A 52,655-nucleotide genomic window follows, 5' to 3' on the forward strand; every position below is an offset into this window, starting at 1 on the left:
GAAATTGAATTTACGATCAATAAAGGTCGTGGTTATGTTGCAAGCGAAGAAAATAAAAATCCGGATGCGAATGTTGGTGTAATAGCTATCGATTCTATTTACACCCCGATCAAAAACGTAAAATACACTATTGAAAACTATCGTGTAGAGCAAAAAACCGATTATGAGAAATTAGTATTGGATATTGCTACAGATGGTTCTATTCATCCTGAAGACGCGCTGAAAGAAGCTGCTAAGATACTGATCCAGCACTTTATGTTGTTTAGCGACGAGAACATGATGTTAGAGGCGCAAGCTAAAGAAGAAACTAAAGAAGTTGACGAGGAAATTTTACACATGCGTAAGATCCTTAAAACAGAATTAGTTGATCTTGATCTTTCTGTTCGTGCATTAAACTGCTTAAAAGCAGCTGATATCCGCAGCCTGGCTGATCTGGTATCTTACGACGTAGCTGACATGTTGAAATTCAGAAACTTTGGTAAAAAATCATTAACTGAAATTCAGGACCTGGTTAAATCAAAAGGATTATCTTTTGGTATGAACCTGTCGAAATTTAAGTTAGACGAAGAATAATAGAGTCAAGAAGTTAAGAATTAGGATACAAGACATCTTGATTCTTGGCTCTTAATTCTTGAATCTATAAAAGAGTAGTTATAGTGAGGCGATCTCACTAACTCCAAACACAATTTATTAACGGAGTATTTGCATAATTCCGCGGGCTTGACTGAAAAGCCGCCCAACGGTATGCACGTGCCACAACACACAAAACAATGAGACACGGTAAAAAACACAACCACTTAGGCCGCACCACCAGTCATCGCAAAGCGATGCTGAGTAACATGGCTACATCGCTTATTTTACACAAGCGTATCACTACTACTTTAGCTAAAGCAAAAGCTTTACGTGTTTATGTAGAACCTATCCTTACTAAAGGTAAAGACGATACTACACACTCACGTCGTACTGTATTTAGCTACTTGCAAGATAAAGACGCGACAACTATTTTGTTCCGCGAAATTGCTGAGAAAATTGCTAACCGCCCGGGTGGCTATACCCGTATCGTTAAATTGCAAAATCGTTTAGGCGATAATGCTGAAATGGCGATCATCGAGTTAGTAGATTATAACACAGTTTACGGTACAGATGCTGCACAAGCTGCTAAGAAATCAACACGTCGTCGTGGTAGTTCTGGTAAAGCAAAAGCTGACGCTCCTGTAGCAGCAGCACCAGCTGCAAGCGCAGAAGTAACACCTGCTGATGAATTTGAGGTTGCAGAAGCACCTGTTGAAGATGCTGCAGTAGCAGAAGCACCAGTTGCAGAAGAAACTCCTGAAGCACCGGCTGCTGACGAAGAAAACGCAGAAAAAGGAGAATAATTAGATTCCTCTCTTTTTATCATATTAAAAACGCCCTGCTCATTTGAGTGGGGCGTTTTTTGTTATATGCTTATTTAATATTAAATTTGTTTATAAAGTATTCTATGAAAACATATCATTTCCCGGTAGTTGTTGAAATTGATGAAGATGGTGTATATATTGTTTCATGCCCTATATTTAAAGGATGTCATGCGGCCGGAAAGACCATTGATGAAGCCCTGCTTGACTTAAGAGAAGTTGTGGAAATGTGTGTTGAAGAACAGTCTACCGAAAATATTAATCAATTTATTGGAGTGCGTGAAATGGAAATTACATTGCCAGTTTCTGCATGAGCGATAAATTGCCTGTCATCAGTGGAAAGCAATTAGTTGCGTTGCTTGAAAAGCTAGGTTTTGAAGTTGTAAGGGTAAAAGGTTCACATCATCGTATGAAACATCCCGATGGAAGAGTAACTACCGTTCCCGTTCATCGTAATGATGATATACCTAAAGGTTTGTTAAGAAAAATTATCAGGGAAGATATTACACTGAGCATTGAAGAATTTAATACGATAGTTCGATAGATATTGACGTCGTATAATGGTGCAAACTAAATTATGATAAAGCGCGGCATGGCTTGTTGTAGAAACAACCCTATATATATGCCAAAGACACTGTATTGGCTAACGAATATATCGCCATTCTTAACCCCCAATTGAAAGTAAAGAAATAATGGTCAAGTAGCCATTACTAATCTTTAATCAACCAATCTCTAATCACTAATTTTCTGCCAACCTGTCACCACAATCAGACAGCATTCTGACTAATTATTACCACATTTTACAGCATTTACCTAATAATTCTGCCAAACCCAAATTGGCACAAGCATTGTTAAACAGGTAATATAAACAATCAAGAAATTATAATCATATGTCTAAAATAATTGGAATCGACTTAGGAACAACAAACTCCTGCGTAGCTGTAATGGAAGGTAACGAACCTGTAGTTATAGCAAACAGCGAGGGAAAACGTACTACGCCGTCAGTAGTGGCTTTTATCGACAACGGCGAGCGTAAAGTAGGAGATCCTGCCAAGCGTCAGGCTATTACAAATCCTACAAAAACTATTTCATCTATCAAGCGCTTTATGGGTAACCAGTTTAACGAGGTTACTAAAGAAGCGGGCCGCGTGCCTTATAAAGTGGTAAAAGGCGATAACAACACTCCGCGTGTTGAGATAGGCGACCGTAAATACACCCCGCAAGAAATTTCGGCAATGGTCCTTCAAAAAATGAAGAAAACTGCCGAAGACTTTTTGGGTCATGAGGTTACCGAAGCGGTTATTACCGTACCGGCTTATTTTAATGATGCACAGCGCCAGGCTACTAAAGAAGCAGGTGAAATTGCAGGTTTAAAAGTACGCAGGATTATTAATGAGCCTACTGCTGCGGCCCTTGCTTATGGTTTGGACAAAGCACACAAAGACATGAAAATTGCCGTATTTGATTGCGGTGGTGGTACGCATGACGTTTCTATCCTTGAACTAGGTGATGGCGTGTTCGAAGTAAAATCAACCGATGGTGATACACACCTGGGTGGTGATGACTTTGACCAGGTAATTATTGACTGGATGGCAGACGAATTTAAAAGCGACGAAGGTGTTGATCTGCGTAAAGATCCAATGGCTTTGCAACGTTTAAAAGAATCTGCAGAGAAAGCTAAAATTGAATTATCAAGCTCGGCACAAACAGAAATTAACTTACCATACATTACTGCTGCTGATGGCCAACCAAAGCACTTAGTTAAAACTTTAACCCGTGCTAAATTTGAGCAGCTGGCCGACAGTTTGATCAAACGTACTATTGAGCCTTGTAAAACTGCTTTGAAAAATGCAGGTTACAGCATTGGCGATATTGACGAGGTTATTTTGGTGGGTGGTTCTACACGTATCCCCGCTATACAGGATGCAGTACAAAAATTCTTTGGTAAAGCGCCGTCAAAAGGTGTTAACCCTGATGAAGTGGTTGCCATTGGTGCAGCTATTCAAGGTGGTGTATTAACCGGCGAAGTTAAGGATGTGTTGTTGTTAGATGTTACCCCATTATCATTAGGTATTGAAACTATGGGTGGTGTAATGACCAGGCTGATTGAAGCAAACACAACTATCCCTACTAAAAAATCAGAAACATTCTCTACCGCGTCTGATAACCAGCCATCAGTTGAGATACATATTTTACAAGGCGAGCGCCCTATGGCACAAGGTAACCGTACCATTGGCCGTTTCCACTTAGATGGATTGCCGCCTGCGCCGCGTGGCGTACCACAGGTTGAAGTAACTTTTGATATTGATGCCAACGGTATATTACACGTATCGGCTAAAGATAAAGCTACAGGTAAAGAGCAAAAAATCCGTATTGAAGCGTCATCTGGTTTAACTGATGCCGAGATCAAGAAAATGAAGGACGAAGCTGAAGCTAACGCGGATGCTGATAAAGCGGCAAAAGAAGAAGTTGAAAAACTGAACAGCGCCGATGCCCTGATCTTCTCGACCGAAAAACAGTTGAAAGAATATGGTGATAAAATATCAGCAGATAAAAAAGCACCTATTGAAGAAGGTTTAACAAAATTAAAAGCAGCTTATGCTTCTAAAAACCTGGCTGATATAGAGGTTGCTCAAAATGAGCTTAACACTGCCTGGACAGCGGCTTCTGAAGAGATGTACAAAGCATCGGCAGAAGGCGGACAACAACCGGGTGCTGATGCAGGTGCCGGAGCAGGTCCGCAAGATCACTCTGATACCGTAACTGACGTTGACTTTGAAGAAGTAAAAGACGACAGCAAATAATAACTTAATATATTTTAGTAAAGGCCTTGTTCTGATTTACCAGAGCAGGGCTTTTATGTTTTATATCCACCCCATGCATCATTGCTGAATATCCCACCTGGGTTCAAGGAAACTATATAAAACGCATTGTCATTTCGAGCGGTAGCGAGAAATCTATACATTTCAATCCGTTTGCTTAGCGCGTGTATGGATCTCTCACTATCGTTCGAGATGACAATTTAATTATATTGATAATTCAGAATAACAATTGTTAATAAGGAATTGTGAATGGTTGGCTATTATTCTCCACCTCAATGTTACCAACCTCTTCAAACCCATGCCAAACAAGCTGAATCTTTGAATACTTAGACGGATAAGTCCCTTCAACAGCAGAAAATATTAACTTTTTTTTCTGCGGATCAAAAACTAAAGTGCGTTTGTAGTACGCCCCTTTCTGGTAGTCGTAAGATAAGCCGTCATCCTCATAATAAATAAATTCATTGGGTTGATCGCCTTTCCAGATATGGACAAACAAAATGCCATCGCCATGCTCATTAGTACTTTGTATGATGCTTTGCATGGGGATAATGGCCCCGGCCTTTACAAACACAGGTAAATCTGTTAGCGGGCATTGCACATTTACAACCTGGCTGCCTGTATATTTTTCGTCGTTGCTTAAACGATACCAATCGTCGGCAGGTAAATAAACATCAACGGTTTCTGCCGTACTTATAACCGGCGCAACTAATATCGAATCGCCAAATAAAAACTGGTTCTGATAGCTTACATCAAAAACATTTTCATCAGCAGTATAGTCAATAGCCAGGGTGCGGCTTAAAGGCAAACCGGTTTGTGCCGACTGGTAAAAGCCCGAATAGATATAAGGCAGTAACTTATAGCGCTGCTCAATATCTTTTTTAATGATCTGTTCATTTTCCTCACCCCATTGCCACGGCTCACGCATTACCATGCCTTTTGCGGCATGATTACGAAACATTGGGGTATATACACCCAACGAGTTCCATCGTACCATTAACTGTGGCGTTGGGTTGCCCATAAAGCCGCCAATATCCACACCTGTTAATGACATACCTGTCAGCCCCAAACTATTAACCAATCGCTGGCCAAACAGCATGTGCTCATCCGTAGCAGCGTTATCACCCGTCCACACGGCCGAATAGCGCTGTGTACCGGCATAGGCGGCTCGGGTGAGTATAAATGGGCGTTTATTGTTTAAAATGCGTTTAGTGCCATTATAAGTGGCTCGCGCCATTTGCATGCCATATACATTTCGTATTTCGGGCATAAACTTCTCGCCAAATTTTACAAGCCACGGCATGTTTTGCCCCCAGGCCGCAGGCTCATTCATATCGTTCCAAAAACCCTCAACACCCGGGTCGGTAAGCGCTTTAAAGGATGCTCCCCACCATTCGCGCGCTTCTTCATTTAAAAAATCAGGAAAATGGCAGCGGCCCGGCCAAACGCTGGCTGTAAATAATTCGCCGTTAGGGTAGGTGGCAAAGTAGTTATTGGCTACGCCTTCATTATATTCCGGGTATTCTTCATCAATCTTAATACCCGGATCAACAATAGTAACCAGGCGAAAATCTATTGCTTTCAGCTTGGCTATCATTCCTTTCGGATCAGGAAAGGTTTCTTTGTTCCATGTGAATATTTTATAATCATCCATGTAATCTATATCGCAATAAATAACATCGGCAGGGATGTTCTTCTCTCTGAATTTCAGGGCAATAGCTAATACTTCATCAGCGCTCATATAGCTCCAGCGGCATTGCTGGTAGCCCAGGCTCCACAGCGGCGGCATTTCCATGCGCCCGGTTAACCAGGTATAATCCTCTAAAATGTTTCTTATGTTTTGCGCGCCAAAAAAATAATAATTCATATCGCCGCCATCGGCACCAAACCAGCTCATTTGCTCATCGGTAGTAGCGCCAAAATCAAAATAACTTTTATGGGTATTATCAAAAAATAAACCATAGGTAAGGCCGCTATGTAAGCCGATAAAAAACGGAAAGGTTTTATATAAAGGATCAGTAGTAATGGTATGCATGGAGGCATCGGTGTTCCAGTTTACATAATTGCAGCCCCGGCGATTAAGATCGCCTGCCTTTTCGCCCAGGCCGATAAACTTTTCATCCGCATATAATTTGCGGTAGTTTATTACCCGTTCTGCCTGCCAGATGGTACCAAAACGCGCATCATCGCCACTTAAAGGGTTTCCATCCGCAGTATAAAAATTAAAACGTAACGGGTCTTTATTGATGACCAGCTTTAATGCCGATGTAGATACTTCGATGGTATCCGTTAATTTCTGATAAGTAAATTTATCCAGTGGTTTTTCTATTACCGCGAATGAGCTGTCTGTTTTATCAAAATTTTTGCTGATACAAATCCGGATAATAGTAGGGCTATAAACCATAACCCGCGCCTCGGCTTGAGGGGTTTTAATAACCAATGCGCCATTTTGCTCAGTTATGGTATCGGCATTTCCTAATATTTCTACCTGCATGCCTGTTTAACAGCTATAAGGTTTTTTTAGTTTGGAAAAAGATAAGAATAATAACGGGCCTAATAGTGATTTTTCAAATAATTTGGCGGTGACGTTGGTATGCTCTCACTAATGGAACACCCAAGGCAATCACTTTTAAAATTGCAGGCAGGCATAGCTTCAAAATATAAGTGCCGGTTTTGGCTAAGGCCGTCTATAATTATAATCATATTTGTTATTGATTGGTATAAAATATTTATTTGTTATTAAAGACCTTATATTAGCACTAACCAATTTTAGCCAATACTGTGAAATACTTCCTGAACCTAGCATTGCTATTTATAACCTTTAATGCTGCCGCGCAATCAAACTACCAAAACGGATTTATTGTTGACAAAAAAACAAATGATACTGTACGCGGATTTATCGAATATAAAAACCCCGCGTATACCTTTCAAACCATTCTATTTAAAAGAACAAAAGAAACTAAAGAAGCAATTTTATGCACGCCAGCGGATATAAAAGCATTTTATATCGCTCCTTTTTATTCTTATATAAGTTATGAGGGCCGCGTAAGTGATAATGATAAAGAGGTGCAGCTGTTTTTAGAGCAAAGGCTTAAAGGAAACAACGCTACCTTATATTTTAATAAAGATGATAAAAAGACCCGCTATTTTTTAAAAGAAAAAAATGCTTCGCCGGTTGAGTTAACAGCCGCGGGCTTTACCGGCCAGCTTAAAGAAGTTTATTACAAGTATAACACGGGTAACAATAAGAAATTACTGGCCCTTGAAAGTACTGAATTTACATTAGCATCGCTGGAAGACGCTTTACATATAATTAATGACGATGTTCCTGAAAAAGAATATACAGAGGCTACTTACCAGTTTTATGCCGGAGCATCAGTGGCTGCTGTGTTTTCAAAAGCTTACAATGTGCTGGGCCGTATAAACGACATCAAGAGCACTAACATCTCTCCCAGAATTAGTGTGGGTGTTAGTTTAATGCATGATCCTAATGTACAAAAGTTCATATTAAGGGGTGAACTATCCTTTTCTTATTTAAAACCGAGCTATAGCTTTTCTTATAGTCCGAACGGTGTTAATACAATAGATAATAACACTTACAGATATACTGCTTTTTCTATGGCGTTTACACCCCAGGTTATTTACAATATCTATAATTCAAATTCATTCAAATTATTTATAGGTGCGGGCATGGCTTTTAATCTTTCTATTTATCAAACCAACGAGACTGATTATTATACTATAACCTCGTTTGCACCTTATACATTAACTCCTGCAACAGATTACAGTATTAAATATCCACCTTTTCTTGTTAATATCCCTTTCCAGGCCGGAGTGCAACTAAATCATAATATAGAGGCAGCGGTTAATTATTCGCCGCGCCTTACTATGGGTTCGCAAACTAATCCTAAGTTTCAATCAGTTGGTGTAGCGCTGCGTTATATTTTTAAGTAAACAGTTCAGCTTATCCATATTTCTGCCTCACTGTCACCCACCCGTAATTTGCACATTTGCATATCCGCACATCTGCACATTATCTGTATCTTTGGCATAACATTAACTGACCATTATGCTTAAAGGATTTTTTAATGTTCCGATACCGCAAAACGAGCCTGTATTAAATTACGGCCCCCGCAGTTTGGAACGGGCAGCGCTTAAAGTAGCTTTGGATGAAGCTCGCGCGTATAAAATTGATATTCCGATGTACATTGGCGCTAAGCGGGTACATACCGGCAAAAGGATGGAGATACGTCCGCCACATGATCATAAACATTTACTGGCTAATTTTTTTGAAGGCGATAAAAGCACGGTAGAACAAGCTATTGATGCCGCATTAGCTGCAAAAGCAGATTGGGAAAACCTGGCCTGGGAGCAACGCGCCGCTATATTTTTAAAGGCTGCCGATTTGCTTGCCGGCCCATACCGCGCAAAAATAAACGCGGCTACCATGTTAGGTCAATCAAAAAATGCTTACCAGGCCGAGATTGATGCAGCTTGTGAGCTGATAGACTTTTTGCGCTTTAATGTGCATTACATGACCGAGATATACCAGCAGCAGCCACCCATATCGTCCAAAGGAGTTTGGAACCGTGTAGAGCAGCGCCCGCTGGAAGGATTTATATTCGCGTTAACCCCATTTAACTTTACCGCTATTGCCGGTAACCTGCCAACATCAGCAGCTATGATGGGTAATGTGGTAGTTTGGAAACCAGCCTATACCCAAATATACGCGGCTAACGTATTGATGCAGGTTTTCCTGGAGGCAGGAGTGCCGCCGGGTGTTATTAATTTAATTTACGTTGATGGCCCTGTTGCAGGTGATGTAATATTTAATCACCCGGATTTTGCGGGCATACACTTTACCGGCTCGACCGCCGTGTTTCAAAACATTTGGCAAACCATTGGCACCAACATACACAAATACAAAACCTACCCACGTATAGTTGGCGAAACCGGTGGTAAAGATTTTGTATTGGCACACCCAAGCGCTGATGCCGATGTAGTGAGTACGGCACTTTTGCGTGGCGCGTTTGAATACCAGGGGCAAAAATGTTCTGCAGCTTCGAGGGCCTACATACCGGCATCGTTATGGCCCGCTGTAAAAGAAACTATGCAGCGTGAAATGACCACCTTTAAAATGGGGCCGGTAGAAGATTTTCAGAATTTTATTAACGCGGTTATCAGCGAGGTCTCATTTGATAAACTGGCAAAATATATTGACAATGCCAAAGCTGATGATAGTGTTGAAATAGTTGCCGGTGGTAATTATGATAAAACCCATGGCTGGTTTATTGAGCCTACGGTAATTAAAGTAAACGATCCGTTTTATGTAACCATGTGTACAGAGCTGTTTGGCCCCGTATTAACGGTTTATGTTTATGAGGACGATAAATTTGATGAGATATTAGACGTTGTAGATAAAACATCCATTTACGCGCTAACCGGCAGTATCATATCACAAGATCGCTATGCTATAGCTAAAGCCACACACCATTTACGCAACGCGGCGGGTAATTTTTATATAAATGATAAACCAACCGGCGCGGTTGTGGGTCAGCAGCCATTTGGCGGTGCCAGGGGCTCGGGCACTAATGATAAAGCCGGGTCAATGATCAACCTGCTGCGCTGGGTATCACCAAGAACTATTAAAGAAACTTTTGATCCGCCGAAGGATTATAGATATCCGTTTTTAAGTCCCCAAACCCCCTAAAGGTCAGCAAAAAAAGTGTTTCACATCAGGTGTTTCACCCTAAATTTGCAAAAATCGATAAAACAGCATAAAAGTCTTATTATAAGATATTTATGCTGTTTTACCTAAAGCTTTTGTACTGTTTCAAAGTGTTTCACTTATTTTGTCAAAATGCTATATATCAATACGTTAACCTAAAATAGTGTTTCATGTGTTTCATTAATTTTGTGAAACACTACGTCACCTTTTTTTAGAGAGGTAGGGCTTACTTAAACCTAAACACATTATCCATATTAGCGTTATCATAAGCGCTAACTTTCATATCGGTTATTATACCTGTATTCAAGCTGTACACCCAGCCATGTACACCAAGCGATTGGCCCTTAAGCCACGCATTTTGCACTATGGATGTTTTGCAAAGGTTGTGTACGTTTTCAATAACATTATATTCAACCAAACGGTCTGATCTTTCTATATCATCTTCTATAATATCCAGCTCACTTGCATGCAGGCGATATACGTCTTTAATGTGGCGCAGCCAGTTATCTATTAAACCATATTCCTGGTTAGACATAGCGGCAATTACACCACCGCAGCCGTAATGGCCGGTTACTATTACATGTTTTACTTCCAGCACATTTACCGCGTAATCCAGCACCGAAAGCATATTCATATCGGTATGGATAACCATATTGGCAATGTTACGGTGCACAAATATTTCACCAGGTTTGGTATTGGTTATCTGGTTGGCGGGTACGCGGCTGTCTGCACAACCTATCCATAAAACGGGTGGCTTTTGCCCTTTTGCAAGGTTTACAAAGTATTCAGCATCAAGAGCTAATGTGTCTTTAACAAACTGTTTGTTCCCTTCCAGCAGACCATCGTATAAGCTATTATCTATATTGTCTTTTTTAGCGCACATGAATATGATTAAGTTTTGTAGACATTACGGCATAAAAATATAAATTATATTCATGGTTATGCGGTAAAAAAAATCCCGGTTACATTTATATGAAATCGGGATTACAATAAACTGGCTATAAGTTGCTATTAAATTAATGGGCGGCCACCGCCTCCATTTCTAATTCATATACATAACCTAAATTTTGCGAGTCGTTATTAGTTACCTTCAAATCTTTAACCAATCCTGTATTAATATCTACTACCCAGCCATGTACTTCCAGATCGTCGCGTTCTTTCCAGGCATTTTGTATAATAGTTGTTTTACACAAATTGTAGGCTTGCTCAACAACATTCAACTCAACCAAGCGGTTAATTTTATGCTCCTGGTCTGTTATACGGTCAAGCTCATGACTATGCAGGCGATATACATCCTTAATATGTCTTAACCAATTATCAATTAAACCAAATTGCTTGTTGCTTAATGCCGCCGCTACGCCGCCACAATTATAATGGCCCGCAACTATAACGTGTTTAACTTTTAATACATTAACCGCATAATCTAATACACTTAGCATGTTCATATCTGAGTGTGCACACACGTTGGCTATGTTACGATGTACAAATACTTCGCCCGGTTTGGTGTTGGTTACCTCATTAGCAGGTACGCGGCTGTCTGAGCAGCCAATCCACAATACCTCGGGACTTTGGCCCTTTGATAATTTTTTAAAATATTCCGGGTCATCCTTCAATCTTGCATTTACCCACTCACGATTGCCGGATAATAAAGCTTTATAGCTTTCTTTTTGTGTAAGTTGTACTTTGTCGGTTTTAGTAACCGGAGTAATTATATCGTTTTTTTGAATTTCGTTTTTCATGATCGTATTAATTAGTGTGGTAAATTAATTCTTTAAGTTTAGGTACATCGTAATGGTCTTTTATAGCAACCAGTTCTACAATGATGCCTTTGGTGTAAGCGTTTTGCTTATAGTTGTTGATGATCTCCAGCACATCAGGATCTATATACCTGGAATTAGAGCCATCAATTATTACTTCTGTTTCCTTAGGTAAACTGGTGAGAGTTATTTGGATAGCCGCTTTATTTAAAAAAGAAACTTCTTCGGCAAGCTTTATACGAATTATCTTTTTGTTCTCGCTATCCTCAATATGATAAAAATAAGGGTTACGCATGTTGGTACGCAGTATATAAAATATACCTACCAGCATACCTATGCCTACACCAATTAACAAGTCTGTTAATACCACTGCAGTAATTGTTACCACAAAAGGAATAAATTGAGACAGCCCCTTATGCCACATGTGTTTAAACAAGCTTACGCGAGCCAGCTTGTAGCCGGTAACCAACAGGATAGCAGCCAGGCATGACAGCGGTATATAATTTATAAGTCCCGGAATAAGCAACAGCGACAATAACAGTAATACACCATGAATAATAGCGCTCATTTTTGTACGTGCACCAGCGTTAACATTTGCTGATGAACGGACTATTACCGCCGTCATGGGTAGCCCGCCAAGCAAGCCACTTATTATATTGCCTGCACCCTGTGCAACCAGTTCTCGATTGGTAGGCGATATCCTTTTTATGGGGTCTATCTTATCAGCAGCTTCCAGGCTTAACAAGGTTTCTAAACTGGCTACTACTGCTAGGGTAAAGGCGGTTATCCAAACATCCTTATTGCCAATTGCCGAAAAATCGGCCGTTTTAAACAGGCCAAAAAACTCGGTGACATTGCCAACTACGGGTATGTTTACCAGTTGTTTCCCTTTTAACGCAAAATCGGTATCAGTAAATAAAAAGCTTAAAGCTACTCCGGAAAGTACAACCAATAATGGCGCGGGCACCATAGCCAGCTTTTTAAACCTGGGCCAATAAATCATTAATAAAAGTGATATGGAACTGATAATAACGGCGCCATAGTTTATTTTAGCTAATCCCCCCAAAACTCCCGAGAACGTATTATGCTTGTCTATTTGGCTAAAACCTTCATCGCCTTCAAAATTAGCGTCATAGCCAACAGCATGCGGAAACTGTTTCATAATAAGAATTATACCGATAGCGGCAAGCATCCCTTCTATTACTGCCGATGGAAAATAGTTACCTATAGTTCCGGCTTTAATAATGCCCAGTGCTATTTGCATAACACCGGCTAATACTACGCTCAATAAAAATAATTCGAACGAGCCGAGCCCCGTAATTGCGTTTAAAACAATTACGGTTAACCCGGCTGCCGGTCCGGCAACGCTTAACTGCGATCCACTTAGCATACCAACCACTACACCGCCAATAATTCCGGTTAATAAACCTGAGAACAGCGGTGCGCCCGAGGCCAAAGCTATGCCCAGGCACAGCGGTAGCGCAACTAAAAAAACAACAATACTTGAAGGAAGATCTTTTTTAAGATTTTTTGGCAAAAAATATTTTTTGAGATTAAGACTGCCCATAGCTGTCCCATCTTGCTTTAAATGCATATAGAATAGTTTGAATTAAAATTTAAATGAATTGAAATTTAGTCCGGATCAAGGCCCGGATATTCATTTAAACGTTTGGAGGGGGCGTGGGTACCACAGGATGATAAAGCTGAACCAACAGTGCATGTTCTAAATTATGCAGGTAATTGGTTTCAACCAAAAAAGGATCGTAATGAAAAAATGCAAACAGATGTTCATCAAACACTTTTTTGTCTTTAAAAGCATCTTTTTCAGGATCGTTTTTTTCTGATTTGGTTTCCTGTTCCAATTGCAAAATTACTTTGGAGGCGATGCGGGCATCAAGAAATGAAAATACAGGAATAACCGATACGGACATCTTTGCAAAAAAGACGAACATAAATAACAGGCTTATATATTTTCTAATTTCCTTGGTATGCACTAATGCAAATGTAGAAGAAATATTGCCAATAAACGCCATAGGAAAGTAAAAGGCTAATATTTTAATTGCTATTTTTATCACGTTACATTTTACAAACCTATATTGTGGATAATAAAATAAAGCAATTAAAACATAAACGCGAACAGGCCCTGGCCGGCGGCGGCGAGGCACGTATTGAAAGCCAGCATAAAAAAGGTAAGCTTACCGCACGCGAAAGGTTACATTTTTTAATGGACGAAGGTTCTTTCCAGGAAATTGGTATGCTGGTTACACATCGGTCTACAGATTTCGGTATGGAGAAGGAGAAGTACCCCGGCGATGGTGTTATAACCGGTTACGGAACTGTGAACGGCAGATTGATTTATGTTTTCTCGCAGGATTTTACGGTCTTCGGCGGTTCGCTTTCTGAAACTCATGCCGAAAAAATATGTAAGATAATGGAGCTGGCTATTAAAAATGGCGCCCCGGTTGTTGGTTTGAATGATTCGGGCGGTGCGCGTATACAGGAGGGTGTAGTATCATTAGGCGGCTATGCCGACATTTTTTACCGCAATACCATGGCATCAGGCGTGGTGCCGCAAATATCGGCCATTATGGGGCCGTGCGCGGGTGGTGCAGTGTATTCGCCGGCTATTACAGATTTTATTTTGATGGTTGAGCATACCTCGTACATGTTTGTAACCGGGCCCAATGTGGTAAAGACCGTTACGCATGAGGTAGTTACTTCTGAAGAACTGGGAGGGGCAAACACGCATGCCAGTAAATCGGGCGTTACGCATTTTGCCTGTGCGAATGAGATAGAAGCCATCAAAAATGTTAAAAACCTTTTAAGCTATATGCCGCAAAACTGCGAAGACAAAGCGCCGGCATTACCCTACGAGCCGCAAAACGAATTGCGCCCCGAACTGAATACTATATTACCACAAGCAACATCACAACCCTATGATGTGCGTGAGGTTATTAATCATTTAATTGACGCCGATTCGTTCTTAGAGGTGCATAAAGACTTTGCCGAAAATATTGTTGTAGGCTTTGCAAGATTAGCCGGGTGCAGCATTGGTATTATAGCTAATCAGCCTGCTTTTTTGGCAGGAGTGTTGGATATTAATTCATCTACCAAAGGCGCGCGCTTTGTACGTTTTTGCGATAGCTTTAATATTCCGCTATTAGTATTGGAAGACGTGCCGGGCTTTTTACCGGGTACAGACCAGGAATGGAATGCTATTATTACCAATGGAGCTAAGTTACTTTATGCATTTTGCGAAGCTACCGTTCCACGTATTACGGTTATTACCCGTAAGGCTTATGGCGGCGCTTACGATGTAATGAATTCCAAACACATTGGTGCCGATATGAACTTTGCATGGCCATCTGCCGAAATTGCGGTAATGGGTGCCAAAGGCGCTGCCGAAATTATTTTTAAGCGCGAAATCACCTCGGCAGAAGATAAAGAAGCCAAATGGAAAGAAAAGGAACAACTATATTCTGATACCTTCGCCAACCCCTACCGCGCTGCCGAGCGTGGCTTTATTGATGAGGTTATAGCCCCCGCAGAAACCCGGCTAAAACTGATCCGCGCATTTAAAATGCTGGAGAACAAGGTGGTTAATAATCCGAGGAAAAAGCATGGTAATATACCGTTGTAAGGTTAAAGGGATAAAGGTAAAAAGCTAGGCCCTGTGCGATTCCCTCCCTTGGGAGGGGAAGGGAGGGGTTTAATAAAGCGATAAAGAAAAATGGTCAGGATAATTCCATATAACTCTAATCTAAAACGTCTCGCTAACAAGCTTAGAAAAGACATGACCTATGGCGAGGTTTTGCTTTGGAACGAACTAAAAGAAAATAAACTTTTTGGGTTTGATTTTGACAGGCAACGCTGTATCGACAATTACATAGTCGATTTTTATTGTAAAGAGTTATTTCTAGCTATAGAAATAGATGGAATGTCTCATAATAATGAAGAGACATTTGCAAAAGATGAGATCCGGCAAAGGAAATTGGAAGAATTAGGGGTAAGGTTTATTAGGTTTTCAGAATCGGAAGTTAAAAATGATATGATGAATGTTCTGCGGGTATTGAAGGTATACTTGTTGACATTATAAAAAGTAATCCTTCTATAAAATTGCCCTAAGGAATTGATGCGAGTTTATTGGATAGTTAACGAAACCCCTCCCTGCCCCTCCCGAGGGAGGGAATCGCACGGCCCTGTGCTTTGCATGGTTTGTAAAACCTTTTACATATATTCTTTTACCTCATGATCATCATAGAACAAATCCGCCCCGAACTAACCTGGCGCTTGCGGCAGGGGGTAATGTATCCCCACAAAAAGTTGTACGAGATGGAAATGGAGGAAGATAACCTCGGCTATCATTTCGGCGCGTTTATGGGTGATAATTTGGTGGGTGTAGTTTCCCTGTTTCAAAATGGAACCAATTTCCAGTTTAGAAAGTTCGCGGTGGATGCGTCGGTACAAAATATGGGTATCGGCAAAACGTTGTTAAAATATATCATGGACTTTGCCATCGCCGAAGGCGCTAAACGGATATGGTGCAACTCCCGTGTAACGGCAATGGGATTTTATTCGCGATACGGTTTTGTACAAACAGGTACCAGGTATACACAAAATGACATAAATTATGAGGTTATGGAAAAAATCATTTAAGCTGAAAGGCAAAGCTTAAAGCTAAAACATTATACTACACTAAAAAAAGCTTTTGCCTTTATCCTTTAACCTTTTACCTCAATTGCTATATTTGCGATAGCTAATAAAAACGGCTGAAAACATAAAGCTATGTCTAAAAAAAAATCAGATAAAAAAGAACACGTTGCTATAGTAACCGATGCTTCCCTGTCTTTTCTTGAAAAATATATCAATAACGCCTCGCCTACCGGTTTTGAGTGGAAGGGTCAGCAGTTATGGCTGGATTATATTAAGCCCTACGTTGATGATCATTATGTTGATAATTATGGTACAGCAGTAGCAATTATTAATCCCAAGGCAGAATATAAGGTAGTTATAGAGGCGCATGCCGATGAAATTTCATGGTTTGTAAATTATATTACCAGCGATGGTTTAATATATGTTATCCGTAACGGCGGTTCAGATCACCAGATAGCTCCTTCAAAAAGGGTTAATATCCATACGGATAAAGGGGTTGTTAAAGCTGTATTTGGCTGGCCGGCTATACATACCCGCCTGGGCGGCGAAAAAGAAGAAGCACCATCACTTAAAAACATTTTTTTAGACTGCGGCTGCACCACAAAAGACGAAGTTGAAAAACTGGGTATTCACGTAGGTTGCGTTATTACTTATGAGGATGAGTTTATGTTGCTTAACGACCGCTACTACGTTGGCCGGGCGTTAGATAACCGTGTAGGCGGCTTTATGATTGCCGAAGTTGCCCGTCTGTTAAAAGAAAATAAAAAGAAATTGCCTTTTGGCTTATACATAGTAAATGCTGTACAGGAAGAAATTGGTTTGCGCGGTGCCGAAATGATAGCACATCGTATTAAACCAAACGTAGCTATTGTTACTGATGTTACGCATGATACACAAACGCCAATGATAAGTAAGATAACACAGGGTGACCTGGCTTGTGGTCGCGGTCCGGTTGTATCATACGCGCCTGCGGTACAAAATAACCTGAATAAGCTATTAATAGATACTGCCGAAAAAGAGGGTATTCCTTTCCAGCGCCAGGCTTCATCACGTTCAACAGGTACTGATACTGATGCTTTTGCTTACTCTAATGATGGTGTGCCTTCTGCATTGATCTCTTTATGTTTGCGCTATATGCACACTACTGTTGAAATGGTACATAAGGAAGATGCTGATAATGTGATCAGGCTGATTTATGAAGTATTGCTAAATATCAAATCAGGACAAGATTTCAGGTATATTAAATAAACATTTTCTTGAAAAATGATGTTGAAATATCCGTGGGTTATAATCCCCCGGATATTGACAAAATTATTTAACACCTCTTTAATTAAACTATGAAACCAACACTATTAATACTGGCCGCCGGTATGGCCAGCCGTTACGGAAGCATGAAGCAGATTGACGGATTTGGACCCAACGGAGAAACCATTATAGATTATTCTATCCATGATGCCATTAAGGCAGGATTTGGAAAAATAAGCTTCATTATACGCGAAGAATTTGTAGACTCCTTTAAAGCCATATTCGAACCTAAATTAAAGGGTAAGATTGAAACTGATTATGTTTTTCAAAGCTTTGACCTGAAACCTTTCGGGATAGATAAAACTATTGAGCGCGCTAAACCATGGGGAACCGCACATGCTGTGTTGGCTGCCCGTAACCAGGTACATGAGCCTTTTTGTGTTATCAATGCTGATGATTATTATGGTTATGATGCCTTTGAAAAAATGGTTAAGTTTTTAACTACCGAAGCATCTGATACACAATATTCATTGGTAGGCTACCAGATAGATAAAACTTTGTCTGATTATGGTTCGGTATCGCGCGGTGTATGCGAGGTTGATGCCAATGGTAACATGACAGAAGTAAATGAACGTACTGAGGTTTACTTTACCGATGGCGGAAAAGTTGCCTATAAAGATGCCACAGGCGAACACCCCCTGCCAAATGATACCCGTGTATCTATGAACTTTTGGGGATTTACGCCGGCTGTATTTAAGCAAAGCGAGCAAATGTTCAGAGACTTTGTTGAAGCCAACGAGCATAACCCTAAAGCAGAATTTTTTATCCCATTAGTAGCTGATAACTTGATAAAAAGCGGGCTGGCATCATTTAAGGTGATACCTACCGCGTCAAAATGGTTTGGCGTTACTTATAAAGAGGATAAGCCTATTGTGCAAAAATCAATTTCTGAACTGGTAGCAAACGGAACGTATCCGGCTAATCTTTGGGGTTGAAAAATAATAGACTTAGTTTTATAAACTTCATAAGTCTTATCTAATATATTACAGATCCCGCTTAATGGCGGGATTTGTTGTTTGTGACCAGCACATTTTTTAAGTAAATAAACCCGGCTATGCCTGCAATAACAGAAGCTATCAAAATAGCAAACTTTGCCTCAATGTTATAAATTGAGTTACCAAAGGATAACAAAGAGATAAATATAGACATGGTAAAGCCTATACCGGCCAATAAACCCATGCCCGTAATATGTTGCCAGGTTATTAATTCAGGTAATGACCCTATTTTAAATTTAACCGAAAGCCAGGCAAAAAGCATTACCCCAACCGGCTTACCAATCAGCAACCCTAAAATAATCCCCAAACCTAATACACTTATAACGCCATTAACCATATTAACTTCAAAATGAATATTTGTATTGGCGAGCGCGAAAAGCGGCATTATAAAAAAGTTAACCGGCGTAGTTAATTGGTGTGCCAGTTTTTCTAATACGGGGCCCTTTTTAGAACTTACAGGTATAGTAAATGCTGTTAATACGCCTGCAATAGTGGCATGTATACCCGAGTGGTGTATAAAATACCATAATGCTATCCCCGGGATAATATAAAAGACCAAATGCTTTAAGCCCAATTTATTCATCAATAATAAAAGTAAAAATATACTCAGGCCTACCAACAAGTAAAGCCAGTGCAACGTGGTTGAATAAAATACAGCGATGATTATTATAGCTAGTAAATCATCAACAACGGCCAGGGTTGATAATAAAACCTTAAGAGCGGGTGGTACAAGTTTGCCTAACAGGGCCAAAACGCCTAATGCAAATGCAATATCAGTAGCCATTGGTATTGCCCAGCCTGCGCCGGTATTAGTACCATAATTGAATGCGAAAAATATTAACGCCGGCACCATGGCCCCGCCTATAGCGGCAAATATGGGTACCGCGGCGATTTTAAAGTTAGATAAGTGCCCGCCGATGATCTCATTTTTAATTTCCAAACCTATCAGGAAAAAGAAAACAGCCATTAAGCCATCATTGATCCAGTTTAATAAAGAATATTTTAATTGAATTAGGGGAGATTCATAACCAAATTTAAATGATAACAGCTTTGTGAAATCCTGACTAACTGATGAATTGGCAATGATTAAAGAAATAATTACACATATAATTAATATTACCCCGCTGGCTTGTTCAGATTTTATAAATTCTAAAAATTCTCCGCTTTTACGTTTTATCATTTTGGTTAGGTAGCTTCATAAAAGTACAAAAACTAAATGAAGGGGTATACAAGTCTAAATAAATAGTATAAATCAAAAAAAATATCATTTCGATAGAGCCGAGGGGGTGTGTTGGGGCGAGCGAGAAATCTTATACGCTTTTGCATGGCAATATCGTATAGTGTATAAGATTTCTCACTCGTACCTCGTATCGAAATGACATAGAGCGTTTCTTATCCTGAACTCGCGTTAATTTAATAGTTAGTTTATTTGGAATTATTTAATACGTTTATTTTTAGCCAATTGCAATTTTTAATGTACCAAGGTGTACAGTACAGTAATAGCATTTAACTGGTATAGGTTATTGCTTTATCCCTCCAACCACGATAGATCACACTCTAAAGCATTTCTGTCCCAATTGCCGGTATTCGCCGCGGCTATATAGGTAGTTTCTAAAAATTCAAGCAACGTTTTTTCAGGATCAGCGGCCAATCGCACATCATCATATTTTAAAAAGAACTCGCCCATTTCCGTACTATAAAATGCCTGGGTTGGTTTAACAGGCTGCTCGCTAAATGCAGCCGGGGTAGGGTAACAGTAGGCGTAAAAAGCGGGGTGTGGAAATTGCTCATTGCCGGGCCAAAAGCCGCAGCTGCTTACTTCATGCGAGTAAGCTTCCTGCGTTACGCGGTCGGGCATATTGGGTACACCTCCGGGGTGCAATGGCGCCCGCCTGCCCGAAAAACGGGTAACAGCCAGATCAAACGCTCCCCAAAAAAAGTGAACCGGGCTGCACTTGCCGCTAAATTTTGAGCGGAACCCGGTGAAAATTGTGTTAATGGTTAATAAAGCTTTAAAAAACTTGTTTATCTGTTCTTTATCGTATGATCGATGTACTTCGTCCTGTTCAAAAGGTATAGCCGGGTCAATTTCATTTGGTTTGGCATAAATGGTAACGTCAATACCCAATATTTTCAGCTTTTCAAAAAGCTCCTTGTAAAAGCTCGCTACAGTGCGCGGGTATAGTTCTATTTTTTGGCTTTCGCCCGAACTGCAGGTAACTATCAACTCATGCGCTATAAAATCAAAATCTATCTGGAAGCTGCCATCCCCGTTAGGAATACTATGGGTAGTTAAGCCACGCGGATAAACATACAAGGTAACGTGCCATGAGTGATTGAGCCACGGCGTTTTTTTTAACCGTATTTTTCCAACTATTTGCGTCCAAAGTTGTACCGTAGCAACTGTGTCTTTTAGTTGATCGAAAATTAGTTCGGGCCAGTTGGTGTTATTAATCGCCATGATGTTTTAAATTAAATATACCATCGTTCAAGATGATATAGAAACAACTCACTATACTATTTGTTCCCTAACATAGCAGTTCTTATAAACTTAACTGGAGCGCTGCCATAGCTCAGAAATTTTTCGTTAAAGTCTTTCAGTTTATATTTGTCGCCCATTTTGGTTTTATAGGCTTCACGTAAATCGATGATCTCTTTATAACCATCGTAATAACTATCTAATTGTACGCTGGTAACACTTACCCGTTTCCACTTACCTTCGGCTTCTGCCTGCTGTTGAAAAGCTTCTTTGATAAGAAACGTCATAGCTTGTTCTTTGGTCATGCTCAAACAATGCACAGCATAATCTAAAATACTATTGCAAACAGACCGCAAGTGCCACTTGTACCACATCAGCTTCATTTCGGGCGAATCATCATAACCATTGTCCAGCATCATTTGTTCGCTGTAAACAGCCCAGCCTTCAATCATAGCCGTATTGCCAAAAATGGCTTTAATTTTGCTTGGAGCCTTATTAGCATATACTTGCTGTACATAATGCCCGGGTATGGCTTCATGTATACATAGTATTTGTAAAATATATTGATTGTATTCGCGCAGGTAACTTTCGGCTTTATCTGCCGGCAAGGCAGAAAGATTACTTATATTAAAGTAAGATTTTCCTTCTTTATCATAAGCTCCCGGCGAACTCATAGAGGCAAATGCCGCGCTGCCAGAATAAGCCGGCAGTTTACTTACCTGTAATGGTTTGGTAGGGTCAACTGTAACCAGGTCTTTGGCTTTTACAAATGCTATTAATTTAGGGAGCTGGTTTTCAATGGCCAACTGAAATCCGCCAGGCGTGGTGTGCTTGCCCGAGAGGGTATCCAATACCCGGCTTATCATTTCAAGCGAATCAGCAGGCATGGTTTTCTTTCCGAAATATTTTGGCCAAAGCTGTCGGCTTATTTTGGTCATTTCGCGGTGTACCTGTTTTTTCCTTTCGCCCGCCATGTTAAACAACTGCTGCGCGCCGTAGGCAGATTGTGTTTCGTATTTAAACTTATCATCATACAATTCCTTACCCAGCCTGAAACTGCGGGCATGGTCGTTCTTCATGTTTTTTAACCAGGCAATGTAGGCTCTAATACTTTCTGCGGATATTTTAGCCCGCTCCGTCATTTTTTTCTGCTCGCCATTAGGGATGTTGGTTTTCTTTAGCGAGTCTAAAAAGTCTTTTTCCATTACATTAATGCCACCCGTTTGCTGCTCAATGGCTTGGTCGGTTAACTCGGGTACCGGGTTCTTAATTTGCTTTTCGGCCTCTTTATAATAAGTAGGCAGGTCTGCCATTTTTTCATAGAAATTACGCAAACGCTTAGCTAAAGGCGCATAAGGCTTATTTAATATTTGTGCAAACGTGCCTACAACATTATAGCGGGTGGGGGCCCACTCGTATGCTTTGAGTATCATAATCTGCCAACTCGTATAATCTAAATGATTTTGCATCAGGCGATAATCTATTTTATTCAGTTCCGACAGATCATTCACCTCAAAACGCGACAAAGAATCAGTTTGTAGTTTAATAAAATTAAGCATCGCATCCCGGCTTTTATCGTTAGGGATAACCAATAAGCTATCATATTTATGATAGCCTTCGCCGGTTGCCCAATCGGGGTTAAGTTTCCATAAAGCATCCAGAAAATGTTCTTCATAAGCAGTAAACGCCTCGTCGCCTTTTCTGCCTGACGGGCCGCTACCGGCATCTTTTTTACATCCTATAAAAAAGGTAGCACATACCAGAAGTAGAAGCAATATTTTCCTGACCATTATAGATATTTTTTTGTTGCATAAACTTAGAACATTTAACCCAAAAAAGCTATTATCAATTAAAAACAAGTACCTGTTATGAACAGCGAGCATGAATCTATTATTATTGATGAAGTAGTAAAACTACTGCAAGGCGGTAGCGCGCATATTGGTTTAAAGGGTGCACTGAAAGGTCTTCCTGCCGAAGCGCGCGGAGCTGCACCAGATAAACTACCTTATAGTATATGGCAATTGGTAGAGCATATACGTATTGCCCAATGGGATATGCTACAATTTTGTTTGAATGCCAACCATAAATCGCCAAAATGGCCGGATGATTACTGGCCAAATGAAAGTTTACCGGCCGACGATGCAGTCTGGGAAAACTCTTTAAGGCAAATAGATAACGATCTTAAAGAATTTATTGAACTGGTAAAAAACGAAGATATCTACAAAAAGCTTCCTCATGGCAGCGGGCAAACCATTTTACATGAAGCCCTGCAAATTGCAGATCATAACGCTTATCATATCAGCGAGATAATTGTGATAAGAAGATTGCAGGGTAATTATTAGAGGGGGCTGCTTACTTCACCCCCTTCACAAAATCAATCACACTTGTCACCAATTCAGGTTTCAAGGGCAGATCGGGCTGGTTATAAGTAGCCAGGTTCTGTGTCTTATCGGCCGGAGCATCTTTAAGTACATGGTTCATACCATGTATAATGGTTAGTATAGATGTTGATTTTCCCTTTTTTAGTTTATCAGCGTCTTCAAGCGTTACCTGCAAATCGGTAGTGCCTTGTACAATCAATGTTGGGATTTTTAATTTTTTTATCTCTTTCTGCGGATCGAACCTGCACCAGCTCATTACATACATTTGTATACTTGGCCTGATTATAAAATATAGTGAAGGGTCGACACTTTTTTGGACCTTACCATGGCGTAACGAATCCATGATTTTTTTAAAACCATCAGCAAGGTATTGTGGCTGCGATTTCATTTGTTCGGTTAATACCTCTTCGGCCGGCCGGCCGGCACCTGCAAGTGAAATGAAAGCATTAACACTTGTTTCAGTAGCCCTGGCAGCCAACATTCCAACCAGCGAACCCTCGCTGTGGCCCATTACAATTATTTTAGAAAACCTGGCATCATCTTTCAATAAATTGATCAGGCCAATGGCGTCATCCACGTAATCATCAAAACGTAGTTCGCTTTCTTTACCAGAGCCGGGGCTTTCGCCAACCATGCGTTTATCATAACGTAAAGATGCGATGCCACTTTTGCCTAAAGCCTCGGCCATCAATTTATAATCATTTGTAGCCAGGTTAAGTTTGACACTATTACCATTACGGTCAACAGGGCCCGAGCCCGCAATTATTAACACAACCGGAAATTTATCTTTGGCATCTTTTGGTACGGCCAAAGTGCCAGAAATTGTACCCGATAATGTTTTTAACAATATTGGCGATTCTGTTATAGAAGGATCGATCCCAGCATCAATTTTAGCAGACTCCTGGTAGGGGGTTAATACCAATCCAATTATTTGGTCTTTATTATTTAATGATATATTAAGTAAAAATGTACCATTTTGAAAAGTAGCTTTATAAACAGCCAGTGGATTATTGTATTTCAGGAACTCGGTTTTTAACAATTGCCCAAGCTGCCCCCTCAACTGTGTTGTGGTAGTTTTGAATTTATCCGCCGGTAAGGTTGCCATCATTTCGGGACTAAAGTCTTTCGAAATACTGTCGGGGCTATTAGCATTGTAAAACTTTTTAAACTGGATTGCAGTAACCATATATTTTGGTGGTTCGGCTTGTGCAAAAATCTTAACTGTAAAAAGTATGGTCAGTAAAAAAAAAGCTATTTTTTTCATTTATCAGTAGTAATATTTTAATTGCGAAAATTAATAAAAATCGGGGATAACTTTTTTTTATTATATAATTTAGAAACTTATATATCATATTGCCCGGGTATTAATAACTTTAGTTGCAAATAAGACGTAAAAACCCGATAATAGATATTTTATACGTATAAGTTATTGCATATATATAATTTAATATTACTATAATAAAATTCTACATCTATATATTTAATGAAGTTTTTAACGAGGGGCTTATTAATAGCGTTCATGATGTGTGCGTACAACTATTCATATGCGCAAACAGGTCTTTCGGAGATTTATGGTAAGGTTTCTAATGATAAGCATTTGGCTGCTGAAGCTGCTACGGTTATATTGTTGGCTGCCGCCGATTCATCTATCATCAAATCAGTAGGGTGCGATGTAAATGGCTTGTTTAAATTTAGTGCTAAACCCGGTAATTATTTATTACTGATAAGCAAAATAGGGTATGAACAATCTTTAACCGGTCCGTATGAGCTGATGGCGGGTAAAGAAGTTGTTAACAATGATATTATACTTGTCCCTCATCTTCCACAATTGAAAGAAGTTTCTATAACCGCCCATCGGTCTTATGTGGAAGTTAAGCCTGGGAAGGTTGTATTAAATGTTCAAAGCAGTATAATTGCCGAAGGAAATTCTGTAATTGAGATTTTAAGACAGGCACCGGGTGTGCATGATGATGGTCGCGGCAATTTAAGTATTCTTGGCCGTCAGGGTGCCTTAATAACAATTGATGGCAAGCAGGTAAATTTATCGGGGCAAGATCTAACTGATTTACTGCAAAGCATGCCCGGCAGTAATGTACAACAGATAGAGTTAATAGCCAATCCGTCAGCAAAATATGAGGCCGGTGGGGCGGGTGTGATAAATATCATATCAAAAAAAGGAGTAAATGCAGGTACAAACTTTACAGCGAATGCCGGCATTGGTTATGGTAAATTTTACAAAACAAATGCCGGATTAAATTTTAATAGCCGCATGGGCAACGTAAATATTTTTGGTAATTACAGTTATCTTCAAAATAAAACCTTTCACAATTTTACAACAGATCGTGTTATTAACTATAATGGTTTAATAAGTGATTACGATGTTAATTATTCTGCTACGCAATTAGGCAAAAGTCATAATTTTAGGTTAGGTACAGATATTCTTATCTCGCCTAATAGCACATTTGGAGTTTTAGTAAGCGGTACAATTAATAATAATACTTATGTAAAAAGCAATTTGCTCAATATTACTAATAGTGGTGTATTAGATTCTACGATATCCACAATGTCAAAACCAAATCGTGGTCAAAGTAATATAAGTTATGATGTTAATTATACAGGCAAACTGGATACGGCAGGAAAGATGCTATCAGCAGATATAGTATTTAATGATATTAACCGTCATTATTCCGAATATATAGATAATCATTTTTATAATGCGGCTGGCGGCAGTTACCGTTCGCCATTGTACCTGCAAAACTTATCACCGGCTGTTATACATATTTGGGCAGCAAAGGTTGATTATGTCAACCCCCTATCAAAAACATCACAAATAGAGGCCGGCGTAAAATATAGTTGGGTACAAAGTGATAATAATTTGATTTTTGGCCCACAAATAAACGGCGTTTATACAAGCTCGCCTTGGTTTAGCAATACCTTTATATTTAAGGAAAATATTAACTCGGGTTATATCAATTACACTAACAAAATAGACAAGTTAAATATAATGGCAGGGTTGCGTGTTGAGGAAACCAATTCGACCGCGAACTCCGCAACCGCGATGACTACTACTAAAAAAAGCTATTTGGATTGGTTCCCGCAGTTGCAGCTGATTTATCAGGCTGACGAAAAAAATGAGTTTAATTTTAGTTTTAACCGTGGTATAACCAGGCCGCAATATGAAGATATAAATCCGTTTTTATATTATGTTGATTTGTATGATTATCGCTCGGGCAACCCCAATTTACTTCCTCAATATTCCAATAGGATACAATTATCACATACCTATAATAAAACATTTGTAACCACTTTATACGCTGCTAATATTACTAACCTTTATGACTTGATTGATTATTCGCAAAATGATTCATCAAAAGTAAATATTACTACAAAGAAAAACTTTGGTTCCTTTTCGAGTATAGGCTTAAAGTTTTTTGCCCCGGTTACGTTTAATGCATGGTGGAATGGCAATTTTTTAGCTGATGCCTCTTATCAGCGCTTTAAGGCCTATTCTGAAAATGGTAACTTAAATAAAGGCACGCCGGATGTCATTTTATCAAGTGAGCAAGATTTTAAAATAAGCAGTACAATTTCTGCACAGCTTACAGGTAAATACGAGACGCCCAATTTTTATGGCATTGGCCAGATCAAGGCAAATTATCGTGTGGATGCGGGTATAAGTAAGCAGCTGTTTAATAAAAATGGAACATTGCGGTTAACTATAAACGATATTTTTAATACCTATAGAGATAGAGCGGTTGTTAATTATCAAAACCTTAATATGACGATATATGATAAGGTAGAGACCCGGATTATAAGACTTGGCTTTATTTATCGTTTTGGAAATACGTCGCTTAAAGGAACAACCAGGCATCGTGCCGGTAATGAAGATGAGCAAAAACGTGCAGCTGGTGGAGTGGCCGGTAATACATCCGGAAATTAATAAGTTACCCCGCGTGCCCGCTAAGCATGCTGATGAAAATTATTAATAAAACCAATATCGTAATACCTGTATACAAATAATCTTTCTCTAATATAAACCCCACCGCCGAAAATAGTACACGTATGATAGGCGTGGCTATTAATAAAATGATGCCGCCTTGTATTACTGCTCTGCCCCTAAAAGTTAATATGCCATGTAAAATATCGGCGCCCGTTCGCACAAAATCCGGTACTCCTTTAAATGTATGGTAATCAGCTATCTCATTTCCATGCCTGTATAGGTACACTGTTCCCCCAAAAAGTACGATGCCGATGGAAAGAAATACGCCTATGCGTAATACCCAGCCTATTGCAGATTGTATATCTGTATCTTTAAGTTTGTTCATTTGTATAGCAATATTTTATTATCTATCTACTAATATCTACCCACCAATAACTAATCAACTATGCTATATCTTTCCCATTATCCCGTTATAAATCATCTGTATAGCCAATACACCTACTACTACCGAGAAAACTACCCTTATCCATTTGGATGAAGTGCTGTTTACCAATATCTTAGATCCGCTCATTGCACCCAGCAATACACCAATAACAACCGGCATTGACAGGCCCGGATCAATATAACCGCGCTGCAGGTAAACCACCGCGCTTGCAGCAGCAGTAACACCAATCATGAAATTGCTGGTAGTAGTTGAAACTTTGAACGGTAAACGCATAATGCTATCCATCGCCAAAACCTTTAAAGCGCCGGATCCTATCCCCAGCAACCCCGATATAACACCTGCAAATAACATCATGAAAAAGCCGCCTGCTACATTACTTACACCGTACTCAACCGCGCCATCTGCTGTTGGGTAGCTGCTGTTAAGTTTTAATTTTTCTGCCAGGTAGCTTTTGTGTGTAGTGATATGCCCTGATTTTTTTCGTAGCGACATTAATGCTGATGATATTAATATCAACCCAAATAATATGGCTATATAATGTGTGGATGTATAAATTGCCAACATAGCGCCTGTCATAGCCCCTGCCGTTGTAGCTATTTCTAAAAACATACCCAGCCGCATATTGGTAATGCCCTCTTTTACATAAGCCGCTGCTGATCCGGACGATGTGGCGATAACCGATATAAGTGATGCGCCAATAGCGTAATGAATATCAACATGTAATAATAAGGTAAGTAAGGGAATGATGATAAACCCGCCGCCCAGGCCGGTTAGCGAACCTAACAGGCCCGCGAAATACGAGCCGATGAGTATAATAATAGTGAGCTCAATTACTGACATATTAACACCAAAACGTTTAGGCCCTAAAAGTAATAATAACTTTTTTTAAGGGCATTGTTTAATGTTTATCTATGGATTTAGTGGAGAACGCAGCTTGGTTTAGAATGATAAAATACTATACCATCACACACTTTTTCAATTTGTACATTTGCTGCTGTTTCAATAAAAATCTATGGGTTACCCGAGTTTACAAGCCTGCATTACCGACCTTGAAAAACATGGTCATTTAATACGTATAAAAGAAGAGGTAGACCCCTACCTGCAAATGGCACAAATACACCTGCGCGTGTTTGAGCATGGCGGGCCGGCTATTTTATTCGAAAATGTAAAGGGTAGTAAATTCCCCGCGGTATCTAATTTATTTGGTACGCTGGAGCGCTCTAAGTTTATTTTCAGGGATTCGCTGGATAAAGTAAAAACATTGGTCGACATAAAATCAGACCCTATAAAAGCTATCAAACATCCTTTTAAGTATGGCAGTGTGGCCCTTACTGCCTTATCGGCTTTGCCGATGAAAGTGAGTAAGAAAGATTTTGCTAAATGCCATATCAGCGATTTGCCGCAAATAGTAAACTGGCCCAAAGATGGTGGTCCGTTTGTTACCATGCCGCAGGTTTATACCGAAGATAGCGATAAGCCCGGTGTTATGAATGCCAACCTGGGCATGTACCGCATACAAATGGCGGGTAATGATTATATATTAAACAAAGAAATTGGCTTGCACTACCAACTGCACCGTGGCATAGGTGTGCACCAAACCAAAGCCAATGCGAAAGGGCAGGCGTTAAAGGTGAGTATATTTGTAGGCGGCCCGCCATCGCACCCGGTTGCGGCCGTAATGCCATTACCCGAAGGTTTATCAGAAATGACCTTTGCCGGAGCGTTAGGTAACCGCCGTTTCCGTTATTTTTATGATGAGGAAGGTTTTTGTATCTCTGCCGACGCGGATTTTATAATAACCGGAACCGTTGAGCCTCACGAAAATAAATTGGAGGGCCCGTTTGGCGATCATTTGGGTTATTATAGTTTAGCGCATCCGTTCCCGTTACTAAAAGTTGATAATGTTTATCATCGTAAAGATGCGGTATGGTCATTCACCGTAGTTGGCAGGCCACCGCAGGAAGATACCAGTTTTGGAGCCTTGATACATGAAATTGCCGGTTCGGCTTTATCGCAGGAAATACCGGGATTACATGCGGTTAATGCTGTTGATGCGGCCGGCGTGCACCCTTTGTTATTTGCCATAGGCAGCGAACGGTATACACCTTATATAAAAGAACGTAAACCACAGGAAATATTAACTATTGCCAATCATATATTAGGTAAGAATCAACTGAGCCTTGCCAAATACCTGTTCATTGCCGCGCAGGAGGACGACCCAAAACTAAATGTAAATGATATTGGTGCTTTTTTAACGCACGTGCTACAGCGCATAGACCTAACCCGCGATTTGCATTTTCATACCAAAACAACTATTGATACGCTTGATTATAGCGGCAGCGGACTAAACTCCGGCAGTAAATTAGCTGTTACCGTTGCCGGCGATATTAAGCGTGAACTATGGAGCGATGTGCCTGTCGGTTTTGAATTGCCACTGCCATTTATTAATTACAAAATGGTAATGCCGGGTGTGTTGGCTGTAGAGGTTCCTAACAATATAAGAACCAGCGATATGCCCCTTATGCTGGAAATTTTACAGGAACATTTTGGCGAAACCGATCTGCCGGGTATCCCGTTAATGGTGTTGTGTGATAATGCAGCCTTTACTGCCCAAAATTTGAATAACTTTGTGTGGGTAACCTTTACCCGCAGCAACCCATCGCATGATATTTATGGCATTAATGAATTTATAGAGCATAAGCACTGGGGCTGTTATGGTCCGCTGATAATTGATGCGAGGATAAAGCCGCATCATGCACCTGTGTTAGAGAAAGATGCTGAGGTTGAGAAGCTGGTGGATAAAATGGGAGAAAAGGGTGGTGCGTTGTATGGGATTATTTAGTACTATTTTGTCATTCTGATATTTAACATCCTGAGTTATAAAATTCGCAAACCCCTGAAGGTGAAATGACAACGTTTAAACAAACACGTCATGGCAACAGCAAAGCAGTCTACTGTACCATGTACACGTTGATACACCTGGGACACCCTGGTACACTTGAAGCGCCTGCTTATAAAAAACCGTTTCTTTTATAAGCTGTGCCTTGCCAATAATTCTCAATTACTAAACGTTAAATAATAGTACTCTGTTGTAAATCAGGCTGCAGTGATTTGCCCGTTGCTTTTTTATTTTTTAAGTGGGGTAAGTATTGTCATAATAGTGTTGAAAACTTTTGGTGGTAAAAAGTGTTAAAAAGTGGTAAAACTAATTTACTTTTACGTTACCAAAATTGTCGAAGTGTAACTATGTCAAATTTTTTAGGTGAATTTGATTGCAAACTGGATGCTAAAGGGCGTATGATGATACCCGTTGGCCTCAAAAAACAGCTTCCCGAAGCTGTAAGTGAGGGGCTTGTCATCAATCGGGGGTTCGAAAAGCATTTGGTTATTTACACCCGTAATGAATGGAATAAAATAGTTGAGGACCTGAGTAAGCTTAATCAATACGAGAAAAAGACCCGCGAATTTATAAGATATTTTACCCGTGGCGCGTCAGAATTAACGCTTGATGGGACCGGTCGCGTGCTTTTGCCTAAACCATTGTTAGAATATGCGGGCATTAATGCCGATGTGGTATTGGCCTGTCAGTTTAATAAAATAGAGGTTTGGAGCCAGGAAGCCTACGAGGCGCAGATGGATAACGAGCCCGAAAACTTTGCAAATCTAGCCGAAGAGGTAATGGGTAACGCAGGAAGGAGGAATGATGAGCAACTATCATAATCCCGTAATGCTGCAGGAATGTATTGAAGGCCTGAATATAAAAAAAGATGGTACTTATGTTGATGTAACCTTTGGTGGCGGTGGTCATTCAAAAGAAATATTAAAGCATTTGGGTAAAGACGGCGTATTGCTGGCTTTTGACCAGGATGCCGATGCGCAGCAAAATTTAATTGATGATGAACGCTTTGTGTTCATTGATCAGAACTTTCGCTATCTGAAAAACTTTTGCCGCCTGCATGGGGCTATCCCGGTTGATGGTATTTTGGCGGACCTGGGTGTATCATCCTACCAGTTTGACCAGGCCGAGCGCGGGTTCTCTATCCGTTTTGATGCAGAGCTGGATATGCGCATGAATCAATCGGCAGAACTAAGTGCTAAAGAAGTAGTAAATAATTATTCGGAAGCCGAGTTGCACCGCATATTCGGCATTTACGGTGAGATACAAAATGCAAAATCGCTGGCAAATACCATTGTAACTGCCCGGTTAAACGCGCCAATTATAACCGTTGCCGATTTGAAGAATGCCATTGCAGCACGCATCCCGAAAGGAAAAGAAAATAAATACCTGGCGCAAGTGTTCCAGGCATTACGTATTGAAGTGAACCAGGAGTTGGAGGCGTTGAAAGATTTTTTAATGCAAACGGCTGAGGTGTTGGAAACGGGCGGAAGGCTGGTAGTAATGTCATACCATTCGCTGGAAGACAGGCTGGTAAAAAATTTCATCGCTAAAGGCAAATTTAGTGGCGAGGTAGAGAAAGATTTTTTTGGCAATGATCAAAAGCCATTTGATGCGGTAAGTCGCGGAGCTATTACAGCATCAGAAGAGGAGATAGCAATTAATAACAGGGCACGCAGTGCAAAATTAAGAATAGCAGTAAAGAAATGACCAATCGTTTGCGTACAGAAATTCCGGAAGAAGAGTTGGAGAGCGAATTGATCGTTGAGGAAAAGACCGTAAAGGAAATTCCCGACAACTTTCTGACTAAGTTTTTAACGAAAGGATTTATCACTACTGATGATGCTACCCGTGCTTTGCCTTTTGTTTTGTTCCTGGCTTTTTTAGGAATGATATATATAGGCAACCGTCACCTGGCCGAAAAAAATATCCGCGATATAGAAAAAATAACCAAAGAGGTACACGAATTGGGTTGGGAATATAAAATAACCAAAGCCGACCTTGCTTATAAAAGTACTTTAACAGAGGTAGCCAAGCGTGTAGATACTTTAGGAATAAGAGAGTCTATACAACCGGCGCAAAAAATTACCATTAAGGAGGATGCTGCGCAATGAGTATCAGAACCAATATACTGCTTCGTGTTTATTTAGCTTTTGGCTTGATATTGCTTTTTGCCCTGGCTGTTGTGGTACAAATGTACCGCCTGCAATTTGTACAGGGCAATAAATGGAAAGCAATGGCTTCTAAACTTTCAACCCGATATGAAAGTGTTGAAGCTACCCGTGGCAATATACTTTCGGTTGATGGTAGTTTGTTGGCTACGTCTGTACCAGAGTATGAATTGCACATGGATATGTTTGCCGGGGGTATTGAGGACGACAAAATGTTTTACGGAAAAGTAGATTCATTGGCGCTTAAACTATCACAGCTTTACCCTGATAAATCAGAAACAGAATACTCACGCATGTTGCGCGATGCCCGTAAAGATAGTTCGCGTTATGAATTAATAAGGCGCAAGGTAACTTTCCAGGAATTAAAGCAGATAAGAAAGTTCCCGATATTTAACTTGGGGAAATATAAGGGTGGCTTAATTGTGTTGCAGCAAAACAAACGTATACTGCCTTTCCGCTCATTAGCAGCACGTACCATAGGCTACAAAAACGAAAACATTAAAAATCCGGTTGGATTAGAAGGCGCCTTTGCAAGCTATATTAATGGCGAAAATGGAAAACGTTTAATGCAGCGTATTGCCGGTGGTACCTATATGCCGGTGAATGATGAAGATGAAGAAATACCCGCTAAGGACGGCGCTGATATTATATCTACCATTGATGTTAACTACCAGGATGTAGCTCAGGATGCATTAAAGAAACAATTGATAAAAAGCCAGGCCGATCATGGCTGTGTGGTGTTAATGGAAGTAGCAACCGGCGAAATTAGGGCCATTGCAAATTTTACCCACATAAAAGGCGGTGGTTATGAGGCTAAAGATTACCAGGAAAAATTGAACTATGCCATAAGTGACGCGCGCGATCCGGGGTCGACATTTAAACTGGCATCGTACATGACAGCGTTTGATCAGCATAAAATAGATACCAATAGTTTGGTTGATGTTGAAGGCGGAAAATATAAAATGTATTATAAGGATAAAGTACTTAAAACCTTTACCGATGCAGAATATAACCCAAGCCCGATGACCGCGAAACATGCCTTTGAAGAGTCATCAAACGTTGCTGTAGTGAAATTTATCAGCTCGCATTATCAAAATAACCCTAAGGAGTTTACAGATAATTTATATGCCCTGCATTTAAATGAGAAGCTCGGTCTGCAAATACACGGGGAAGCGCGCCCGGTAGTTAAAAATCCGGCAAACAGAAGCTGGAGCAAATTAACATTGCCGCAAATGGCCTACGGGTACGAAATGCAAATTACACCCTTACAAATGCTTACTCTATATAATTCTATTGCTAATAATGGCAAAATGATAGCGCCAATTTTTGTAAGGGAGATACAGCGCATGGGTAATACTGTTGAGCATTTTCAGGCAAGGATTATCAATCCTAAAGTTTGTTCGGACGCTACATTAGGTAAAATGAAAAGCCTGTTGGAAGGGGTTGTATTGAACGGAACGGGTAAGACCTTTATTAAAAATAATTTATACTCGGTAGCAGGTAAAACGGGTACGGCGCAAATTGCAAATGACGGTGCCGGCTATGGCGAACAAAAAACCTACCAGGCATCGTTCTGCGGTTATTTCCCGGCAGATCATCCCAAATATGCTATGATAGTAGTGATAAACCACCCAACCGCTGGCAATTATTTGGCAGCTTATGTGGCTGGCCCCGTATTTAGGGAGGTGGCAGACAGGGTATACTCAAGCGATTTGGAAATGAAACATAATACGCCCGCACATTTTGTAGGTAATACAACTTTACCAAAAGTTAAGCAGGGTAATATAAGCGCGTTAAAGCAAGTATATTCAAAATTGGGCGTTAAGCCATTATACGCCGCGGCTAATACAGGTTTAGATACCAGCAGCGGTTTACCATACGAAGAAGTTAAATATAAAGCCGGCACTGTACCAACGGTAACAGGTATGGGGCTAAGTGATGCTTTGTATCTGTTAGGTAATGCGGGCTATAAAGTAGGTGTAAAAGGTAGTGGTGCAGTAAAAAGCCAATCCATAGCAGGAGGAAGCCGGGTACCAAAAGGTTCAAAAATTACAATAGAATTAGAGTGAGATACTTAAGCGACATATTAACCGGATTACCATTTACCGAGCTGCAAGGCGCGGTAGACGTAGAGATCAGCGCTGTGGTGTTTGATTCGCGCAAGGTTGTGCCCGGTTGTTTATTCGTTGCCGTAAAGGGTACACTGGTTGATGGTCATGATTATATTGAACAAGCCGTAAAAGATGGAGCAGTAGCAGTAATATGCGAGGAACTGCCGGGCCATACAGCAGGCGAGGTCGACTTTTTAATGGTGGCAAATTCAGCCATTGCGCTGGGTATTGTAGCTGCTAATTTTTATGATAACCCTTCCGATAAATTAAAACTGGTTGGCGTAACGGGCACTAATGGCAAAACTACCATTGCTACGTTATTGTATCAATTGTTTCGCGATCTGGGTTATAAGTGTGGCTTGCTTTCAACGGTAGAAAATCAGGTTAATGGCAAAGTCATCCCATCAACCCATACCACACCCGACCCTGTAGAGTTAAATAAGCTACTGGATGAAATGGTTGCCCAGGGCTGCGATTATTGCTTTATGGAAGTAAGCTCGCACGCGGTGGCCCAACACAGAATAGAAGGATTGGTGTTTTCGGGAGGCATATTTTCTAACCTCACACATGACCATTTAGATTATCATAAAACGTTTGATAATTATTTAAAAGCCAAAAAAGCATTTTTTGACGGTTTGCCAAAAAGCGCTTTTGCATTAACCAATAGCGACGATAAAAATGGCAGTGTAATGCTGCAAAATACTAAGGCCCATAAAAAAACCTATGCCCTTAAAAGTATGGCCGATTACAAAGGCAGGATACTTGAAAATCAGTTCGGTGGCTTATTGTTGCTGATAGATAACGAGGAAGTGTGGTTTAAAATGGTAGGTACCTTTAACGCTTATAACTTATTAGCAGTATATGCTGCTGCTATGTTGTTAGAGCAGGACAGGGCAAAAGTATTAACCAGCTTAAGTAAACTATCAGGTGCCGAAGGCAGGTTTGATTATATAGTGGGCCCTAATAAAATCATTGGCATAGTTGATTATGCCCATACGCCGGATGCCGTGCAAAATGTATTGAGCACTATTCATGATATCCGTAAAAACAATGAAAAAGTAATAACCGTAATTGGCTGCGGCGGCGACAGGGATAAAACCAAACGCCCTATAATGGCAAAGGTAGCCTGCGAGTGGAGTGATAAGGTAATACTTACATCTGATAATCCGCGCTCTGAAGATCCGGCGCAAATTATTAAGGACATGGAAGCAGGGGTTGGCCCGGCTTTTAAAAGATCGACAGTAAGTATTACAGACAGGCATGAAGCAATTAAAACGGCTTGTATGCTGGCGCAGCCGGGTGATATTATCCTGTTAGCAGGAAAAGGTCACGAAAAATACCAGGAAATAAAAGGTGTGAAAAATCACTTTGATGATAAAGAAGAGTTACTAAACCAATTTAAATTGATGGGATAATGCTATACTATCTATTTACATATTTAAACAAAAACTACAATATCCCGGGAACGGGGGTGTTTCAATACATCACGTTCAGGATGGCTATGGCAGTAATTGTATCGTTAATTGTGACCACAGTTTACGGGCGCAGACTGATAGATTATTTACGCTACAAACAAGTAGGCGAAACCGTAAGGAATTTAGGTTTAGAGGGCCAGATGCAAAAAGCGGGCACACCTACTATGGGAGGGCTAATTATTATCCTGGGTATATTAATACCAACCCTTTTGTTTGCCAAGCTGGATAATATTTATATTATCCTGATGATAATAACTACAATATGGCTGGGCGCTATTGGTTTCCTTGATGATTATATTAAAGTATTCAAAAAAAACAAAGAAGGTTTAGCCGGCAGGTTTAAAATTGTGGGTCAGGTTGGTTTAGCGCTTATTATAGGCTTTACCATGTACAATCATAAAGACATAATGATACAACAGGAAGTGAAGTTGCCTGTACAATATGATACTAAGATAGATTTCCACATGCGGGGTAATAAACCTGTTTTAACGCAGGATGTTAAATCGACAAAAACCACTATGCCTTTTTATAAGAACAACGAATTTGATTATAATAAAGTGCTTAAATTTTTAGGACCAGGTTATCAAAAATATACGCTGATTGTATTCTTATTCTTTGTTATTGTGATTATAACAGCTGTATCCAACGGTGCTAATATCACCGATGGTATTGACGGTCTGGCGACAGGGACATCGGCCATTATTGGGGTCACGCTGGCTATATTGGCTTATGTGTCAGGTAACTATATTATTTCTGATTACCTCAATATCATGTACATCCCCAACTCGGGCGAGTTGGTGGTTTTTGCCGGCGCATTCATCGGGGCATGTGTTGGGTTTTTATGGTACAACTCTTACCCGGCACAAGTATTTATGGGCGATACGGGCAGCCTTGCAATTGGTGGTATTATAGCCGTATTCGCTATCATGATACGTAAGGAATTAATGATACCACTGTTATGTGGCATATTCCTGTTAGAGAGTTTGTCGGTAATTATGCAAGTGGGTTGGTTCAAATTAACCAAGAAAAGATTTGGCGAAGGGCGAAGAGTGTTTTTAATGGCGCCGCTTCATCACCATTATCAAAAGAAAGGTTTTCATGAAGCTAAGATCGTAACACGTTTCTGGATAATAGGTATTATGCTGGCAATATTGACGATAATAACATTGAAGTTGAGATAGATTAAAGTCCATGGTCCATAGTCGATGGTCCATAGTAATACGAGTTGAATAAAATTAAAAAATGACTATGGACTATTGACCATGGACTAAAAAAAATGAACGAAAATAAAAACATAGCGATCCTTGGTGCCGGCGAAAGCGGAGTGGGTGCGGCATACCTTGCCCAACAGCAGGGGTATGATGTTTTTGTTTCGGATTTTGGCGCTATTTCCCCGCATTATAAAGAACAACTGCAAGGGTGGAATATCCGCTTCGAAGAAAATGGGCATACAGAGGCCGAAATACTAAGCGCGGTTGAAGTAATAAAAAGTCCGGGCATACCTGATAAGGTGCCTATCATCACAAAAATAAAAGAAAAGGGTATTCCGGTTATTTCAGAGATAGAGTTTGCTGGAAGATATACTGACGCTAAAATAATAGGCATTACCGGATCGAACGGGAAAACTACTACTACCAGTTTAACCCATTACATCCTTAAAAATGCAGGATTAAACGTGGGTTTAGCAGGTAACATAGGTAAAAGTTTTGCCTACCAGGTAGCAACCGAAAAATTTGATTGCTATGTTTTAGAGCTAAGCAGTTTTATGCTTGACGATATGTACCAGTTTAAAACAGACATAGCGGTATTATTAAACATAACGCCCGATCATTTGGACCGGTACGACTATAACATGGAAAATTACGCGGCATCAAAATTTCGTGTAACGCAAAATCAAACAGCCGAGGATGTATTTATTTACTGCGCTGACGATGAAGAAACCATAAAAGGAATGGAAGGCCGCAGCCTGAAAGCAAAGCAACTGCCATTTTCAATCAAAAAAAAAATTGCAACGGGAGCATATCTCGAAAACGACAATATTGTCATCAACACCCCTCAAGAACATTTTGAAATGTCAATTACCGAACTGGCCCTGCAAGGCAAGCACAACATCTACAACTCTATGGCATCTGGTATTGTAGCAAAAGTGCTCGAATTACGCAACGACACCCTTAGGGAAAGTCTGGCTACATTCAAAAATATTGAGCATAGGCTGGAGTCTGTTGGCAAAATATCGGGCATTAGTTTCATTAATGATTCTAAAGCAACCAACGTTAATTCAACCTGGTACGCATTAGAGAGTATGACCAGCGATGTGGTGTTGATATTAGGCGGCGTAGATAAAGGCAACGACTATACCATGCTTAAGGACCTGGTAAAGCAAAAAGTAAAAGCAATAGTATGTTTAGGCAAGGATAACCAGCGCATTCATAACGCTTTTGAAGATGATGTAGATATTATAGTAAACACATATTCGGCAGCAGAAGCGGCACAAATAGCTTACCATTTAGCTACAAAAGGAGATACCGTTTTATTATCACCGGCTTGTGCAAGTTTTGATTTGTTTAAGAATTATGAAGATAGGGGTAACCAGTTTAAGGCGGCGGTAAAGGAATTGTAATTAGTCCATGGTTCATAGTCGATGGTCCATGGGAAAAGAAAAATGATAAAATAGACTATGGACTATTGACAATAGTCTATGGACAAATAAAAGTTAACACATGAATCAAATATTAGGCAACATAAAAGGAGATCGTTGGATATGGCTTATCGTCATATTGCTTTCGTTGATATCGCTGTTGTCTGTATATAGCGCTATTGGTACGTTGGCTTACAAACGTGGTGTAGGTGCCGAGTCTATTTTGATGAAGCATTTGGCCATGATAATTGGTGGCATTGTGCTGATGTATATTTCGCATAAGTTGGATTACAGGTACTATTCGGGCATATCAAAATTGTTGATGTATATCACTATACCCTTGTTGTTATACACTTTGATATTTGGCAGCCATGTAAATGATGCCAGTCGCTGGATAGCTATTCCGGGTACCGGCCTAAGCTTCCAAACATCCGATTTGGCTAAGCTGGCATTGATAACATATTTGGCGCGCTCCCTATCGCGCAAGCAAGAAAATATTAAAGATGTTAAGCAATCATTTATCCCGATAATGGGCGCGGTTTGCATAGTTTTTATATTGATAGCATTGGCAAATCTTTCTACCGCGTTAATGCTTTTTGGTGTAAGCGTTTTACTGCTTATTATTGGCCGTATCAGCATAAAGCAAATAGCAATTACCTGTTTAGCAGGTGCCATACTGCTTACAGGTGTAGTGTTTTTAGGTCCGCGCAGGCATACCTATACATCGCGTATCCATACGTACTTACACCCTGAAGCTGCAAATCCTGATAAATCATTCCAGGCAGATCACGCTAAAATAGCTATAGCTACCGGCGGATTATTTGGCAAAGGCCCGGGCAAAAGCAACGAGGTGAATTATTTGCCGGAAGCCTATTCAGATGAGATATACGCCATCATAGTTGAAGAATATGGCTTATTAGGCGGAGTAACATTAATAGGCATCTACTTGTTCTTATTATATCGATGCATAAAAATTGTAACCAAAGCGCCAAAAGCGTTCGGGGCATTATTGGCCGCGGGTTTAAGCTTTAGCTTAACCATACAGGCGTTTGCCAACATGGCGGTAGCGGTAGGCTTGGGGCCGGTAACGGGTGTGCCTTTGCCTTTTGTAAGCATGGGCGGTACATCTATCTTGTTTACAAGCATAGCGTTCGGTATTATATTATCGGTTAGCCGTGATATAGAGAACCCGAAAAAAGTAGTAGTTGGCGAAATAAAAGAATCAGGCAATACAGAAATGAACATAGCATAAAGCCCCCTAACCCCCTAAAGGGAAAACAATAGTGGGTAAGGAAAAAAATCAGTGTAATCAAATAATAAAATCGGTGAAATCAAAGAAGATCATAATTAGCGGTGGCGGTACAGGAGGACATATCTTCCCGGCTATTGCTATTGCCAATGCTTTGAAAAAGCTTGATCCTGCTATCGAGATATTATTTGTTGGTGCCATCGGCCGTATGGAAATGGAAAAAGTTCCGGCGGCGGGCTATAAAATTATAGGCCTTAACATCCAGGGTATACAGCGTAAATCGGTTTGGAAAAACCTGCTGTTTCCGGTAAAATTATTCAGCAGTGTGAGTAAGGCGCTTAAGATCATTAAAGATTTTAAACCCGATGCGGCGGTTGGAGTAGGTGGTTATGCGTCTGGTCCGCTATTATATGCGGCATCATTAAAAGGGATACCCTATTTAATACAGGAGCAAAACTCGTATGCAGGTATCACCAATAAATGGCTGGGTAAAAAGGCCCAAAAAATATGTGTTGCGTTTGACGGTATGGAGCAGTTTTTCCCTGCAGATAAGTTAATAAAAACAGGTAATCCAATCCGTAAAGAATCGGTTACTATAGATGGTAAGCAAATGCAGGCTTTAGAGTTGTATAAGCTATCGGCGTTTAAAAAAACCATCATGGTTACAGGCGGTAGTTTGGGCGCGCGTACTTTAAATAACAGCGTGATGGCAGGTCTGGATAAACTAATAGCTGCCGATGTGCAGGTAATATGGCAAACCGGTAAGTTTTATTATAACAGTATAATTGAAAAGCTGGGCGAGGATTATCATCCAAATATCCGCATAATGGAATTTGTTAACCGGATGGACCTGGCTTATGCCGCTGCTGATATTATTATATCAAGAGCAGGCGCGGGTACTATTGCCGAGCTATGCGTGGTAAAGAAACCGGTTATCCTGGTGCCTTCGCCAAACGTGGCCGAAGATCATCAAACCAAAAACGCGCTGGCGCTGGTACATGACCAGGCGGCTGTTTTTGTTGCCGACAGAGACGCGGAATTGAAATTGATAGATAGAGCCATTGAGCTTTTAAATGATAAAGAATTACAAAAGAAATTAAGCGACAACATTGGTAAAATGGCCCTGCCTGATGCCGATGAAGTTATTGCAAAAGAGGTTATTCAAATAACAATTAATAACAATTAAATCTTAGCTCTCTTTCCCCGCAAAGGAAGGAGGGCTTTTTAAGAAAATGGAATTACGCAACATACAACGGGTTTATTTGATCGGCATTGGCGGTATCGGCATGAGTGGCCTGGCCCGCTATTTCAGTCATTTGGGTTGTATTGTTTGTGGTTATGATAAAACACCTACTGACCTTACCGACGAATTGCGTAATGAAGGTATACAGGTAATCTTTAAAGACACCGAAGAAGGCATACCAAAGAGTTTTAGAGATGTAGATAATAATACATTGATTATTTATACACCTGCTATCCCTAAGGATTCGGAGATTCTAAACTTTTTCCAACGAAAGGGATTTGTGCTTTGGAAACGCTCACAGGTATTGGGATTGATTAGCAAAGGTAAATTCACCATTGCTGTTGCAGGCACACATGGTAAAACCACTACTTCATGCATGATAGCACACATATTGAAAGATTCGGGCAAAGATTGCTCGGCATTTTTGGGTGGTATTGCATCCAATTATCAAACCAATGTATTGTTTGGCAATAATGATATCGTGGTGGTTGAGGCTGATGAGTATGACCGTTCATTCCTTACGCTTTTTCCTAATATTGCTATCGTTACTTCTATGGATGCCGATCACCTGGATATTTATGGTGACCATGCGCAACTAACAGAGTCATTTCAGCTTTTTGCATCTCAAATAAAAACGGGCGGAGCATTGATCCATCGCCGGGGGCTTCCGTTAAATAATGGATTTACTTACAGCATTACCGAAGCCGCTGACGCGATGGCAGAAAATATCCGCATTGAAAATGGCGATTTTTATTTCGATTTTAAACGTGGTTCTATCAGCATCTCCAATATAAAACTGGGTATTGCCGGTTTGCATAATATTGAAAATGCAGTTGCTGCTATTGAAGCTACGCTGCGTTTGCATATTGATTGGGATGCCATAAAAAGCGCTTTAGGCTCATTTAAAGGAGTAAAGCGCCGGTTTGAATACATTGTTAAAAACGAACAGCATGTTTATATTGATGATTACGCACATCATCCGGAAGAATTAAGGGCGGCTATTACATCTATTAAACGCTTATATCCAAATAAAAAACTCACAACAATTTTTCAACCTCATTTATATACCCGTACACGCGATTTTGTGGACGGTTTTGCCGGGGTGCTGGATATGAGCGACGAATTAATACTGCTGGATATTTATCCTGCCCGTGAATTACCTATTGAAGGTGTAAGCTCGAGTATGATATTGGACCGCATGAAGTTGAAAAACAAACAAATATTAAATAAGCAGGAGGCTATTAATAAAATAAGATTAGAACAACCCGAACTGCTGTTAACAGTTGGCGCGGGCGATATCGATCAGTTGGTACATGCATTAAAAAGTGCTTTAGAAGATGTTTAAGAAACCAATATGGCGCATATTATTAATTAGTTTCCTGTGGCTGATAAGCCTGGGCGGACTGGTTGTGTTCATGAGTTTCATTGAAATAAAAAAGTCCGAAATAGTTTGTAGGGATGTGAAAATATACATACCTGGCAACCAGTATTTTATTGACAAAGAGGAAGTAGAAAATATTTTACACATCAGTAGTTATACATTGGTTGGGCGTAAAATGAATAATATTAACCTGCATGATCTGGAAGGCAAATTAAAGGCAAACCCGTTTATTGAGCTGGTTAAGGTATATGCGGATATGGATGGTGTTATTATGATAGAAATAGTGCAGCGTCAACCCATATTGCGCGTTATGAACCAATTTAACCAGGATTATTATATAGATAAGAATGGGTTAAAAATTCCATTGTCAGATAACTTTACCGCGAGGGTATTGGCAGCTAACGGGTTTATTGATGAGTTTTTTGGCGGTAAGATAGATACGTTGCATACTATGCTGGCAAAAGATCTTTTTAAAACGGTCTCTTACATCAGAAAGGATTCGCTTTGGGATGCGCAGATAGCGCAGATATACGTAAACAAGGAGCACGAAATTGAATTGATACCAAGGGTTGGGAACCAACGCATATTGCTGGGTAATGCAGATTCATTAGATCTGAAATTTCATAACCTGCTTGCATTTTACAAACAGGCATTACCACAAGTTGGCTGGGATGCTTATAAGCTGATAAATATTAAATATGCCAATCAAATAATAGGCGTAAAAAACTCAAAAGCAGATTCGGTAAGAATGAAGGCCGCTGCTGATTCAACAAAATTAAAAAAAGACACATCTCTAATAAAGCAGTAATATGGATAAGAGTTCAACACAAGAAAAAAGTTCGCCAATTGTAGTGGGATTGGATATTGGTACCACAAAAATTTGCGTAATTGTTGGCCGCCGAAGTAAAAACGGTAAGATCGAAGTACTGGGTATAGGTAAGGCCGAGTCTGCGGGTGTAACTCGTGGCGTAGTTTCAAATATCGACAAAACTGTGCAAGGCATCACCGCAGCGGTTGAAATTGCCAGCACGCAATCAAACGTAGAGATAAGGGTGGTGAATGTAGGTATTGCGGGGCAGCACATTAAAAGCTTACAGCATCGCGGGCTGATAACCCGTCGCGATCTGCAGTCAGAGATCAGCCGCAAGGATATTGATAAGCTGATAGAAGATATGTACAACCTGGTAATGCCTCCGGGCGAAGAGATCATCCATGTATTACCTCAAGAGTTTACTGTTGACGGCGAGCCTGGCGTTAAAGACCCTATTGGCATGGCGGGTGTGCGTTTGGAAGCCAATTTCCATATCATATCAGGCCAGGTTACTGCTATAAAGAATATTGTGAAATGTGTTAACAAAGCACATTTAGAAAGCCAGGAATTGATACTGGAGCCATTAGCATCATCCGAGTCAGTATTGAGCGATGAGGAAAAAGAAGCCGGTGTGGTTTTGGTTGATATTGGTGGTGGTACCACTGATGTGGCCATCTTTCACGAAGGTATTATACGCCATACTGCCGTTATCCCGTTTGGCGGTAACAGTGTAACAGAGGATATCCGCGAGGGCTGCTCAGTAATGCGCAACATTGCAGAGCAGTTAAAGATACGTTTCGGATCAGCTTTAGCTGAAGAAAACAAAGAGAATGAGATAGTGTGTGTGCCTGGTTTGCGCGGACGTGAACCCAAAGAAATATCAGTAAAAAACCTGGCTTTTGTTATCCAGGCCCGTATGGAAGAGATCGTAGAGCATGTGTATTATGAGATCAAATCATCCGGTTATGAGAAAAAATTAATTGCAGGTATTGTAATAACAGGTGGCGGTGCGCAATTAAAACATCTGCCACAAATGGTTGAATTTGTTACTGGTTTAGATTGCCGCGTAGGTTACCCTAACGAGCATTTAGCCAAGAATGAAGTGTTGCCTAAAAACGTTTACGAAGAGCTGCAAAGTCCAACTTTTGCAACAGGTATTGGCTTGTTGATTAAGGGTATTCAAAAAATGGAATACACAGGTATAGTAGAAACACCGGCAGCAGAAAAGATTGATAAAACTGTTAAATATGCCGAAGATAGAAAGTTTGGATTATTTGGTAAAATACTGGAAAGCGGTAAGAAATTTATTAAGGACGATATTAAAGATGAGGACTTTTTGAAATAAAAAGCCCCACCCAAGCCCTGCCGGTAAAGGGGGGCTAAGTATACTTATGCACATAGTTCAATTTTTCCACATTGTAGATATTTGTGGAAAAAGGTTGTTGAAAAAGTGCTAATATTACAATGGTGAAATCTAAAATTCGTCAAATCACATATAACTGAACAATAGGATTATGCAATTTGAGATGTTAAAAGAAAAGTCGTCTATCATCAAGGTTATTGGTGTTGGCGGCGGCGGTGGTAACGCGGTAAACCACATGTACAAGGCAGGTATTACAGGTGTTGATTTTATAATCTGTAACACTGACGCGCAGGCGTTAGAGTTAAGCCCTATACCCAACAAGGTGCAGCTGGGGGCAAGCTTAACAGAAGGTATGGGTGCCGGTTCAATACCCGAGGTTGGAAAAAATTCGGCTATCGAAAATATTGACGATATTAAGCAAATGCTGGGCGTTAATACCAAAATGTTGTTTATTACAGCAGGTATGGGCGGTGGTACAGGTACAGGTGCCAGCCCAATTATTGCCAAAGCCGCACGCGAGATGGATATATTAACCGTTGGCATTATCACTACTCCTTTCTCTTTTGAAGGCAAGCGCCGTAAAATGCAGGCCGAAGAGGGAATGGAAGAATTGAAAAAATACGTTGATTCGTTCCTGGTAATATCAAACGACAGGCTGCGCCAAATTTTTGGTAACCTAACCTTAGGTTCGGCATTTGCACAAGCTGATGATATTTTAACAACTGCCGCCAAAGGTATTGCAGAAATTATAACCTTACCGGGCTATATAAATGTTGACTTTAAAGATGTGCGCACTGTAATGAAAGACAGCGGTGTATCTATTATGGGAAGCTCGGCAGCTGAAGGCGAGAATCGTGCATTAAGAGCTGTTGAAGGCGCGTTATCATCCCCATTATTAAAAGATAACGAAATTGAAGGAGCACGTTATATCCTATTAAATATTAGCTCGGGCGTGAAAGAAGTAACCATGGATGAGGTAAGTATTATTACCGACTACATCCAGGAAGAAGCCGGACTTGCTGCCGACCTGATATGGGGTAATTGCAAAGACGAAAGTCTGGGCGATAAAATATCTGTTACAATTATAGCCACCGGTTTCCAAACAAAGGATGAACGTGAGAAAGAATACAGCACCAAAAAAATAGTATCTATGCTGGTGCCTGATGCGCCAATGGTTAAACCGGTTAATGAGTTTATAAATCATGTAAGCGAAGGCACCACCGCCGAGCCTTATATGAAACAACCAAAGGAAGAACAAAAACAAGCGGGGTTATTCGATCTGTTTGCAGCTACACGTACCGAGGAACCGTCTGTAATAAAATATAATTTCCAGGAAATTGATGAGCAGCCTATAGGCGAGAATGAAAGCGAATTACCTGAATTTACATTCAAACTAGCAGACCCTGAAACCGAGACCATTATCAACTTTGAAGCTGCGGTTGAAGAGGACATAGTGCCACCTCACCCCGTTGTTAATGCGGATGAACATAAAACCGACGAATCTATCGAGGACCAATTACGCAAATCCCGTGAGCGTATTATGCGCTTAAAAGATCTGAGCATGAAATTACGTACCGGCAATATACAGGAACTGGAAAACGTTCCTGCTTATAAGCGTAAAGAAGTATCATTGCAGGAAACCCCGGCATCTGACGAAAGTCAGATATCAAGATTTTCTTTATTGCCTGATAATGAGGGTAAAATAGAGATTCGCGATAGTAATTCGTTCCTGCATGATAACGTAGACTGATTTTCGGGACGAATGATTAAGAATCAAAAACACGAATCAATTTATCAATTAAATTATTTTTTCTATCTTGACTCTTGGTTTTTGACACTTGTTTCTAATTTTGGAAGCAATATAAAACCTTATATTTGCAGCCGAAAACGATAAATAGGAATAGTAATTTTGGATTTATTTGATAAAATAACGAGCAGTATGGGCGGTCCTCTTGGACAGCACCAGGAATGGTCGCATGGATATTTTTCGTATCCGAGACTTGAGGGTGATATTGGCCCGCACATGCAGTTTAACGGAAAAGAACATTTAGTTTGGAGCCTTAATAATTACCTGGGTTTGGCTAACCATCCCGAAGTTAGGGCAGCTGATACGCAAGCCGCTGCTGATTACGGTATGGCTTACCCAATGGGTGCCCGCATGATGTCTGGCAACTCTGTACATCATGAAGAATTGGAAACCAGCCTTGCCGAATTTGTAGGTAAACCCGATGCGTTCCTGCTTAACTATGGTTACCAGGGAATGATATCTATAATTGATTCATTGGTTAATCGTAATGATGTTATAGTTTATGATGGCGAGTCGCATGCCTGTATTATTGATGGCTTGCGGATGCACATGGGTAAACGCTTTGTTTACAGGCACAATGATATGGCGAGTTGCGAAAAGCAATTGGAACATGCTACCCGTTTAGTTGAACAAACAGGTGGTGGGATATTATTAATTACCGAAGGTGTCTTTGGCATGTCTGGCGCCCAGGGTAAATTAAAAGAGATAATTGCACTAAAAAGCAAATATAATTTTCGCATACTGGTTGATGATGCACATGGTTTTGGTACTATGGGTAAAACCGGAGCCGGTACCCACGAGGAGCAAGATTGTATTGATGAAGTAGATGTGTACTTTGCCACCTTTGCCAAATCAATGGCAGGTATTGGTGCATTTGTTGCAGGAGAGAAGCAGGTGATTGATTATTTGCGCTACAATATGCGTTCGCAAATATTTGCAAAGGCCTTGCCAATGCCAATGGTATTAGGGCTTAAAAAGCGCTTTGAGTTGCTTAAAACCCAACCACAGTTACGCAAAAAATTATGGCAGATAACGGCTGCCCTGCAATCGGGTTTAAAAGAACGCGGTTTTGATATTGGTGTTACCAATACTATGGTTACCCCGGTATTTTTAAAAGGCAACTTGTATGAAGCAACATCACTTACCCGAGACCTGCGCGAAAACTACGGCATATTCTGTTCAATAGTAATTTACCCGGTTATACCTAAAGGATTGATCTTGTTAAGATTGATACCCACAGCCGCACATTCATTAGAAGATGTACAACGTACACTGGACGCGTACAGCGAAATGGGCGAAAAACTAAAGGCTGGGCATTACAAGGAAAATATGACAACCGTTTAGTAAAAAACTTATAATTAATAATAAGCTTCTGCAATTTACAGGCAGGAGCTTTTTGTTTTATATAGATTTGATATAAAAGCAATTAGTATAATTAATAGCAGCTTTTTGTCATCGGGTGACAATATTAGACTAAATATTATTTTTAACGAAATTTTATTATAATATTGATAAATTGATAGCTTTTTAAGCTATTCTTGCTAAGCATGCATAAGCTAAAAAGAGCTGAAAATGTGGAAAAAAACACTGTTTAAAGCATTTATAATTATTTTTTTTTCAATAAAAACATTTTAGATTAGCTTTTACAAAACAAAAACCTCAATAATATTTTAAAAGGAGAAATTAAATGAAAAAATTCACTGAAGTAAAAAACTTAATTGCATCGCTTGAAGCGGATGCTGACAAGTTTTACAACAAGGGTAACAGTGCAGCCGGTACCCGCGTTCGTAAAGGTATGCAAGACCTTAAAAATTTAGCGCAAGCTATTCGTTTAGAAGTTCAGGAAGCAAAAAACAAAGCGTAACCAACGCAAAGTGTTTTGTGTATTACAATAAAACCCGGCTGCACGCAGCAGGGTTTTTTTATATACTTTAGATTAAAATTTTTGAATTTCTTTAATGATCTGTCCGGCAGTGTGATCACTAACCTGTACAAGGGGCAGGCGTACCGTATCACCACAAATACCTAACTGTTTTAGAGCTGTCTTTACACCGGCCGGGCTGCCTTCCACAAAACATAGCCTGGTAAAATCAATCAGATCATAGTGCCCTTTTTGCGCGGCTTTAAAATTGTTATTTAAACATAAACGAATCATATCAGATGTTTGGCGGGGTAGCGCATTGCCGATTACCGATATAACACCCACAGCTCCTAAAGCAATCATAGGGAAGCTAACCGGGTCGTCACCTGAGATCATTAAAAACCCCTCCGGCTTATCACGCATAATCTGGTTGATCTGGTCGAAATTGCCTGATGCCTCTTTTATGCCAATTATGTTCTTAAAATTTCGGGCCAGCCTGATAGTGGTATCGGCGCTAACATTGCTGCTGGTACGGCCGGGTACATTATATAAAATTACCGGCAAAGATGAGCTTTCGGCAATTGCTTTGTAATGCTGGTAAATACCTTCTTGCGTAGGTTTATTGTAAGCTGGGCTTGCAGATAATATAGCATCGTAACCGGTTGTGTTAAACTCTTTTACCTGCTCAACTACCTCGGCTGTATTATTACCGCCAATGCCTGCTACTAAACTTACTCTACCCTTTACCACATCGGCAGTATAGGCCCATACCTTCTTCTTTTCTTCTGAATTTAATGTGGCGCTCTCGCCTGTTGTACCTAATGACACAAGGTATTCTACCCCGCCATCAATTAAATAATTGATAAGGTTTTTAAGCCCGTCATAATCCACTTGCCCGTCTGCATGAAAAGGGGTAACTATAGCTATCCCAGTTCCGTAAAATTTGTTCATGTTCACAATTAAAGGGTGCTAAGATAATAATTTGTTTAGAGATATGGCTGTTGATTTAATTCATTAAGCTTGTTTCGGCCAACGGATAAAAGGTAAAATAAATAGGGTTTAGCCTAAAAGCGTTATAGAATTACAAACTGATTCCCAGCCGGATAGCTGAATGTATATTGCTGCCGCTATTATACGATGTGCCATACAGCACCTTTAAATTAAGATACTGCACCCCCAATCCTAACTCGTAATAATTTTTTAACTCGGGCGAAGTAAGATAATTAATATGCACAATTTCCTGTAGTTTAAGCTTCCTGATGATAGGGATCTTATTGGTGATGAACCCTGAAAAGTTATGTTCAAAGTGCCCCTCTAGATACTCTGTACGGGTACTGTAGGTATAATAATTAAGCAGTAAAAAACTGCTGATGCCGCCCCTGTAAAAAATGCCCTCATTTCCCCTGAACTGGTTGTAATCCGGGTAATATAAGCTAGTGGCGGTTAAAAATTTACCTGCTCCTATAAAAAAAGATGTATGGCCGTAAACCCCCATGCTGATGTCTGATTTAGAAATATCCGCAGAAAGCTTATCATAATCAACATCCGAGCTTAATATGTTTTTAATGCCCTTGGTAAAGCTTAACCCTATAGTTGGGTATGGCGATGGTAAATAACGCCTGCCGTTAGGATGAGTTTCGTATTGATTACTAAAATCATAAGTAGTGCGCAGACTGAGTTTGAAGGATTGATTCTTTGGAAATAAAGGAATGTTTTGTGCCGGTAACAAAGGATTATTAGAAGTATACACATTGTTATTAGAAAATGAATATGCCGATGTATTAGGTAACCAATTGCGATTTGCCCATTCAACTGTAGCAACAGCTTGCCAACCACCTGTTATACGCCCCGAAAGCGATGCGGATGCAAATTGCTTTTGATAGAGCTTTTGATAATTCTGTTTGGCAAACAAGCTATGTACCGTATTTGATAAGGTAGAAATAGGCTGAAGGTTATTCATATCTACCACATCAGATCCGGCATCAAGGCCAAGGGTAAATTGACTAACCGGGATAAGCGCGTTAACCCCGCCGTTAAGTATATGGTCTGAAATACCATACCCAATATTTGCGCCAACCCTAAAGAACCGGTTATTTGCAGTATCAATCATTTTGGTGAAAGATGTTTTATAATTAAACGCGAACCCCTGCACGGTATTAAAAAAGAATGTACTTAATAAAGGATCGAAACGGTAATACTCTTTTTTATAACGGTCACGTAAACTCATGCCGCTAAGTGTAAGCCTTATGAGGTTAAATTTATTATTTACTTTATCTATCGAGTCAAGGTAGTGCTTTGATTCGCGCTTTGCCGCCAGCACTTCTTTCTTTGTATAATCGGTTTTCTCTTCGTTGGTTAAAGGGATGGGCCTTTCCTGTTGCCAATAGGTGCTGTCTTTTTTATTAATTCCTTTAGTAATGCGTAGCACCTCGTTAAAATCCTTTTTATTAAAAGTGGGATTAAGGTCGTAATTTTTATAAACCGATATAAAATAACCGCCCAGTTTAAAACCAAATAATCCACCGGTAAAATCAAACCTGATGGTTGATGTCATCCAGGCCTTATTACTTACCGGTACAAATTGCTGATTTATTTTAATGGTATCAGCAAGGCTGATATTAGCTTTTTTGGTGATGTATAAATCAAGGGCAACCAGCCGCCAGCTATCATCCTGTATATAAATATAACCTTCAAAACAAGGGTCGTGCGGTCGGCGTGGTATTACCTGTATTTTATTAATTGTTTTTCCGTTTTCAACAGTTTCGCCAATGTATTTATAGTTATAATAAAATAAAGCATTATCTGCGATGGGCGATATAAGCGGCCGTAAGCTTATGCCCGGCCAAGTTTCAAAATTCTCATAAAAATTTATCCGCAGATCTGATGCCCTGTTAAAGCTGAATGCCCGGTTACTGCCCGATACCTTTGATGATATCATTTCTTCATGCACCTTACCTGGATACATAAAACTGTATTTTGATTGGGATTCTGACAGGTATATAATACCCCTGCGGTTAGAGTCCAGGCCTATCTGCCGCCCTATCTGGTTAATATCGCGGCCCAGGAATTTCTTAGGCGCATCCAATAGTTTTTGCAACCCTTTAATATAAACATCGCAGGTATAAGCCCTTACTTCGTTTAAATAGGTGTTCCGCTTTTTTATCGCTTTGCGGATAATTGCATATGCTGGGTCCTGTCCATTGCCGGTGATGGATACCGTTTGTAGCTGATATACCTCTGTATGAAGTGTTATATTAATGACCTTGCTTTCTTTCAGGTCAACCTTGCGGGTTTCCTGCTTAAGGCCCATTGCTTTATATTGCATCACATACTGGCCGGGTTTTAATTGAAGCGAATAATCGCCCTCGCTATTGGCCGATGCACCCAGCGTTGTGTTTTGAATATACACACTGGCAAATGGAACAGGGTTGCCAGTATCATCAGTAATTTTGCCACTTACGCTAACTTGTTGCGCTGATACTTTAAAACCAATAAAAAATAAGAAACAGATAAAGGCAGACCTCATGTATGGAGCGGGGTTTATGCGAAGATGCATTTTATTGATAAATGGTTGTAGATTGGAGATGTTAAATTATTGTTAAAGAAAATGAGCTATCCTATCATCCCCATCAACTCCGCATCACTAATAATAGGGATATTCAGCTTTTGTGCTTTTTCCAGTTTAGCCGGGCCCATGTTATCCCCGGCTACCAGGTAGTTTAGTTTGGCTGATATGCTGCTTAAAATTTTGCC

Annotated in this window: 44 protein-coding genes; 30 read left to right on the forward strand and 14 right to left on the reverse strand. The window is 40.2% G+C overall.

What is annotated here, in order from left to right; all coding sequences use genetic code 11:
• From JWP71_RS00005 to dnaK, 5 genes are all read left to right on the forward strand, one after another.
• Positions 1–573, forward strand: a 573-nt coding sequence (locus JWP71_RS00005; protein ID WP_299495671.1) for a DNA-directed RNA polymerase subunit alpha C-terminal domain-containing protein, incomplete at its 5' end; no start/stop codon positions are given.
• A gap of 197 nt (positions 574–770) precedes the next feature.
• Complete coding sequence (rplQ, locus tag JWP71_RS00010) at positions 771–1,376, forward strand: 50S ribosomal protein L17 (protein ID WP_299495673.1); 606 nt, start codon at positions 771–773, stop codon at positions 1,374–1,376.
• Positions 1,377–1,480: 104 nt separating this feature from the next.
• On the forward strand, positions 1,481–1,708 hold the full coding sequence (locus tag JWP71_RS00015; protein WP_299495675.1) for a type II toxin-antitoxin system HicB family antitoxin: 228 nt from the start codon (positions 1,481–1,483) through the stop codon (positions 1,706–1,708).
• A complete protein-coding gene (locus JWP71_RS00020; RefSeq protein WP_299495677.1) occupies positions 1,705–1,938 on the forward strand; it encodes a type II toxin-antitoxin system HicA family toxin in 234 nt (77 codons plus the stop codon). Before JWP71_RS00015 ends, JWP71_RS00020 begins: the two co-directional genes overlap by 4 nt.
• 346 nt (positions 1,939–2,284) lie before the next feature.
• Positions 2,285–4,198, forward strand: a complete 1,914-nt coding sequence (gene dnaK, locus JWP71_RS00025; protein ID WP_299495679.1) for a molecular chaperone DnaK — start codon at positions 2,285–2,287, stop codon at positions 4,196–4,198.
• A gap of 250 nt (positions 4,199–4,448) precedes the next feature.
• On the opposite strand, the gene JWP71_RS00030 is transcribed toward dnaK, so the two are convergent.
• A complete protein-coding gene (locus JWP71_RS00030) occupies positions 4,449–6,707 on the reverse strand; it encodes a glycoside hydrolase family 31 protein (RefSeq protein WP_299495681.1) in 2,259 nt (752 codons plus the stop codon).
• A 287-nt stretch (positions 6,708–6,994) separates the two neighbouring features.
• Here JWP71_RS00030 and JWP71_RS00035 point away from each other — a divergent pair, with 287 nt between their 5' ends.
• Together JWP71_RS00035 and pruA are read left to right on the forward strand one after the other, a co-directional pair.
• Complete coding sequence (locus JWP71_RS00035) at positions 6,995–8,167, forward strand: hypothetical protein (protein ID WP_299495682.1); 1,173 nt, start codon at positions 6,995–6,997, stop codon at positions 8,165–8,167.
• 115 nt (positions 8,168–8,282) lie between these two features.
• Complete coding sequence (gene pruA / locus JWP71_RS00040) at positions 8,283–9,923, forward strand: L-glutamate gamma-semialdehyde dehydrogenase (RefSeq protein WP_299495684.1); 1,641 nt, start codon at positions 8,283–8,285, stop codon at positions 9,921–9,923.
• Between the two features lie 244 nt (positions 9,924–10,167).
• On the opposite strand, the gene JWP71_RS00045 is transcribed toward pruA, so the two are convergent.
• The 4 genes from JWP71_RS00045 to JWP71_RS00060 all read right to left on the reverse strand — a co-directional run bounded on the left by JWP71_RS00045 (position 10,168) and on the right by JWP71_RS00060 (position 13,773).
• A complete protein-coding gene (locus tag JWP71_RS00045) occupies positions 10,168–10,824 on the reverse strand; it encodes a carbonic anhydrase (RefSeq protein ID WP_299495686.1) in 657 nt (218 codons plus the stop codon).
• Between the two features lie 133 nt (positions 10,825–10,957).
• Positions 10,958–11,680, reverse strand: a complete 723-nt coding sequence (gene can / locus JWP71_RS00050; RefSeq protein WP_299495688.1) for a carbonate dehydratase — start codon at positions 11,678–11,680, stop codon at positions 10,958–10,960.
• Between the two features lie 7 nt (positions 11,681–11,687).
• Complete coding sequence (locus JWP71_RS00055; RefSeq protein ID WP_299495690.1) at positions 11,688–13,292, reverse strand: SulP family inorganic anion transporter; 1,605 nt, start codon at positions 13,290–13,292, stop codon at positions 11,688–11,690.
• Positions 13,293–13,359: 67 nt separating this feature from the next.
• Positions 13,360–13,773, reverse strand: a complete 414-nt coding sequence (locus JWP71_RS00060; RefSeq protein WP_299495692.1) for a hypothetical protein — start codon at positions 13,771–13,773, stop codon at positions 13,360–13,362.
• Between the two features lie 35 nt (positions 13,774–13,808).
• Between JWP71_RS00060 and JWP71_RS00065 the strand changes: the two genes are divergently transcribed.
• The 5 genes from JWP71_RS00065 (at position 13,809) to JWP71_RS00085 (ending at position 18,591) form a co-directional block, all read left to right on the forward strand.
• Positions 13,809–15,338 carry an acyl-CoA carboxylase subunit beta gene (locus JWP71_RS00065; RefSeq protein ID WP_366143506.1) on the forward strand — a complete coding sequence of 510 codons (1,530 nt, stop codon included), beginning with the start codon at positions 13,809–13,811 and terminating at the stop codon, positions 15,336–15,338.
• A 90-nt stretch (positions 15,339–15,428) separates the two neighbouring features.
• Positions 15,429–15,794 carry an endonuclease domain-containing protein gene (locus tag JWP71_RS00070; RefSeq protein ID WP_299495694.1) on the forward strand — a complete coding sequence of 122 codons (366 nt, stop codon included), beginning with the start codon at positions 15,429–15,431 and terminating at the stop codon, positions 15,792–15,794.
• A gap of 152 nt (positions 15,795–15,946) precedes the next feature.
• Positions 15,947–16,354, forward strand: a complete 408-nt coding sequence (locus JWP71_RS00075; RefSeq protein ID WP_299495695.1) for a GNAT family N-acetyltransferase — start codon at positions 15,947–15,949, stop codon at positions 16,352–16,354.
• A 129-nt stretch (positions 16,355–16,483) separates the two neighbouring features.
• Positions 16,484–17,599, forward strand: a complete 1,116-nt coding sequence (locus JWP71_RS00080; protein WP_299495697.1) for a M42 family metallopeptidase — start codon at positions 16,484–16,486, stop codon at positions 17,597–17,599.
• Positions 17,600–17,688: 89 nt separating this feature from the next.
• Positions 17,689–18,591, forward strand: coding sequence for a sugar phosphate nucleotidyltransferase (locus JWP71_RS00085; protein WP_299495699.1), 903 nt, complete (start codon positions 17,689–17,691; stop codon positions 18,589–18,591).
• 61 nt (positions 18,592–18,652) lie between these two features.
• Here JWP71_RS00085 and nhaA read toward each other — a convergent pair whose 3' ends face one another.
• The 3 genes from nhaA to JWP71_RS00100 all read right to left on the reverse strand — a co-directional run bounded on the left by nhaA (position 18,653) and on the right by JWP71_RS00100 (position 22,920).
• On the reverse strand, positions 18,653–19,831 hold the full coding sequence (nhaA, locus tag JWP71_RS00090) for a Na+/H+ antiporter NhaA (protein WP_299495700.1): 1,179 nt from the start codon (positions 19,829–19,831) through the stop codon (positions 18,653–18,655).
• Positions 19,832–20,179: 348 nt separating this feature from the next.
• Entirely contained in the window at positions 20,180–21,112 is a 933-nt protein-coding gene (locus JWP71_RS00095) for a DUF5996 family protein (RefSeq protein ID WP_299495701.1), read from the reverse strand.
• Between the two features lie 56 nt (positions 21,113–21,168).
• On the reverse strand, positions 21,169–22,920 hold the full coding sequence (locus JWP71_RS00100) for a DUF885 domain-containing protein (RefSeq protein WP_299495702.1): 1,752 nt from the start codon (positions 22,918–22,920) through the stop codon (positions 21,169–21,171).
• Positions 22,921–22,998: 78 nt separating this feature from the next.
• Here JWP71_RS00100 and JWP71_RS00105 point away from each other — a divergent pair, with 78 nt between their 5' ends.
• Positions 22,999–23,472 carry a DinB family protein gene (locus JWP71_RS00105; RefSeq protein ID WP_299495703.1) on the forward strand — a complete coding sequence of 158 codons (474 nt, stop codon included), beginning with the start codon at positions 22,999–23,001 and terminating at the stop codon, positions 23,470–23,472.
• Between the two features lie 10 nt (positions 23,473–23,482).
• Here JWP71_RS00105 and JWP71_RS00110 read toward each other — a convergent pair whose 3' ends face one another.
• Positions 23,483–24,775, reverse strand: a complete 1,293-nt coding sequence (locus JWP71_RS00110) for an alpha/beta hydrolase (RefSeq protein ID WP_299495704.1) — start codon at positions 24,773–24,775, stop codon at positions 23,483–23,485.
• A gap of 255 nt (positions 24,776–25,030) precedes the next feature.
• Here JWP71_RS00110 and JWP71_RS00115 point away from each other — a divergent pair, with 255 nt between their 5' ends.
• The gene (locus JWP71_RS00115; protein ID WP_299495705.1) at positions 25,031–27,451 is read left to right on the forward strand and encodes an outer membrane beta-barrel protein; all 2,421 of its coding nucleotides are present in this window, start codon (positions 25,031–25,033) and stop codon (positions 27,449–27,451) included.
• A gap of 4 nt (positions 27,452–27,455) precedes the next feature.
• Here JWP71_RS00115 and JWP71_RS00120 read toward each other — a convergent pair whose 3' ends face one another.
• The gene (locus JWP71_RS00120) at positions 27,456–27,836 is read right to left on the reverse strand and encodes a DUF1634 domain-containing protein (RefSeq protein ID WP_299495707.1); all 381 of its coding nucleotides are present in this window, start codon (positions 27,834–27,836) and stop codon (positions 27,456–27,458) included.
• Positions 27,837–27,899: 63 nt separating this feature from the next.
• Entirely contained in the window at positions 27,900–28,736 is an 837-nt protein-coding gene (locus JWP71_RS00125; RefSeq protein ID WP_299495709.1) for a sulfite exporter TauE/SafE family protein, read from the reverse strand.
• Positions 28,737–28,908: 172 nt separating this feature from the next.
• Here JWP71_RS00125 and JWP71_RS00130 point away from each other — a divergent pair, with 172 nt between their 5' ends.
• The 16 genes from JWP71_RS00130 to JWP71_RS00205 all read left to right on the forward strand — a co-directional run bounded on the left by JWP71_RS00130 (position 28,909) and on the right by JWP71_RS00205 (position 48,905).
• Entirely contained in the window at positions 28,909–30,738 is a 1,830-nt protein-coding gene (locus JWP71_RS00130) for a UbiD family decarboxylase (protein WP_299495710.1), read from the forward strand.
• Between the two features lie 404 nt (positions 30,739–31,142).
• A complete protein-coding gene (gene mraZ, locus JWP71_RS00135) occupies positions 31,143–31,616 on the forward strand; it encodes a division/cell wall cluster transcriptional repressor MraZ (protein WP_299495712.1) in 474 nt (157 codons plus the stop codon).
• Entirely contained in the window at positions 31,597–32,502 is a 906-nt protein-coding gene (gene rsmH, locus JWP71_RS00140) for a 16S rRNA (cytosine(1402)-N(4))-methyltransferase RsmH (RefSeq protein ID WP_299495714.1), read from the forward strand. The genes mraZ and rsmH overlap by 20 nt, the downstream gene beginning before the upstream one ends.
• The gene (locus JWP71_RS00145) at positions 32,499–32,906 is read left to right on the forward strand and encodes an FtsL-like putative cell division protein (protein ID WP_299495716.1); all 408 of its coding nucleotides are present in this window, start codon (positions 32,499–32,501) and stop codon (positions 32,904–32,906) included. Before rsmH ends, JWP71_RS00145 begins: the two co-directional genes overlap by 4 nt.
• A complete protein-coding gene (locus JWP71_RS00150) occupies positions 32,903–35,032 on the forward strand; it encodes a penicillin-binding protein (RefSeq protein ID WP_299495718.1) in 2,130 nt (709 codons plus the stop codon). The genes JWP71_RS00145 and JWP71_RS00150 overlap by 4 nt, the downstream gene beginning before the upstream one ends.
• Positions 35,029–36,489, forward strand: coding sequence for a UDP-N-acetylmuramoyl-L-alanyl-D-glutamate--2,6-diaminopimelate ligase (locus JWP71_RS00155; protein ID WP_299495720.1), 1,461 nt, complete (start codon positions 35,029–35,031; stop codon positions 36,487–36,489). Before JWP71_RS00150 ends, JWP71_RS00155 begins: the two co-directional genes overlap by 4 nt.
• Positions 36,489–37,730: a phospho-N-acetylmuramoyl-pentapeptide-transferase gene (gene mraY / locus JWP71_RS00160; protein ID WP_299495722.1), complete on the forward strand. Its 1,242-nt coding sequence runs from the start codon at positions 36,489–36,491 to the stop codon at positions 37,728–37,730. Before JWP71_RS00155 ends, mraY begins: the two co-directional genes overlap by 1 nt.
• A 95-nt stretch (positions 37,731–37,825) precedes the next feature.
• The gene (gene murD / locus JWP71_RS00165; protein ID WP_299495724.1) at positions 37,826–39,169 is read left to right on the forward strand and encodes a UDP-N-acetylmuramoyl-L-alanine--D-glutamate ligase; all 1,344 of its coding nucleotides are present in this window, start codon (positions 37,826–37,828) and stop codon (positions 39,167–39,169) included.
• Positions 39,170–39,269: 100 nt separating this feature from the next.
• Positions 39,270–40,439, forward strand: a complete 1,170-nt coding sequence (locus tag JWP71_RS00170; RefSeq protein ID WP_299495726.1) for an FtsW/RodA/SpoVE family cell cycle protein — start codon at positions 39,270–39,272, stop codon at positions 40,437–40,439.
• Between the two features lie 73 nt (positions 40,440–40,512).
• A complete protein-coding gene (gene murG, locus JWP71_RS00175) occupies positions 40,513–41,622 on the forward strand; it encodes an undecaprenyldiphospho-muramoylpentapeptide beta-N-acetylglucosaminyltransferase (protein ID WP_299495728.1) in 1,110 nt (369 codons plus the stop codon).
• A gap of 46 nt (positions 41,623–41,668) precedes the next feature.
• Positions 41,669–43,024 carry a UDP-N-acetylmuramate--L-alanine ligase gene (gene murC / locus JWP71_RS00180; protein ID WP_299495730.1) on the forward strand — a complete coding sequence of 452 codons (1,356 nt, stop codon included), beginning with the start codon at positions 41,669–41,671 and terminating at the stop codon, positions 43,022–43,024.
• Positions 43,017–43,868, forward strand: a complete 852-nt coding sequence (locus tag JWP71_RS00185; RefSeq protein ID WP_299495733.1) for a cell division protein FtsQ — start codon at positions 43,017–43,019, stop codon at positions 43,866–43,868. The genes murC and JWP71_RS00185 overlap by 8 nt, the downstream gene beginning before the upstream one ends.
• A 1-nt stretch (position 43,869) precedes the next feature.
• Entirely contained in the window at positions 43,870–45,216 is a 1,347-nt protein-coding gene (gene ftsA / locus JWP71_RS00190; protein ID WP_299495735.1) for a cell division protein FtsA, read from the forward strand.
• Between the two features lie 169 nt (positions 45,217–45,385).
• The gene (gene ftsZ, locus JWP71_RS00195; RefSeq protein WP_299495737.1) at positions 45,386–46,984 is read left to right on the forward strand and encodes a cell division protein FtsZ; all 1,599 of its coding nucleotides are present in this window, start codon (positions 45,386–45,388) and stop codon (positions 46,982–46,984) included.
• Positions 46,985–47,143: 159 nt separating this feature from the next.
• On the forward strand, positions 47,144–48,385 hold the full coding sequence (locus JWP71_RS00200) for an aminotransferase class I/II-fold pyridoxal phosphate-dependent enzyme (RefSeq protein WP_299495739.1): 1,242 nt from the start codon (positions 47,144–47,146) through the stop codon (positions 48,383–48,385).
• A gap of 343 nt (positions 48,386–48,728) precedes the next feature.
• Positions 48,729–48,905, forward strand: coding sequence for a histone H1 (locus JWP71_RS00205; protein ID WP_144246444.1), 177 nt, complete (start codon positions 48,729–48,731; stop codon positions 48,903–48,905).
• Positions 48,906–48,977: 72 nt separating this feature from the next.
• On the opposite strand, the gene dapA is transcribed toward JWP71_RS00205, so the two are convergent.
• The 3 genes from dapA to JWP71_RS00220 all read right to left on the reverse strand — a co-directional run.
• Positions 48,978–49,853 (reverse strand): 4-hydroxy-tetrahydrodipicolinate synthase, encoded by an 876-nt coding sequence (gene dapA / locus JWP71_RS00210; protein WP_299495745.1) that lies wholly within the window; start codon positions 49,851–49,853, stop codon positions 48,978–48,980.
• A 130-nt stretch (positions 49,854–49,983) separates the two neighbouring features.
• On the reverse strand, positions 49,984–52,428 hold the full coding sequence (locus JWP71_RS00215; protein ID WP_299495747.1) for a DUF5686 and carboxypeptidase regulatory-like domain-containing protein: 2,445 nt from the start codon (positions 52,426–52,428) through the stop codon (positions 49,984–49,986).
• 86 nt (positions 52,429–52,514) lie between these two features.
• The coding region (locus JWP71_RS00220; RefSeq protein ID WP_299495749.1) for a BRCT domain-containing protein at positions 52,515–52,655 on the reverse strand (141 nt) is incomplete at its 5' end.

It is taken from the genome of Mucilaginibacter sp. (genome assembly GCF_028287845.1).
Lineage (GTDB): Bacteria > Bacteroidota > Bacteroidia > Sphingobacteriales > Sphingobacteriaceae > Mucilaginibacter.

Coding starts and splice junctions, on each gene's coding strand:
- mraZ (WP_299495712.1), top strand. CDS start 31,143: ATGTCAAATTTTTTAGGTGAATTTGATTGCAAACTGGATGCTAAAGGG.
- murC (WP_299495730.1), top strand. CDS start 41,669: ATGGAATTACGCAACATACAACGGGTTTATTTGATCGGCATTGGCGGT.
- JWP71_RS00115 (WP_299495705.1), top strand. CDS start 25,031: ATGATGTGTGCGTACAACTATTCATATGCGCAAACAGGTCTTTCGGAG.
- rplQ (WP_299495673.1), top strand. CDS start 771: ATGAGACACGGTAAAAAACACAACCACTTAGGCCGCACCACCAGTCAT.
- JWP71_RS00080 (WP_299495697.1), top strand. CDS start 16,484: ATGTCTAAAAAAAAATCAGATAAAAAAGAACACGTTGCTATAGTAACC.
- JWP71_RS00030 (WP_299495681.1), bottom strand. CDS start 6,707: ATGCAGGTAGAAATATTAGGAAATGCCGATACCATAACTGAGCAAAAT.
- dapA (WP_299495745.1), bottom strand. CDS start 49,853: ATGAACAAATTTTACGGAACTGGGATAGCTATAGTTACCCCTTTTCAT.
- nhaA (WP_299495700.1), bottom strand. CDS start 19,831: ATGATAAAACGTAAAAGCGGAGAATTTTTAGAATTTATAAAATCTGAA.
- JWP71_RS00015 (WP_299495675.1), top strand. CDS start 1,481: ATGAAAACATATCATTTCCCGGTAGTTGTTGAAATTGATGAAGATGGT.
- JWP71_RS00120 (WP_299495707.1), bottom strand. CDS start 27,836: ATGAACAAACTTAAAGATACAGATATACAATCTGCAATAGGCTGGGTA.
- dnaK (WP_299495679.1), top strand. CDS start 2,285: ATGTCTAAAATAATTGGAATCGACTTAGGAACAACAAACTCCTGCGTA.
- ftsZ (WP_299495737.1), top strand. CDS start 45,386: ATGCAATTTGAGATGTTAAAAGAAAAGTCGTCTATCATCAAGGTTATT.
- mraY (WP_299495722.1), top strand. CDS start 36,489: ATGCTATACTATCTATTTACATATTTAAACAAAAACTACAATATCCCG.
- JWP71_RS00185 (WP_299495733.1), top strand. CDS start 43,017: ATGTTTAAGAAACCAATATGGCGCATATTATTAATTAGTTTCCTGTGG.
- pruA (WP_299495684.1), top strand. CDS start 8,283: ATGCTTAAAGGATTTTTTAATGTTCCGATACCGCAAAACGAGCCTGTA.
- JWP71_RS00215 (WP_299495747.1), bottom strand. CDS start 52,428: ATGAGGTCTGCCTTTATCTGTTTCTTATTTTTTATTGGTTTTAAAGTA.
- JWP71_RS00055 (WP_299495690.1), bottom strand. CDS start 13,292: ATGCATTTAAAGCAAGATGGGACAGCTATGGGCAGTCTTAATCTCAAA.
- JWP71_RS00100 (WP_299495702.1), bottom strand. CDS start 22,920: ATGGTCAGGAAAATATTGCTTCTACTTCTGGTATGTGCTACCTTTTTT.
- JWP71_RS00045 (WP_299495686.1), bottom strand. CDS start 10,824: ATGTGCGCTAAAAAAGACAATATAGATAATAGCTTATACGATGGTCTG.
- JWP71_RS00075 (WP_299495695.1), top strand. CDS start 15,947: ATGATCATCATAGAACAAATCCGCCCCGAACTAACCTGGCGCTTGCGG.
- JWP71_RS00110 (WP_299495704.1), bottom strand. CDS start 24,775: ATGAAAAAAATAGCTTTTTTTTTACTGACCATACTTTTTACAGTTAAG.
- JWP71_RS00105 (WP_299495703.1), top strand. CDS start 22,999: ATGAACAGCGAGCATGAATCTATTATTATTGATGAAGTAGTAAAACTA.
- JWP71_RS00070 (WP_299495694.1), top strand. CDS start 15,429: ATGGTCAGGATAATTCCATATAACTCTAATCTAAAACGTCTCGCTAAC.
- JWP71_RS00150 (WP_299495718.1), top strand. CDS start 32,903: ATGAGTATCAGAACCAATATACTGCTTCGTGTTTATTTAGCTTTTGGC.
- JWP71_RS00170 (WP_299495726.1), top strand. CDS start 39,270: ATGAATCAAATATTAGGCAACATAAAAGGAGATCGTTGGATATGGCTT.
- JWP71_RS00020 (WP_299495677.1), top strand. CDS start 1,705: ATGAGCGATAAATTGCCTGTCATCAGTGGAAAGCAATTAGTTGCGTTG.
- JWP71_RS00125 (WP_299495709.1), bottom strand. CDS start 28,736: ATGTCAGTAATTGAGCTCACTATTATTATACTCATCGGCTCGTATTTC.
- JWP71_RS00145 (WP_299495716.1), top strand. CDS start 32,499: ATGACCAATCGTTTGCGTACAGAAATTCCGGAAGAAGAGTTGGAGAGC.
- JWP71_RS00130 (WP_299495710.1), top strand. CDS start 28,909: ATGGGTTACCCGAGTTTACAAGCCTGCATTACCGACCTTGAAAAACAT.
- JWP71_RS00085 (WP_299495699.1), top strand. CDS start 17,689: ATGAAACCAACACTATTAATACTGGCCGCCGGTATGGCCAGCCGTTAC.
- rsmH (WP_299495714.1), top strand. CDS start 31,597: ATGATGAGCAACTATCATAATCCCGTAATGCTGCAGGAATGTATTGAA.
- can (WP_299495688.1), bottom strand. CDS start 11,680: ATGAAAAACGAAATTCAAAAAAACGATATAATTACTCCGGTTACTAAA.
- murD (WP_299495724.1), top strand. CDS start 37,826: ATGAACGAAAATAAAAACATAGCGATCCTTGGTGCCGGCGAAAGCGGA.
- JWP71_RS00205 (WP_144246444.1), top strand. CDS start 48,729: ATGAAAAAATTCACTGAAGTAAAAAACTTAATTGCATCGCTTGAAGCG.
- JWP71_RS00095 (WP_299495701.1), bottom strand. CDS start 21,112: ATGGCGATTAATAACACCAACTGGCCCGAACTAATTTTCGATCAACTA.
- ftsA (WP_299495735.1), top strand. CDS start 43,870: ATGGATAAGAGTTCAACACAAGAAAAAAGTTCGCCAATTGTAGTGGGA.